Below are 55,627 nucleotides of genomic sequence, written 5' to 3'. Positions count from 1 at the left end.
CCACCAAGTGGTACGTGCTCGGCCGCTGGTCCGGCGGCGACGACACCGCGGCCGGTGACATCCACCGCACCTCGGTACCGGCCCAGGGCGACACCAACGGCCGCGTGGCCGTCGACACGTTCGTGGCCGCCAAGGACCGCTGGATGGACCGCTGGCAGCTCAAGGTGACGCTCTACCGCCTCACCGGTACGACGCAGGCCCCGGAGGTCCGGTCAGTCGGCGCGATGTCCTCCCGGCTGCCGTCCGAGTCGAAGGTTGCCGTGAGCCCCCTTGGTGGCGCGGAAGGCGTCGTACTGGACGTTCCGACGTACTCACAGGAGACGCACATCGGTCACTACCCACAGTGGGACGGCGGCGGGGAGGCGTGGTGCTCTGCGACCTCTACGGCCATGGTGCTCGACTACTACGGCGCAGGGCCGACTGCTGACGAGACCGACTGGGTGGGCGACGAGCCCGACCCACAGGTCGACCACGCGGCCCGCCACGTCTTCGACTACGCGTACGACGGCGCCGGGAACTGGCCGTTCAACACCGCGTACGCCGGGACCCGGGGCGTCGACGGATTCGTCACCCGGCTGCGGTCGCTGACCGAGGCGGAGCAGTTCATCAAGGCCGGCATCCCACTGATCGCCTCACTGTCGTTCAAGAAGGGCGATCTGCCCGGTGCGGGCTACGGAACCAACGGCCACCTGATGGTGATCGTCGGCTTCGCCCCGAACGGCGACGTGGTCGTCAACGACCCGGCGTCGCACCTGATCGCCAGCAACGACCAGGTGCGGACGACCTACGACCGGGCCGCCTTCGAGAACGCCTGGGTCCCGCACTCGGGTGGACTCGTCTACGTCATCCACCCACAAGGCATGCCGTTGCCACCGCACGGTCCCCAAGCGAACTGGTGAGTCCTAGCGGGCGAACAGGGCGCCGGTGAGGTTGGTGGTGAGGTTGCGCAGGGAGTCCGGCAGGTTCTGCAGGTGCCAGCCACGCGGACCGCGGTACCAGGCGAAGCCTTCGTCCTCATCGGCGTCGTCGTCGGTCGCGACCAGCGCGTCGATCCAGCGGTCCGCGCCACCGAGCACCACTGCGTACGGCAGGGCGCGGGAGCAGAGCACGGCGTGCTGGTCGGTCGGCAGCTCGCTCACGTCCATCTCCGCCAGCTCGCCACGGATCGCAGCGATCTGACCGAGGACCCGGCCGGCGGCCGGGGCCTTGGCGGGCATGTGCTGACCGATGAACAGCAGTCCGAGACCGATGGCCGTGACCGCCAGGCCAACCAGACCCCAGCTGCTCAACACAGCAAGCAGAACAGTCAGTACGACGCCCGCAACCGTGGTGCCGATCCCGATGGTCGCCCACAGCGAGCGGGTCCGGTCCGGGCGCTCGTTGAACCACCCGTGCTTGACCACTCCGTCGTACAGAGCGTCCTGCACCTGGGCGAGGTTGGCCCGCACCTGGCGGCCGAGCTCGGAGACCAGCACCGTGTCGGAGTCGCCGAAGACCGCGCGGATCAGCACGTTCTCGTAGCGCTGCAGTTCCTCGGCCGGGGCGTTCGCCACGCGGCGCAGCTCCCAGTCCGGACGGGCGTACTCGCTGTGGTGCTCGAGCTCGATGATCGTGATGTGACCGCGGACGGCCAAGTCGATGATGGACGCGGTCACGTCCACCGGGTCGATCCGCTCGTCGATCAGCGTGCCGACCTCACCGGGCCGCAGGCCCGACGGCGGCGTGAAGTCGATCTTCGCGTCCTGCCCGAGGCTGAACAACGACGCCGGTACGACGCGTCGCGGGTCGGTCTCGTCGCGGCCGCGGAGGCGGTAGAGGACGAGCAGTGCCAGCGCACCCAGCACCAGCAGGCCGACCGCGGTCAGCAGCTGCGCGGTGTCGGTGGAGAAGGCCCGCGAGAACGTCTTGCGGTACTCGACGATCGAGTTGGCCGCGATCTCGCCTTCGGGGAAGCCGACCGTCATCCGGACCGTGTTGCCCGGCGGCAGACTCGCCTGCTCGAACGTCGGCCCGGACACCTCGGCCAGCTGCGCCAGCGTGCACGGGGTGTTGCTGTCGATCGCACCGACGAAACAAGAGATGTGGGTGGTCTCGGGGACGCTGTACTCGACGTGCACCGTCTGGATGGTGAGGTTGATCCCACTCAGCGGAGCGAACTGCACCTCGGTGCCGTTCAGCGTCTTCGCCACCGCGCCCTTGACCGTATAGCTCACGTCCAGCTGGGTGTCACCGCTCAGGTCACCCACGGCGATCGAGGTGACGTCGCCCTCGACCTTCTGCTCGGCGTTCTTGTCCGCGCCACCGGCCTTGACCTTCAGGTCGCCGATCTGCTGGACATGGTCGATGTCGTCGGCCAGGTGCCGCCGCGTGAGCAGGAACCGGCTGAAAGTGCCGGTGACGTTGCTCAATTTCCAGGTCTCGGCGACCCGGAGCAGACCGTCCTCCTCGACCCGTACCTGGGCCGAGTAGCTGGACACGACCGGGTCAGCCGTGGAGTGGGTGGTTGTCGCGCCGGCCGGGACGCCGGTCAGGGCGGCAAGACCGAGAGCACACAGAGAAGTCCCGAGCAGACGTAGACGCATCGCCCAATCACACCGTAATCAGAGGGTCAGTTGACCCGGGCACCTTACCGTGACGCCGGCCACCATCACGGTGAGCCGCACCTTGAGTCGCCGGTCCGGAAACCACTTGAGCCACGGCTCCGCTACCGTCGGGCGGGTGTCAGGCAACCAGTGGGGCCCTCCGCCGGGCCAGTACCCCCAGCAGCCGCCACAGGGGCAGTACCCGCCGCCGGGACAGCCGTGGCCGCAACAGCAGCCTCCGTACGGCGCTCCGCAGTACGGCGTGCCGCAGTACGGACCGCCGCCCGGGCAACCGCAGTTCGGGTGGGGACCGGGTCCTGGTGGACCGCAGCCACCGCGGAAGAAGGGTGGCGGCGCCAAGGTCGCCCTGACCGTGGTCGGCGTGATCGTCGTCGGTGTGGTCGGACTGGTCGGCGTGTCCAGCGCGCTGAAGCAGAACGGCAGTGATGGCGGCCCGTACAGCAGCCGGCCGGAACCGACGTACAGCTCGACCTACGGCAGCAGTCCGTCGTACTCACCGACGATGGAGCGGCCGACGCCGACGACCAGCCAGCCGGTCCGCCCGCCGTCCAGGCCACCGACGACCAAGCCTGTCGTCAGGCCGACGGCACCGCGGACCCAGCCGACGAAGAAGCCGGTAACGGTGACGAACCTCGACATCGTGGCACGGAACCGCCTCTACAAGGCCGGTGCGATGCGGTCGGTGAACTGCAAGGAGTCGAAGGCGCGGCCGTCGACCTACGCCGGGGCCACGGCGAACTACAAGAACCTCTGGAACTGCCTGAACCGGGCCTGGCCGTCGATGGTCACCAAGTCCGGTTCGAAGTTCCGTCCGCCGAGTGTGCGTACCTTCACCGGCACCATCACCACCCCCTGCGGCGGCTGGAACGACTCCGGCCCACCGTTCTACTGCCCCAGCACCGAGACCATCTACATGAACCTGACCGAGGACGTCGGCAACTACAACCAGTACCCGCAGAACAGTCCGCGGGTGTGGGCCCGGATGTGGATGCTGCACCAGTTCGCCCACGAGTACGGGCACCACGTCCAGCAGCTGACCGGGATCATGTCGGCCTCGTGGCGGATGGAGTACAACGCACCGTCCACGGCCAAGGAGCTGGAGATCAGCCGGCGGCTCGAGCTGCAGGCGTCCTGCTTCAGCGACATCTTCATCGGCGCGAACCGGAACAGCTACCCGATCAAGGGACAGTCCGCGAAGGAGTGGCGCTGGCTGATCGGGAACGTCACCGACAAGAAGAACGACCACGGCGACGCCGCGAACCACAAGTACTGGGCCCTGCGCGGCTTCAACTCCCGCAACCCAGCTTCGTGCAACACCTACGTCGTGTCACCGAAGAAGGTGCAGTAGCTCACCGACGGGCCGTCGTGGCTGGCGTCCGGCGGCGGGATCACGCAGAGTATGTCCCGGGGGCGTACGGCGAAGGCCTGGGGGGCGCAGGACCGTGCGCTGCTTCGGCACCCCGAGAAGCGCCGGAAGCACCATGTCGACGGCTACACCCAGCAAGGTCGTGAGGAGTTTCGATGTCGGACAGCGGTAACCCACCACGGGGGGACGAACCGGCGGACGGCGAGAACGCCGCTCCCCCGGAGCGCGGGGACGCAGCGTCGCCCCAGTGGTGGACCGGGAGCGAGGCCAAACGCGAGTTCCAGGACCCGTCCGGGTCCGAGGAGCCGCCCCCGGCGAACAACTGGTTCGGCGACGGCTGGACCGCCCGCCGCCCCGAAACCCCCGCCACCCCCAGCCACACCCCGCCCCCGCCCAACCGCCCCACCCAGCCGACCTCCGGCCGCCCCACGCCGAGTCAGCCCGCCGCTGGTCAGCCCAGCGCGCCTCAGGCCAACCGCCCGACCCCGCCCAGCTCCGGTCAGCCGACTGGCGGCCGGCCTGGTCCTGTTCAACCCACGCCCGGCACACCCCAGTCGGGGTCCGCTGGCGCCCGCCCGGGGCAGACGCCGTACTCGGCGCCGAGCACACCCCAGCAGCCGCCCGCGCAAGGGTGGGGCGCTCACTCTGGTCCGGGACAGGGTGGTCCTGGCGCGCGTCCAGTCGGTCCGCCGCCGGGGCAGCGTCCGCCCGAGCACTCTCAGAGCTCGTACCTGTGGGGCGCACCTGAGCAGCAGGCGCCGACAAATGGACCTCGGCACGCAGCAGGTGGCGGTCCGATCGGTCCGATGGGTCAGCCGGTCCAGCAGCCGCCGACCTGGCAGTACCCGCCGATCCCGATCCCGCAGCCGCCCGGCCCGGCCCGCCGACGCAAGCCCCGCAAGACACCGCGGGCGTTGCTGATCGGCCTGGTCGCCCTGGCCGTCCTGGTGGTCGGTACCGGTATCACTCTCCTCGTCGGCAACCTCGGCGACAACGAAGCACCCCAAGGCACCGACACCCCGGCCCCGGTCGCCTCCGAGACCCCGTCGGCCCAGCCGTCGCAGACGCCCACTTCGGAGCCCCCGAAGCCGTCACCGACGCCGACCGGTCCTAACACCGCGGCCGCCGACAAGGTCGTGACCAGCAGCAACCTGTACGCCGTCGGTCTCCTCGCACCGTCGAAGTGCCCGGAGCCGCCGTTCGTGCCGACCAGCTTCGCGCTGGCGCAGAACTACTACAACCGCTCACTGGCCTGTCTGAACGCCACCTGGCTCCCGGCGATGAAGAAGATCAAGGTCAAGTACCGGGGCCCGAAGGTCGCCGTCTACAACGGCAAAGTGGCTTCCCCCTGCGGCGTACAGCGCAGCGTCCGCGCGGCGTACTGCGGTGCCAACGAGACCATCTACATGCCGTACGCCGTCGACGCCCGCGCCTACAGGTCGAATCCGGTCTACGCGCGCGCACTGATGCTGAGCACCTTCGCGCACGAGTACGGTCACCACATCCAGAAGCGCACCGGCATCCTGGCCGCCTCCCTCGAGCGCGCCCAGAACATGAACGCCGCCCAGAAGCTCGAAGAGAGCCGCCGCCGCGAACTCCAGGCCAGCTGCCTGGGCGCCGCCTACCTCGGCATCAACTCGGCCTTCATCCCGATCACCGGCCCGCTCCTGCAGAGCTACCGCTTCCTGATCTCCCACACCGGCGACGAGTACTCCCGCCCCCGGGTCCACGACCACGGCAACCGAGCCAGCAACTACCAGTGGAACATCGCCGGCTTCAACACCAAACGCCCCGGCAGCTGCAACACCTTCAAAGCCGGCCAAGCCCGAGTCGCGTAACCCGAGGCAACCGCACCTCTCGGGTCCTTCGGCGCAACCACCTCACGTGGTTGCGCCGAACTCATTTTCGAGGGTCAGAAGAGGCGGCGGGCTGTGGTCAGGGAGCCGCCGAAGGAGGTGACGAAGTTCGAGAGGGACTCGCCGATGTCGGAGAGGTGCCAGTTCTCGGGGCCGGAGTACCAGCCGATGCCGGCGTCGGGGTCGTCGTCATCGTCGGTGGCGGCGATCTCGGCGGCCCACTTCTCGGTCAGGCCGAGGACTGCGGCGTACGGGAGGCAGCGGGAGGCGAACTCGAGGCGGTGGCTGTGCGGGAGTGAGGCGGAGGTCTCGTCGGCCAGGTAGCGCTGGAGGCCGGCCACTCGGCCGAGGACGGCGGCGCCGCGGGCGGTGCGGGCCGGGGCGGCCTGGCCGGCGAGTGAGAGCGCCAGGCCGGCCAGCATCAGCGCGAAGCCGACCAGACCGAACTTGCTGACTACGGCCAGCACGATCGTCAGTACGACGCCCGCTCCGAGCAGCACGACTCCCGCAGTGGTCCAGCGGTTCCGTACGGCGTCCGGGCGGTTCGCGAACCAGCCTTGCGTGACCACGTCGGCGTACAGGTGCTCGCGGACGAGGTTGAGTCGCGGCCGTAGTGCGGCACCGAGCTCGGAGACGACGACCGTGTCACCGTCTGCGAAGACCGCGTCCAGCAACGCCTTCTCGTAGGACAGCAGCTCCGGCCCACCCTGGTGCTGGCGGCGCAGCTCCCAGTCCAGCTTGCCGAACTGCGAGTGCGGCAGCTCGACGATGGTCAGGTAGTTGCGCACAGCAAGGTCCAGCAGAGTCGCGGTGATGTCGACCACATCGGCGGTCTCGTCCACCACGGTGCCCACCTGTCCAGGACGGATCCCGTCCGGCGCAGCGAACTGCGGGCCGTCGGCACCCTCCAGCACCGGACGCTCCGGCGCGCCCTCGCCGACCTTGGCAGCATCACGACCGCGCAGGAACCACAGCGCCGCCGCACCAAGCAGTCCGATCCCGAGCACGATCACGGACAGGCCGACCGTGCCGGCGTCGACAGTGAAGGCTCGCCCGAGCGTCCAGCGGGTCTTGTACGACGCGTTCGGCTGGACGGTCGCCTGGTCGCTCAGGCCGGTCAGGAAGGTCACTCGGCCGCCGGCCGGGACGCCCATCTGGGTGATCTCCAGCCCGGCGGACTCCGCCAGCTGGGACGACGTACAGGGCATGCTCGAGCCGGCGCGGCCGGCGAAGCAGGTCACCCAGGTGGCGAACGGCACGTTGATCGACAGCGCCGCCTTCGGGACCGCGGCGCTGAACCCCTGGACGACCGGCCAGCTCACCTCACGGCCTTCGGTGGACTCGGCCACCACGTTGCCGACGGTGTAGCTGTAGACGACCGTGGTCTTGCCGGACGCATTCACGGTGATCCGGCGGCCGTCGTCGATGCCCTCGTCGCTGAAGCCCTGCGCGGGCTGACCGTTCACCGTGGCTGAGACATCAGTCACGTCATACGTCCGGTCACGCTCGGCGTCGGCGCGGACCCGGGTGGTCAGGGTCCGGCTGAACGTCGAGCCGCCGGCGGTCAGGTCGACGGTCTCCTTGATCTGGAGCTTGCCGTCCTTGGTCAGCGTCGCAGCGGCGGAGTACCCGGAGATCTGGTCGTCCGCAGCCTGTGCGGGCAACGTGCTCAAGGCAACGATCGGTGCGGTCAGACAAATCATCAGGGCGGCCGGGAGGACGCGGCGCTTCAGTGACATGGGTTGAGAGTAGTCTCGTGCCGGTTCGTCGAGCGAAATCAGGAGGGCAAGACCGGTGAGCAGCCCGTACGGCGGTCCCCAGGACCGGGTCGGTCCCCCACCCGGTGTGCTCCCGCCACCCCAGGCAGCACCGTGGCAGGGCCAGTACTCCGGGCCTCCCCAGGGGCAGCAGTACGGCCAGTACCAGCAGCCGCAGGGGCAGTGGGCCCAGCCGTACTACGGTCCGCCCGGTGGTCAGTTCAACGGCTTCCAGCCACCGAAGCGCCGTGGCGGCGGTATCCGGATCCTCGTGTTCAGCATCTCGGTGCTGGCGTTCCTGGGCGTCTCACTGGTCGTGATCATCGCCCTGCTCGGCCGCGGCAGTGACGCGACCGCCGGCCCGGGCGTGACCGGTCCGTCGATCGTGCCGACGGCCACCACCAAGCCGCAGAAGGGCACCGCCGAGGACTTCCTGCTGAACGCGAACATCTACCGGACCGGTCCACTACCGGTGCAGAACTGCCAGGCCGAGAAGCTCGGTGACGGCAGTCTGGCCGCGCAGAAGGTCTACTACCAGAAGCTGTTCGCCTGCCTGAACGACGCCTGGCGTCCGATCTTCAAGGAGATCGGCCAGGATGTCCCCGACCCGGGTCTGGTGGTGTTCGACAAGCCGGTGGTGACGCCGTGCGGCAACTTCGCGCCGATGTCCGGCCGGGTGCTCGCGTTCTTCTGCTACGGCAACAAGGTGATGTACACCGACGTGCTGCAGATGAACAAGGCGTTCGGGCCGAAGGAGGACCTCGCGTACCTGCTGACGATCTCGCACGAGTACGGGCACCACGTGCAGGGGATCAGTGGTTTGTTCTACGCCCGCATGTCCTATCTGCAGGACCACCCGGAGCAGAAGCTCGAGTCGTCGCGCCGCAACGAGTTGCAGGCGTCCTGTTTCGCCGGCGTGTTCAGCAAGGCCGTTGAGCAGTCCTACCCGCTCAGCAAGCGGATGGACGAGTTCAAGGAGCAGTCCAGCAACAGCTTCGGTGAGAGCCCGGAAACGCCGGAAGGCGAGCGGACGCACGGACTGGCCACCAGCCAGGGCTTCTGGATCCAGAACGGCTTCAACATCGGCTCGAACAAGGCCTGCAACACATTCGCGGTGAACACCGACCTGGTGAAGTAGTCCACCCGTTGCTCGACGTTCCGGCGTCGTTAACCGAGCGGCGTAACATGCGCCCGTGACGTTGCGACGCGGGGACCTGGCGCCGTCGGCGCGGACATTGGTGGACGTGCTGTCCGAGACAGCCACCAAGTACGCCGACGAACCCGCGCTGGACGACGGCAGTGTCAGCCTGAGCTATCGCGAGCTGATGGCCCAGGTGGAGAAGTTCGCTGCCCGGCTGACCGCGGCCGGCGTCGGTCCCGGCGACCGCGTCGGCGTCCGGATCTCGTCGGGGCACAACGACCTGTACGTCGCGATCCTCGGCACGCTGCACGCCGGAGCGGCGTACGTGCCGGTCGATGCGGACGACCCGGAAGAGCGCGCCGAGCTGGTCTTCGGTGAAGCCGCCGTCGCCGCGACCGTGGCCGATGACCTCGAGCTCACCGTGCTGCGCGAGCAGCCGGCGCCACTGCTGGAGAACGACAACGCCGACGGCTACTCCGACTATCCCTACTCGGCCCGGATGGACGCACCCGACGCTCTCCCGGCGCCGCGGCGGTCGGACGGACCTGAGCCCACCGACGATGCCTGGATCATCTTCACCTCGGGCTCGACCGGCGTACCGAAGGGTGTGGCGGTCTCCCACCGGTCTGCGGCTGCGTTCGTCGACGCCGAGGCCCGGATGTTCCTCCAGCAGGAGCCAATCGGTCCTGACGACCGGGTGCTGGCCGGGCTGTCGGTCGCGTTCGACGCGTCCTGTGAGGAGATGTGGCTCGCCTGGCGGTACGGCGCCTGTCTGGTACCTGCTCCCCGCTCGCTGGTCCGCAGTGGCATGGACCTGGGTCCCTGGCTGGTCGCACAGGGGATCACGATCGTCTCGACCGTGCCGACGCTCGCTGCGCTCTGGCCGGCCGATGCGCTCGATCAGGTCCGGCTGCTGATCTTCGGCGGCGAGGCGTGCCCGCCGGAGCTGGCCGAGCGGCTCGCCGTCGACGGCCGCGAGGTATGGAACACGTACGGCCCGACCGAGGCGACCGTGGTCGCGTGCGGCGCGCAGCTGACCGGCGAAGGTCCGGTCCGGATCGGCCTCCCGCTGGACGGCTGGGACCTCGCCGTGGTCGATGCTGAAGGCAACGAAGTACCCGAGGGCGGGATCGGCGAGCTGATCATCGGTGGCGTCGGCCTGGCCCGCTATCTGGACCCGGCGAAGGACGCGGAGAAGTTCGCCCCGATGCCCACACTGGGCTGGGAGCGCGCTTACCGCAGCGGTGACCTGGTGAAGAACGAGGCAGCCGGTCTGCTCTTCCAGGGCCGGGCCGACGAGCAGATCAAGCTCGGTGGCCGTCGGATCGAGCTGGGCGAGGTAGACGCCGCCCTGCAGGCACTACCCGGGGTGTCCGGAGCGGCAGCCGCCGTACGGGCCAGTGCGGCTGGTAACCAGCTTCTCGTCGGGTACGTCGTACCGGACGATCCGGAAGCGTTTGACCAGTCCGGTGCCACCGAGCGGCTGCGTGAGGCACTGCCCGCGGCCCTGGTGCCGCTGCTCGCGGTCGTCGAGACCCTGCCCACCCGCACGTCCGGCAAGGTCGACCGGAACGCACTGCCCTGGCCGCTGCCTGGGATGGACTCCGACGGCCCCGCTGCCGAGCTGGACGGTACGGCGGGCTGGCTGGCCGAGCGCTGGACGAAGGTGCTCGGTGCCAAGGTCACCGGGACCGACAACGACTTCTTCATGCACGGTGGTGGCAGTCTGGCCGCTGCGCAGCTGGTGTCCGCGCTGCGCGAGCGCTACCCCGAGGTGACCGTCGCTGACATCTACGAGTACCCCCGGCTCGGCGCGCTGGCCGATCGGCTTGACGACTCCACGCAGGTGCTGGCGGAGCCGGTCGAGCTGCGTGACATCCGGCCGACACCGCCAGGTACGCAGCTCCTGCAGACCGCGCTGACACTCGTACTGCAGACCGTGGTCGGCGTTCGCTGGCTGGTCTACCTGTTCACACTGAACAACCTGCTCGACCAGTTCGCCGGACCGCTGCCCTGGATCCGCACGGTGTCGTGGTGGTGGATCCTGGCCGGCTGGCTGCTGCTGATCACCCCCGCTGGGCGGATGGGGATCGCGGTGGTCGGTGCCCGGCTACTGCTACGCGGTCTGAAGCCAGGCACGTATCCACGCGGTGGCAACGTGCACGTCCGGCTCTGGGCCGCGGAGAACCTGGCCGACGCAGCCGGTGCAGCCAACCTGGCCGGTGCGCCCTGGATCGCGTACTACGCCAGAGCGCTCGGGGCGAAGGTCGGTCGCGGCGTCGACCTGCACACACTGCCGCCAGTCACCGGCATGCTGACGATGGGCCGGGGCGCGTCGATCGAGCCCGAGGTCGACCTGTCCGGCTACTGGATCGACGGTGACCAGCTGATCGTCGGCGCGATCAACGTGGGCCCGGATGCAGTCGTCGGCTCGCGCTCGATGCTGCTCCCCGGCACCGACATCGGCCGCAGTGCCGAGATCGCAGCCGGCTCTGCCGTCTCCGGCAAGGTCCCAGCGACCGAGCGCTGGTCCGGCTCCCCGGCCAGTCGTGTCGGCCGCGCCCGGCACCCGTGGCCCGACGAGCGCCCGGCTCGCGCGCCCTGGTGGGTAGCGGCGTACGGCGTCCAGTCCGCGGTGATGTCCTTGCTCCCGGTGGCGGCTGCCGCCGCAGCGCTGTTCGTACTCGGCCGCGCGCTCCAGGGCACCCAGACACTCGGTGACGCAGCGCTCCGCGCGCTCGCCGCCATCCCGCTGATGACACTGGTCGGTTTCGTCACTCTCGCCGTCCTGACGTTGATCGGTGTGCGGCTGCTGGGCATCGGCATCAAGGCTGGTCACTACCCGGTCCGGAGCCGGATCGGGTGGCAGGTGTGGGCGACCGAGCGGTTGCTGGACACCGCCCGTACGCTGCTCTTCCCCCTGTACGCGAGCCTCGCGACGCCGTGGTGGCTGCGGGCGCTCGGCGCCAAGATCGGCAAGGACGTCGAGGCGTCGACGGTGTTGCTGCTGCCGAAGATGACCACGGTCGGCGAGGGCGCGTTCCTGGCCGACGACACGATGATCGCGTCGTACGAGCTCGGTGGCGGCTGGCTGCACGTGGCCGGTGCGAAGGTCGGCAAGCGCGCCTTCCTGGGCAACTCCGGGATGGCAGCGCCCGGTCGCAACGTCCCGAAGAACGGACTGGTCGCCGTACTGTCCGCTGCTCCGAAGAAGTCCAAGGCCGGTACGTCGTGGCTCGGTTCGCCGCCGGTGAAGCTACGCAGGCAGGCGATCGCCGGTGACCAGAGCCGCACGTTCCACCCGCCGCTCAAGCTCAAGGTCGCCCGGGCCCTGGTCGAGCTGTGCCGGTTCGTCCCGATGATGTGCACCGTGCTGATCGCGCTCGGCGTGCTGTTCGCGCTGCAGGCGCTCGACATCTGGCTCGGCCCGTGGGCGGCGCTGCTGCTCTCCGGCGCGGTGATCCTCGCCGCCGGCGCGGTCGCGGGCGGGATGGCGACTGTGGCCAAGTGGGTGATCGTCGGCCGCACCCGCGCGGTCGAGTACCCGCTGTGGAGCTCGTTCGTCTGGCGCAACGAGGTGGTCGACAGCTTCGTCGAGCTGGTCGCCGCCCCCTGGTTCGCGAACGCGGCCGCCGGTACGCCGGTCCTCGCGCTCTGGCTGCGGTCCCTCGGAGCCAAGATCGGCAAGGGTGTCTGGTGCGAGACGTACTGGCTACCGGAGGCCGATCTGATCACTTTGGGCGACGGGGCAACGGTGAATCGCGGTTGCGTGCTGCAGACCCACCTGTTTCATGATCGAGTGCTCTCCATGAGCACAGTCACCTTCGGGCCGGGCGCCACCCTCGGACCGCACGGCATCGTCCTGCCTGCCGCGTCAATCGGTGCGGGGGCTACCATCGGCCCGGTGTCTCTCGTGATGCGCGGTGAAGGTGTACCCGACGGAACCCGTTGGGCCGGGAACCCGATCGCTCCCTGGCAGGGCTGATGGTCTTCCGCCCAACGAGCGGGCACCCGGGAGCGTCGTCCGCCGGTGACCCCTATGTGCCCAGCCACGGCAACGGCGGCTACCACGTCGAGTCGTACGAGCTCGAGCTGGACTACCGCGTCAACAGCAACCGCCTGGCCGGCAAGGCCAGCATCACCGCGGTCGCCGAGCAGGCGCTGACCCGGTTCGCACTCGACCTGTCCGGCCTGCGCGCCACCAAGGTGACGATCAACGGCCGCCGGGTCTCCCGCTTCACCCAGCGCGCCGGCAAGCTGCACATCACCCCGGCGAACACCCTGGCCGACGGCAGCGAGTTCATCGTCGACATCCAGTACGCCGGGAACCCGAAGCCCGAGGACAGTCCGTGGGGCGGCCTCGGCTGGGACGAGCTCACCGAGGGCGTGATCGTGGCCAGTCAGCCCAGTGGGGCGGCCACCTGGTTCCCCTGCAACGATCACCCGGGCGACAAGGCGCACTACCGGATCACGATCACCACCGATTCGCCGTACCACGCCCTGGCGAACGGGCGACTGGTGTCCCGCCGGGTCAAGGCAAGTCGCACGACCTGGGTCTACGACCAGGCCGCGCCGATGGCGACGTACCTGGCGACCGTGCAGATCGGCCGGTACGACGTACTCGACCTGGCCACCACTCCGGTTACCACGCGCGCGCTGGTGCCGCCGGGTGAGTTGCGCGAGTTCAAGCACGACTTCGGCCGGCAGCAGGACATGGTGAAGCTGTTCTGCCGGCTGTTCGGGTCCTACCCGTTCGGCAACTACACGGTCGTGGTGACCGATGACGACCTGGAGATTCCCCTGGAGGCACAGGGCATCTCGGTCTTCGGCAGCAACCACGTGGACGGGAAGCGCACGTCGGAGCGACTGGTCGCGCACGAGCTGGCACACCAGTGGTTCGGCAACAGCCTCACACCGTCGGCCTGGAAGGACATCTGGCTCAACGAAGGGTTCGCCTGCTACGCCGAGTGGCTGTGGTCGGAAGAGTCCGGCGGTCTGAGCGCCGACCAGCAGGTGTCCAAGGCCTACACCCGGCTGCGCGGACTGCCCCAGGACCTGCTGCTGTCGGACCCGGGTCCGGAGCTCATGTTCGACGACCGCCTCTACAAACGCGGTGCCATCACCCTGCACGCGATCCGCCTGCACCTCGGCGACGACGCCTTCTTCGACATGCTCCGTGCCTGGACCAAGACCTACCGCCACGCCTCGGTCACCACCGCCGACTTCGTCGCCCAGGCCACCCAGTTCTCCGCGGACCAGGACGCCCTCCGCGAGATCTTCGCCACCTGGCTGGGCTCCTACGAGCTGCCCCTACTCCCCCGCTCCGCCCGCAAACGCCGTACCTAGGACGTCCGGGCTACTTCGGCGGCGGCTTGGAGGAAGCGTTCGGTGAGGGGGGTTCTGGTGGACCAGGCAGCGCCGATCCACCAGGTGGCGGCGCGGCCGGGGAGGGGGACGAGGCGGACCTCGCCGGGGGCGATGCGGTCGGCAGAGAGCGGTACGACGGAGGGTCCGGCGCCGGCTGCGGTGAGCGCCAGCACGGTCTGCAGGTCGCCGGCTTCCTGAAGTACTTGTGGGTGGCAACCGAGTTCGACGTACAGGCCGTTGATCTGCGCAGTGAGGCCGGGACCGCGGCTCGGCGTCAGCCGGACCAGGGGGCGGTCGTCCAGCCAGCGGGCGAGGTCGCGGGGCACGGCCTGGTCGATGGGCAGCGCGAGGGCCAGCCGGTCCTTGCGGAGGCGGAGGTGTTCGAGACCGGGCGGGACTGGCAGGCGGACGAAGCCGATCTGCAGGCCGCCTGCCTGCAGCCGCTCGTACTGCGCGGCCGACGACATGTCCTCCAGCGACACCGACACCCCCGGCCAGCGGCTGCGGAACAGCGCGACCGCACGCGGCGCCAGCTCGATCCCGGACAGACCGAAGCCGATCGCGAGCGAGCCCTCGACACCTGCGGTGATCTGAGCGGCCCGGCGTTCGAAGGCCTCCGAACGCTCGAGCAGTTGCAGAGCGTCAGGCAGCAGCAGTTCACCCTCCGGAGTCAACCGGGCGCCATGCCTGCCACGCACGAACAGCACCGACCCGAGCCGTCGCTCCAGGACCTGGATCTGCTTGGTGAGCGCGGGCTGACTGGTCGCCAGCTCATCGGCCGCGGCCCCGAAGGTCCGCAGCCTGGCGACGGTGACGAATGCCCGCAGCAGTCGCAGGTCCATAACCACAGGATATGGAAAATCGACAAACATCTATTGGACGTGATGGATCGCTGGGCGTTTCGATGGCCGTATGACGCTCTTTCGCGCTGCCACCGTCCAGTTCCAGGCCGTCCCCGACCAGCCCGCCAAGAACCTCGCCACGGTTGAGCGGCTGGCCCGGCAGGCCGTTGCCGAGGGCGCGCGGCTAGTTGTCTTCCCCGAGCTCTGCCTGCTCGGCTACTGGCACCTGCGGCGGCACACCGATTCGAGGCTGGCCGAGCTGGCGCAGCCGGCCGACGGCCCGCTGATCCGTCAGGTGCTTGCCCTGGCCAAGGACCTGGATGCTGGGATCGGAGTCGGGTTCCTGGAGGCCGCCGACGATCAGCTCTTCAACGCGTACGCCGTCTGCCTGCCGACCGGCGAGGTCCACGTGCACCGCAAACTGCATGCCTTCGAACACGCGGCAATCGCCAGCGGATCGTCGTACACGGTGTTCGAGACGCCGTGGGGATTCCGGGCCGGGGTGCTGATCTGCTGGGACAACAACCTGGTGGAGAACGTCCGGATCACCGCGTTGCTCGGGGCCACGGTTCTGCTCGCCCCGCACCAGACCGGCGGGACCAACTCACGCAGTCCGCACGGGATGAAGCCGATCCCGCTGGAGGTCTGGGACCAGGATCCGACCGAGGCCTTCAACGGTCCGAACGGTCGTGAGTGGTTGCTGCGCTGGCTGCCGGCCCGGGCCCACGACAACGGGATCTTCGTGGTCTTCAGCAACGGAGTCGGCCCGGACGACGACGAACTGCGGACGGGCAATGCGATGATCCTCGACCCCTACGGCCGGATCATCGCCGAGACCCCGGTCCCCGCCGAGGCAGTCGTCACCGCCGACCTCGACCTGGACCTGGTGCCGCTGGCCACCGGTCAACGCTGGATGCGCGGCCGCCGCCCCGAGCTGTACGGGCCTTTGACCATCAGGCGTGACGAGGTCGACGCACGCACTGCTCGATTCTCGACGGACCCTGTCAGTAGATGAGGGCGGTCGCCATCGCGACGATGCCTTCGCCGCGACCCGGGAAACCCAGGCCGTCGCTGGTGGCGGCGGCGACCGACACCTCTGCGCCGCACGCCTCGCTCAGCACGTCCTCGGCCTCCTGCCTGCGCAGCAGGAACCGCGGCCGGTTGCAGACGACCTGGACGGTCACGTTGCCGATCTCGTACCCGGCGTCGCGCACCCGCTTGGCCGCCTCGGCCACCAGCGTCACGCCGGCCGCCCCGGCCAGCTCGGGTTCGTCGGTCCCGAAGTTCGTGCCGAGGTCGCCCAGACGGGCCGCGCTCAGCAACGCCGTACAGATCGCGTGGGCTGCCGCGTCGCCGTCCGAGTGTCCGGCAGCGCCGACGGTCTCCCGTGGCCAGTGCAGGCCGGCCAGCCACATCGGGCGGCCCTCCTCGAACGGATGAATGTCGATGCCGTTGCCGACCCGGGGGATCCTGCCGTCGATCAAACCAATCGCCTCTCCGCCAGCAGAGCCTCTGCCAGCAGCAAGTCCTGGGGGCGCGTCACCTTGAACGCGTCCGGCGACCCTTCGACCGTCAGCACGGTCACACCGAGCGCCTCGCACAGCATCGCATCGTCGGTCGCCCCGACCACACCGGCGGCATGCGCCCGCCGCAGTACGTCGGGGGCGAAGCCCTGCGGAGTCTGCACCGCGACCAGCGTCGACCGGTCCGGCGTGGCCACGACCTCGCCAGTGGGACCGACCTGCTTGATCGTGTCCGTCACCGCGACAGCCGGTACGACGGCTTCCGCGCCTGCTCGCACAGCCGCGACCACGCGCTCGATCGCGTCGACCGGGACGAACGCCCGAGCCGCGTCGTGCACGAGGATGCAGTCGATCCCCTCGACCGGAACCAGCTCGAGAGCCGTCCGGACCGAATCGGACCGCTCCGCGCCACCCACGACCACGAGCAGCCGGGTATCCCCGACGTACGGCGTGAGCTCTTTGATGACTGTCTCTTCGGTGCCGGGTGGAACCGCGACCACCAAACAGACGAGGTCGGCAGCGGACGCTGCCTTCAGTCCACGGACCGCGTGGACCAGCAGCGCGTCGCCACCGACCTCTCGAAACGCCTTCGGGGTCTCACCACCGAGCCTCAACCCGAGACCTGCCGCCGGAATGATCGCCGCCGTACTCATACGGCGACCGAACTGGACAGCAGGGTCACGGGATCAGACTCGACCTGACAATCAGGACGCGAGGACCTCGTCGAGGATGGCTTCCGCCTTGTCCTCGTTGGTGTGCTCGGCCAGCGCCAGCTCCGAGACGAGGATCTGGCGAGCCTTCGCCAGCATCCGCTTCTCACCGGCGGACAGACCACGGTCCCGCTCGCGGCGCCACAGGTCGCGGACGACCTCGGCCACCTTCATCACGTCACCGGAGTGCAACTTCTCCAGGTTCGCCTTGTAACGTCGCGACCAGTTGGTCGGCTCCTCCGTGTGCGGAGCCCGCAGCACGTCGAAGACGCGCTCCAGACCGGCCTGATCCACGACGTCACGCACGCCGACAAGATCGAGGTTGCACGCGGGGACCCGGACGACCAGGTCGTTCTGAGCGACGATCCTCAAGACCAGATAGGTCTTGTCCTCACCTTTGATCTGACGGGTCTCGATGTCCTCGATGACGGCCGCACCGTGATTGGGGTAAACAACCGTCTCGCCGACTGTGAAAGTCATATGTCACGTGCCCCTTTCCGAGACCTATCCTACCACGCAGTCGCTGGTCCGGTTCTGACGTTTGTGCTGGTCAGAGGCCATTTCCCGCCTTGACAAAGGCTCCCGGCCATGCCTCGTACGCGCGAGAACCGTTGCCCAGGGCCCACCCGGCGTCGGGTCCGGCCAGGGGTGGCATTACGCTGTGCTCCGCCGGAGGCCGTGCACTGAGTCCAGTACTCAGCCACCGCCGAAGGGCCCCGAAACAGCTTGCAGGAGAGGGATTCCAGTGCCGATCACGTTGTCCGCGCGGTCCGTCCGGCGCGCCGCGCTGGCGGGCGCCGCCGCCACTCTCAGTATCGTTCTGGCGGGCTGCGGCGCGGGCTTCAACGCCCAGACCGCCCAGCCGTACCAGCCGGCCGAGGGCACCAACGCCTCCTCCGGCGGCATCGTGATCCGCAACGTCCTGGTGCTCGCCGACGACCACGGCAAGGGCGAACTGCACGGCGTCGTCGTCAACAACGGCACCGCCCCCGACACCCTGGTGTCCATCACCCAGGCCCCGCCGGCACCGCCCGTCGCCGACGCCCCGGCCGTCGACGCGACCCCCGTCACCTTCGGCAAGTTCAGCCCCCTCGCCCTCCAGGTCGGCGCCGCCCTCCGCCTCCCCCAGACCGGCGGCATCGAGCCCACCCCGACCACCACCCCCACGGTGACGCCCACGGCCACGCCGACCGCCACCCCCACCGGCACCCCGAAGACCCCGGCCGCCGCCCCCTTCTCGGTCACCGGCGCCGAGCCCGGCAAGATGATCGACGTAGTCATCACCTTCGCCAAGGCCGGCCCCATCACCACCGCCATCCCCGTCCTCACCGAGGACCACTACTCGCCGACCCCCCGCGACGACGCCCCCAAGGGCGAGCACTGAGCCCTTGGTGCGGGTAGGTACCGGGTGAGTGCTCACCCCCCAACGCCTTGACCGAGCCACCGGCCTCTCCCACCAGTGCGGCCGTGATCAGCTTCGCGGTGCTGTTCGGTCAGGCCGGACCTGCAGGCCATCACAATTGCCGTTCGTTGCTCGGCCGCACGCTCAGCCGCTGTCGGCTCACGCAGTTGTGATGGCCTGGGCGTCCGCCACTGACGCAATCGGGCGAGGGGTGAGCAGCCGAACGGGCCGCTCCCGGCGCGGGGCGGCCCGTTCGTCGTGCCGGCGGGGCCTGTGGCCGAGGTCCCGTCGGACGTTCAGTTGGCGGCTTGGGCCGCTTTGGCGAGGCCGGGGATCATCTTGTCGAGGACCCAGGGGACGCTCAGGACGCTGATCGCGCTCTGGCCGGAGATGACCTGCTGGTCGTCCAGGACGTAGGCGGAACCGCGTTTGACGGCGCCCAGGGACGAGTAGACGGGGTCGGCGGCGAACTTCTGCGGGCCGAGACCGTCGACGTACGCGATCAGTACGTCGGCATCGGCGTCGGCGATCTTCTCCTTGCTGATGGTCAGCGCGAACTCGTTCTTGGTGTTGGCCTTCTGCAGGGCCTCGACCCGGGGCGAGTTCACGAAGCCCATCTGGTTGAGGATCTGCACGCGGGGGTCGCCCGGCATGAAGATGTAGTTCTCGGCGCCGAAGGAGCCGACCGCGAGCGTCTTGCCCTTGAACTCGGGGTGCTCGGCCGCGACCTGCTTGATCCTGTCGTTCAGGCCGGTGATCAGCTTCTCCGCCTCGGCCTTCTTGCCGAGCGCTTCGCCGACCAGCAGGGTCTGGTCCTGCCAGGTGGTCTGCCACGGGGCACCCGGGTACGCGACCGTCGGCGCGATACCGGACAGGGTGTCGTACGTCGCCTTGTCGAACCCCTCGTAGGGCGCCAGGATCACGTCCGGTTTCAGCGCGGCGATCTTCTCGAACGGGTACTTGTCACCGGTGTCGAGGAGTTCGGTCTTGGCCGGGTCGAACCATTCGGCGTCCCAGGCGGTGACGCCGGCCGCGGTCGGGCCGTAGGTGACCCTGGGCATCGCGACCGGGGTCTCGCCGAGGGCGTGGACGATGTCCTGGGCGTTCCAGCCGAGGGTGATGATCCGCTGCGGTTTCGCGGGTACGACGGTCTTGCCGAAGGTGTTCGTCAGCGTGACCGGGAAACCCGCCGTACTGGCGGTCCCTTGCGGCTGCGCGTCGTCGGCGCTGCTGCACGCGACGAGCAGGCTGGTCGCGATCAGTACGCCGGCGGCCGCACTGATCGCCCGGGCTGCACTGATCGCCGGGAAGGGGGGCAATGCCATCAGAGACTCTCCTCAGTCGAAACTAAGGACAGCCTAAGCTAACCCCGGCGGTCCTGACGACCCGCGGGGGCTGTGAGTCAGGACTCGAACTTGTAGCCGAGGCCGCGGACGGTGACCAGGTGCGCCGGGTTCGAGGGGTCCTTCTCGAGCTTGGAGCGCAGCCGCTTCACGTGCACGTCCAGGGTCTTGGTGTCCCCCACGTAGTCGGCGCCCCAGATCCGGTCGATCAGCTGCCCCCGGGTGAGCACCCGGCCGGTGTTGCGCAGCAGCATCTCGAGCAGCTCGAACTCCTTCAGCGGCAACCGGATCTCGGTCCCGCCGACGGTCACCACGTGCCGCTCGACATCCATCCGGACCGGTCCGGCCTCGAGGGTGTCCGGCAGCAGCTCGACGTCCTGACCGCGCCGCAGCACGGCCCGGATCCGGGCCAGCAGCTCGCGCGGGCTGTACGGCTTGGTGACGTAGTCGTCCGCGCCCAGCTCGAGCCCGACGACCTTGTCCACCTCGGTGTCCTTGGCGCTGACGATGATGACCGGGACGTTGCCGCGGCTGCGCAGCGCCCGGCACACCTCGGTACCGGACAGGCCCGGCAGCATCAGGTCGAGCAGCACGATGTCCGCACCGGCCCGGTCGTACTCGTCCAGCGCGTCCGGCCCGGTCTCCGCGACGGCGACCTCGAAGCCTTCCTTGCGCAGGACGTACGACAACGCGTCGCTGTAGCTCTCTTCGTCTTCGACGACCAGCACTCGGGTCACGAAGCTGTCTCCTTTGTGATCTGCCCTGACGGGGTAGGCGGCAGGGTGACGGCCGGCTCCTCCTGGCTGGGGGAACCGGTCTGGCCCGGGGCGGATTCGAGCCGCAACGGGAGTCTCACGGTGAATGTGGAGCCTTGGCCTTCGACACTCCAGACTCGCACGTCACCGCCGTGGATCGAGGCGATGTGCTTGACGATCGACAGCCCGAGCCCGGTCCCGCCGGTCTCCCGGCTGCGGGCCCGGTCGACCCGGTAGAAGCGCTCGAAGATGCGCTCCAGGTCGCTGGTCGGGATCCCGACGCCCTGGTCGCTGACGGTCACCTCGACCAGGTCGCCGATCGGGTGCGCGGCGACCGCCACCCGGGTGCCGTCCGGGCTGTAGTTGACCGCGTTCTCCACCAAGTTGCCGATGGCAATGGACAGCTGGTCCTCGCTGCCCATCACCTCCAGCTCCGGCTCGGTCTTCACGACGATCTTGATGTCGCGGTCCTCGGCGTCCACCCGGCAACGGTCGACCGCGGCCTCGATCACCGCGTTGATGTCGACCGAGTGCGGGTGCTCCAGCGGGTCGTCGCCCTGCAGCCGGGACAGCTCGATGATCTCCTTGACCAGGCGGCTGAGCCGGGAGGCCTCGACCCGCATCCGGTCCGAGAACCGCTGCACCGCGTCCGGGTCGTCCGACGCCTCGGAAACCGCGTCCGCGAGCAGGATCAGCGCACCGACCGGGGTCTTGAGCTCGTGGCTCACGTTGACCGTGAAGTCGCGCCGGATCGCATCCAGCCGACGCTCGCGGGTGCGGTCCTCGACCAGCACCAGCACCAGCTGGCTGCCCAGCGGCGCCACCCGGGCGCTCACGTACTGCGTCGCGCCGAGCCGGCCACGGACGATCTCCAGGTCCTGCTGGCGAATCTCGCCGTCACGGCGGACCGCGCGAACCATGGTCAGGATATCGTCGACCACCAGCCGCTCACCCCGCACGATGCCGAGCACGTGCGCCGGAGCGCTCGCCTGCAGCACCTGATCCTCCGGCCCCATCACGACCGCGGACGAGCGCAGTACCGACAGAACGGTCGCGACACCACCTGGTACGGCGGGGTCGGGGGACTCGGGGATCTTGCGCTGGGAGCGCTCGGAAAGCATCATCGCGCCGAGTGAAAGGAGGGCCAGGGCCGCGCCGATGACGCCGCCCAGCACCGCAGCCAGCGTGGGGTCCACGGCATCGATGCTACGCGGGCAACCAGTAGGGAAAGACCGAATGAGCACCGGATGACCGGGACACGTCTCAACTGTTCATCAGGCGTTCACCACTCGTCGCCGTCCGGCAACCTCGACGGCATACCGTCACCGGGGAGCGGGTACCGGCATGTCCGGCACCGGGGAACGGGCACACCACAGATCGGAAACGAACACAATGCGTGACAGTTACCACGAGCAGCTCGACGACATCCTCGCCGAGCTCGAGCGGATGACCCGGACCGTGTCCACCGCCGTCCGCCGGTCGACCGCAGCCCTCCTGGAGGCCGATATCCGCCAGGCCGAGGAGGTCATCGCGGCCGACATCCAGCTGGACGCGGCGGGTGAAGGTGTCGAGGAGAAGGTCTTCGAGCTGATGGCCCGCCAGGCCCCGGTCGCCAACGAGCTGCGGATGCTGGTCGCCGCCCTCCGGATGGTCGCCGACCTCGAGCGGATGGGCGACCTGGCCGCGCACGTCTCCAAGATCGCCCGGCTGCGCTACCCGTCCCCCGCCATCCCCACCGAGCTGCACGACGTCATCCAGGAGATGGGCACCGTCGCCGGCACCATGGTCGACGCCGCCGGTGACGTGATCAAGACCCGCGACGTCGAGGCCGCCAGCGCCCTCGAGGCCACCGACGACGAGATGGACAAGCTCCGCACCAACCAGTTCCGCCTGATGATGGACGACAGCTGGCCGCACGGCGTCGAGGTCGCCGTCGACATCGCCCTCCTCGGCCGTTACTACGAGCGCATCTCCGACCACGCCGTCTCGATGGCCCGCCGCGTCGTCTACCTGGTCACCGGCGAGCTCCCCGTAGCCGTCGGCGGCACCGCCGCCGGCTCCGGCGCCGGCGCCTCCACCCCGAACCCCAACGGCAACGACTGACCCAAAAGTGGCCCCCGGCAACCAGATGGTTGCTGGGGGCTACTTTTTGTCCGGCAGCGAGACCCGCTGGGCGGTGCGCCAGAGGATCTCCGCCTCCGCCAGGAACTGCGCGAACCAGGGATCGCCGGGCTGGAGAACGAACTTCGGCTCGCCCTCGGCCTGGTAGGTGTAGTACTCGACGAACAGGGCCGAGTACTCCGTTCGCCGATCAAGCGCGGCGTCGACGGCGACGACGCCGAGCGGGATCGGATGACGCGTCAGCCGGACCTCGAGTGCTCCGCCGGTCGTCGTGGCCAGTTCGGACAGCAGCCGCAGCGACTGCTCGATCCGGCTCCGGGTCGACGCCGGAGACCGCTCGGCGTAGTACCGCTCGGCCGCGACCTCGACCGCGGCCGACGACGGCTCGATCAGCAGCATCCGGATCGTGCACCCGCGCCGCAGCCAGCGCTCGAACTCGGTGTAGTTCTCCACCAGCAGTGTGTTCCGCGCGACCCCGGTGACGAACAGTTCGGTCGCGGCCTTCATCGAGTTCGTCAGCTCAGGCCCGAACGACTGGACGAACGCCGGGCGCGCCATCGTGCGCAGGCGGCGGCTCGGCGGCAGCGGCCAGGTGGCCCCCGCTTCCCAGAGCCGCTCGGCCTGCTGCGCATAGAACGAGAACCACCCGCCGTCGGACTCCGCGAAGTGCATGATCGGGCCGGGCTCGGAGGCGGGCCGCAGCTCCGGCTGCTGCACGGTCACGGACGCCGCGTCCCGCGAGCGGATCAGGTTCACGCCGATCGGCGGCACGAACGGCGCGACCCGGATCTCGAGGTTGCCCTGGGTACTGGCCTTGAGTTCTTCCAGTTCCTCGATCGTGGTCATGATCCGCTGCGACAGCAAGGCCGCACGGCCGGCCGGACGGTGCATCGCGGCCTGCCCGACGAGTACGTCGTCGGTCGGATCGACCACCAGGACGCGCAGCCGCGCGCCACGCACCAGCGCCCGGTGGAAATCGTCACGGGCGGCCTGGACCGTGCGCGCCATCGCGATCCCGATCAGCAGCACGTCGTCGGCCTCGGCCCGCCGGCGCGCCAGGTCGTCGGGGAAGTCACGCCTCAGGATCTCGGCCGGCTGCGAGCGGTCGGCGATCTCCGCGACCAGCCGCCGGGACCTGATCTGGGCGATCGCCAGCGCCGCGAGCAACGCCAGGATCGCCGAACTCAGCACCTCCGCCTCGGCCACGTTCACGATGCCGAGCACCGTGAACACCCCGGCCGCGGCAGTCAGCAGCCACAGATCGAAGTTGTCATCCGTCAACACCCGATGAACGGCCCGCGCCGAGGCCCGCAGGAGACTCACTCGCCTACCGTACGGACCCCCGCGCTCGCAGGTCGGATCCCGAGTGTCGAGGTCAGCGGCCCTGGTTCTTGACGGCTTCGATGGCGGCGGCTGCCGCGGTGGGGTCGAGGTACTCGCCGCCGGGGGTGATCGGCTTCAGGTCCTCGTCGAGTTCGTAGAGGAGGGGGAGGCCGGTGGGGATGTTGAGGCCTACGACGGTGGGCTCGTCGAGGTTGTCGAGGTGCTTGACGAGGGCGCGCAGGGAGTTGCCGTGGGCCGTGACGAGGACGGTCTTGTTCGCGCGCAGGTCCGGGACGATGGCGTCGTACCAGTACGGGAGCATCCGGGCGACGACGTCCTTGAGGCACTCGGTCGCGGGGAGGATCTCCGGCGGCAGGGAGGCGTAGCGGGGGTCACCGGCCTGGTCGAACTCGGAGCCGCGCTCGATCGGCGGCGGCGGGGTGTCGTAGGAGCGGCGGAAGAGCATGAACTGCTCCTCGCCGAGCTCCTCGAGGGTCTGCTTCTTGTCCTTGCCCTGCAGGGCGCCGTAGTGGCGCTCGTTGAGGCGCCAGGAGCGGCGGACGTCGATCCAGGAGCGCCCGGCGACCTCGAGGGCGATGTTCGCGGTGCGGATCGCGCGGTGCAGCAGCGAGGTGTGCAGGACGTCGGGGAGCAGGCCGCGGTCGCGGAGCAGCTCACCGCCGCGGTGCGCCTCCTCGACACCCTGGGCGTTCAGGTCGACGTCGACCCAGCCGGTGAAGAGGTTCTTGGCGTTCCAGTCGCTGTGGCCGTGGCGGAGCAGGATCAGACGATAGGTCATACCCCGCAGCTTATCGGGGCTCCAGCCAGCCCTTGAAGGCGTCCAGATTGCGGGTGGACTCGCCGCGCGAGATCCGCCACTCGTACTCCTTGCGGATCGAGGAGGCGAAGCCGAGCTCGAGGATCGTGTTGAACGACGAGTCGGCGTACTCCAGTACGGCGCCGAGCAGCCGATCGACCTCGGTCGGGGTGATCGCATGGAGTGGCACGCGGCCGTCCAGGTGGATGTCGCCAAGATGGTCGACGGCGAAGGCGACGCCGTACATCTTCAGGTTCTTCTCGAGCATCCAGCGGTAGACGGCCTCATGGTTCTCGTCCGGGTGCCGGGCCACGAAGGCATGCACCTGGACGGCCTGCGCGCCGACCGTCAGCGAGACCGTGGTCTTGAGCTTGCGCTCGCCCGGCAGGTCGGCGGTGAACTCCCCCGGCTTCACCTCCGTGAACTCCAGCGAGTTCTCGGTCAGTACCTGACGGATCACATCCGCCGCGGACACTCTCATTCAGAACACCTCAGCCGCCATCGTCTCCGCCGCGGTCCGGTACGCCGCGAGCGTCTTGCGAGCGGTCAGTTCCCAGCCGAATTCCTGGGCGTGCTTGACCGCCGCCCGGCTCATCGTCTCGCGGGTGAGCGGATCCGTCGCGATCCGGGCCAGCGCGTCGGCGAAGTCGTCGACCCCGTGCCCGTCGACCAGCAGCCCGGTCTGCCCGTTCGCGACCGCGGTCGTCAGGCCACCCACGGCCGCCGCGACGACCGGCGTACCGCAGGCCTGGGCCTCCAGCGCGACCAGCCCGAAGGACTCCGAGTACGACGGCACGCAGACCACGGAGGCGGCTCGGTACCACTCGGCCAGCCCGGTTCGCTCCAGCGGTTTCACGAATCGGGTCACGTCGTCGACCCCGAGCTCCCGCGCCAGCTCGGCATGCGCCTCGGGGTGCTCCATCCCGTTCCCCGACGGGCCGCCGATGATCGCGACCACCAGCCGGCTCCGGAGCGACGGGTCGCGCTCCAATATCCGAGCGGCCGCCCGGATCAGTAGATCGGGGGCCTTCAGCGGCTGGATGCGCCCGACGAAAGCCAGTACGACGGCATCCTCCGGTACGCCGACCGCCCGTCGCGCCGCGGTCTGATCACCGGGCCCGAACACCTCCAGATCCACGCCAGGGTTGACCACACCGACCTTCCCCGGCTGAGCGCCGTACAGGCTGATGAGCTCCTGGGCTTCGTCCGGAGTGTTCGCCAGCAGCCGGTCCGCGGACTCGACCACCTGCTCCTCACCGATCAGCCGAGCAGCCGGTTCCGGTACGTCGCCCTCGGCCAGGCTGGCGTTCTTGACCTTCGCCATCGTGTGCATGGTGTGCACGAGTGGGATCGCCCAGCGGTCCCGCGCCAGCAACCCGACCTGCCCGGACAACCAGTAGTGCGAGTGGATCACGTCGTACCAGCCGGGCTCGTGGATCGCCTCGGCCCGCAACACGGCCCGGGCGAAGGTGCACAGCTGGGCCGGGAGCTCGTTCTTGGTCAGGCCCTCATAAGGACCGGCGGCGACGTTGCGAACCGTCACGCCGGGCAGCAGTTCGACCCGCGGCGGCAGTGCCGAGGTGGTCGCCCGGGTGAAGACGTCCACCTCGATCCCGAGCTCCGCCAGCTGTTTGGACAGCTCCACGACGTACACGTTCATGCCGCCGGCGTCACCGGTCCCCGGCTGGTCGAGCGGCGACGTGTGCAGGCTGATCATCGCGACCCGCCGCGGCGGACGGTCGGCGGACGGCGGCAGACTCACCCAGCCAGCGTACGCCGGTAAGTAGAGCTACCACCCCCAAGGGAGGCGGACTGAGCCCACTGCGGTGCAGGGCTTGCACAGAAAGCATGAATACATGCACAAAGTCCTCGCCGAAGTACGCACCTGGCATCGCCCGCTGATGGTGATGGTGTCCGCCATGGCCGCCCTGGTCCTCGTCGCCGCGATCGGCCTCCTGGTCGACAACCGCGAAGTCCTGAACGAATCCGTCTGGCTCAAGCCGTTCAAGTTCGCCACGTCCTTCGTCCTGTACGGCGCCACTCTCGCCTGGTTGTTGTCGCGGCTCCGCAAGGCCAAGCGGTTCGGCTGGTGGACGGGCACCGTGTTCGCGGTCACCGGCGTGGTCGACGTCGGCTTCATCGTCATCCAGGCCGCGCGGGGCACCTTCAGCCACTTCAACGCCAACACCGACACGTTCAACCAGGTCGGTCAGCGGGTCTTCTCGTCCGGGGTGATCGGCCTGTTCGGCGCCAGCCTGGTGATCGCGATCATGTTGCAGTTCCAGCGGGTCGGTGACGCACCGCTGAACCGGGCAATCCGGACCGGCGTCGCGCTGGCCGCAGCCGGCATGTTCCTGGCCTTCTACCTGGTCGGTTCGAACGGCACCGAGACCCACACCACCGACGCGTACGGACGCCCGGTCACCCTGGGCGGCAGCCACAGCATCGGCGTCGAGGCCGGCGGCGCCGGTCTGCCACTCGTGAACTGGAGCACCGAGGGCGGCGATCTCCGCGTCGCGCATTTCATCGGACTGCACGCGATCCAGGTCCTGCTGGCGGTCGTCCTGCTGCTGAGCGTCCTTGCGGCCCGAGTGGTCTGGCTGCGGCCGGAACGGGTCCGCGCCCGGCTCGTCGGAGTGGCTGTCATCGCCTACACCGGTCTCATGGTCACCACTGCCACCCAGGCGTTCCGCGGGCAGTCGGTCATTCATCCCGACGGACAAACCCTGGGATTGTTCGGTGGATTCGTCGCCGTGAGCCTGCTCCTGCTGGTGTTCACGATCGCCTCCGCCCGGCGACAGGCCGCCGTACCTGAGACGGTTTCGGTCGAGATCCCGGCGGGTGGAAGACTGAAGGTATGACTGAACGTCCACTTGCCGTGGTGACCGGAGCGAGCAGCGGGATCGGGGCCGCCACGGCCCGCCGCCTGGCCAAGGATGGGTTCGAGGTGATCGCGGCCGCCCGGCGGCTGGATCGGATCGAGGCACTGGCCAAGGAGATCGACGGTCGTGCGATCCAGTGTGATGTCACGTCGGCGGACGACGTGGCAGCGCTGGCCGCGACTGTCGGTGACCGGCTGGACCTGCTGGTGAACAACGCCGGCGGTGCCTTCGGCGCCGAGCCGGTGGCCGACGCCGACCTGGACGCGTGGCGGCGGATGTACGAGGTGAACGTGATCGGTGTCGCGGCCGTCACCAAGTCGTTGCTCCCGGCCCTTATCGCCGGGCAGGGCACGATCATCGTGATGGGTTCGACGGCCGGCCAGGTGGCCTACGAGAACGGCGGCGGGTACGTCGCCGCCAAGCACGCCGCCAAGGCGGTCGTCGACACCCTGCGCCTCGAGCTCTTCGACCAGCCGGTCCGGGTCAGCGAGATCGCCCCCGGCATGGTGCGCAGCGAGGGCTTCGCGCTGACCCGGTTCGAGGGCGACCAGGCCAAGGCCGACGCCGTGTACGCCGGTGTCGCCGAGCCGCTCACGTCCGACGACATCGCCGATATCGTCAGCTGGGTCGCGAGCCGCCCGCCGCACGTCAACCTCGACCGGATCACCGTCCGCCCGCGCGCCCAGGCCGCGCAGCACAAGGTGCACCGCGTTCAGTAGGCGTGAGTCGGCGACACCTCGCGCGTGTGCAGTACGGCGTCGTACCAGGTGCTCGGACTGTCACCGGTGAGGTAGGAACCCGGGACGGCGATCCCCCTCGTTCGCGCGGTCTGGTTCAGCCACGCCCGGACCTCGGGCGGTTGCGGTTGCTGCCGTAGGTCGAGCGTGAACTGATCCAGGTTCGCCGCACCCAGCCGGTGCTCGAACCAGTCGGCCGCGGCCGGTGGCAGATTGACGCCGCCGAACGCCGTACCGCGGTCGAACGTGCAGCCGAGTGAGCGGTAGCGATTGCCGTACCACTCGCGGAGCGCCGTACCGACGTTCTTGAAGGCGGCATCTGGGCTGACGAACTGCAGGTGCGGAGCGTTCATCGTGTGGGCGTTGGCGGCCCAGTAGATGACCTTGTTGCGGGTGAATCCGTGCCACCACCGCACGTTCTCGGCCGCGCGCGCGTCCCGGTAGCCCCAGATCTCGGCGTCCGGCAGGCTGAACGCCGTGTAGAACGACAGGATCTGCCGGGCATGGTGCGCGGTGATCGCGTGGTCCCGGTCATTGGCGCGGTGCGGGAGCTCCGCGATCAGGTCGTGGACTGCCTGGGCTTTGGCGATGTACGGCGCCTTGTCCGGCACCTTGCGCCAGTACCACTTCACGTAGGCACCGATATCCGTCATGGTCGGCCGGATCGGGTCCAGGCTGCGGCGCAGTTCGGCCAGGCGGTGCGGGGCGCGGCGGCCGACGTACTCGTCGATCGCGTCGTAGGCGAGGTGCTTGGTGGCGAAGTACTCCGCGCCGGCGAAGCGGACCTTGTCCCGATGCGTGGAGTTGTAGGCGCGGAGGTATTCGAACAGCTCCGCGATCTCGTGGGTGCGGGTCTCCGTGCTGAGCTGGCGAACCAGCGCTCGCAGATCACCGCGGCCGGTGAGCACGTATTCGTTCAGCTCGGTGCCCAGCGACCAGTCGTCCTCGAAGGCGATCGCCCGGAAACCCAGCTCCTCCACGAGAAACCGGACCACCCGCACCTTGAGCCGGGTCATCTCGGCCGTCCCGTGCACGGCCTCGCCGAGCCCGACGATCTGCGCGCCACCGACCGACCGGCGGAGCTGACGGAGGTCGCCGACGGGTACGGCGTTGCGCCGGATCCAGCTGTCGATCGGGTCCACGGCCGCGAGCCCCGGCCTCGTACCCAGTGCGGCACCAGCCGCGATTCCCATTGAACCGGCGAGCATCCGCCGCCGCGTGATTGTCCTGGTATCCATGACGATCACTCTGGCCGCCGCAGCACCCGCCGGGCATCCGCCACGGGAAGGCTCCGCGAATACGCCCAGCGCCGTACGCGAAGAGCTCCGCAAACTCCTAGCGTGGACCCATGGCACAGCGAGCAATCGTGATCGGCGGCGGGATCGCCGGGCTGACCGCTGCAGCGTCATTGCTCCAGTCGGGTTGGCAGGTCCAGATCCTGGAGAGCGCGCCGGAACTGGGTGAGGTCGGGGCCGGACTGGCCGTGACGGTCAACGGGATCCGGGCCCTCGAAGCGATCGGCGCCGCGGCGGCGGTGCGACGAGCCGGGTACGCCGTTCGCCCGGCCGGCACCCGGCGTTCCGACGGCAAATGGTTGCTGAAGGCACCTGAATCGGCGCTGACCGAGATGATCGGGATCCACCGTCAGGCACTGCACGCAGCGCTGGCCGAGGCGGCCGGTGGCGCCGACCTTGTCACCGGCGCGCGCGTCACCGCCGTCAGCCCCGGTACGCCGGGAGCCGAACGAGCCAAGGTGATCTGGGGCACACACTCCGCGACTGCGGATCTGGTGATCGGCGCCGACGGGATCCGGAGTGCCACTCGGGACTCGCTCTTTCCCGGCCGTTCACTGGCGTACAGCGGCTATTCCAGTTGGCGTGCGGTGGTCGCCGACGGGATCACGCCGGCCGATCGGTTCGCGATGGTGTGGGGACCGCGAGCCGAGTTCGGCAGGTTGCGGATCAGCACCGAGCAGATCTATTGGTACGGGTACGTCGCTCTGCCGGCCGGCCACCGATTCCCGGACGAACTGGCCGCTGTTCACGAACACTTCGGTTCCTGGGCCCCCGACGTACAGGCGTTGATTGCCGCAACTGGGCGGGCCGAGTTGATCCGGCATGACGTATGGCAGCTGGCGAAGCCGTTGCCGCGGTACACCCGTGGGCGTACGGCGTTGATCGGTGATGCGGCGCACCCGATGCTGCCGACGCTCGGGCAGGGTGCGAACTCTGCTCTCGAGGACGGAGTGACGGTCGGGCTGCTGGCGCGGGCGGACGGTGATCTGCGGGACTACGAGAGCGCGCGCTACCGGCGTACTCAGAAGTTGGTGGCCAGGTCGGCGCAGATGGCACGGGTCGGCGCGCATCTCGGCCGTGGACAGTCGTTGCGCAACGCACTTCTGCGCTGCACTCCCGCCCGTACGGCGCAGCGCTCGGGCACGCGGATCCTGGACTGGCGGCCACCGCAGCGCTGATCGCGGCTCGCGATTCGTTGCCACGCACTGTGACAGGTAGGATAGAGGGGCTGTGCCTTGCGTCGAGTGGCCCCTGTTGAACCAACGTGGCGTGACTCACAACACGCCGTAGCCACCGCCTGACACCCAGTCTACTGCTTGGAGCGCTTCCCCATGCCTGTCCGTAACGACCTGCGCAACGTCGCGATCGTGGCCCACGTCGACCACGGGAAGACCACCCTGGTCGACGCGATGCTGTGGCAGTCCGGCGCCTTCGGCGCGCATCAGCACGTGGACGAGCGGGCGATGGACTCCGGTGACCTGGAGCGTGAGAAGGGCATCACGATCCTCGCCAAGAACACCGCCGTCCGGCACAAGATGGCCAGTGGCGAGACCGTCACGGTCAACATCATCGACACCCCCGGCCACGCCGACTTCGGGGGTGAGGTCGAGCGCGGCCTGTCGATGGTGGACGCCATCGTGCTGCTGGTGGACGCCTCCGAGGGCCCGCTGCCGCAGACCCGGTTCGTGCTCCGCAAGGCGCTCGCGCGCCGGATGCCGGTCATCCTCGTGGTGAACAAGGTCGACCGGCCGGACTCCCGGATCGCCGAGGTCGTGGACGAGACCTACGAGCTGTTCCTGGACCTGCTGGACCACGACGCCGACCAGAGCGCCCTGGACTTCCCGGTCGTGTACGCCTCGGCCCGCGCCGGTCGCGCCTCGCTGACCCAGCCCGCCGACGGCGGCCTGCCGGACTCCGAGGACCTCGAGCCGCTGTTCGAGACGATCATGGCCAACGTGCCGGCCCCGAAGTACACCGAGGACGCGCCGCTGCAGGCCCACGTGACCAACCTGGACGCCTCGCCGTTCCTCGGCCGGCTCGCGCTGGTCCGGGTGCACGAAGGCACCCTGAAGAAGGGTTCCCAGGTCGCGTGGTGCAAGCACGACGGCACCATCCAGAAGGTCAAGATCACCGAGCTGCTGATCACCGAGGCCCTCGAGCGGGTGCCGGGCGACTCGGCCGGACCGGGTGACATCGTCGCGATCGCGGGGATCCCCGAGATCATGATCGGCGACACCCTGGCCGACCCGGAGAACCCGGTCGCCCTGCCGTTCATCACCGTGGACGAGCCGGCCATCTCGATGACGATCGGCACCAACAGCTCACCGCTGGCCGGCCGGGTCAAGGGCACCAAGGTCACCGCCCGCCTGGTCAAGGACCGGCTCGACCGCGAGCTGATCGGCAACGTGTCGATCAAGGTCCTGCCGACCGAGCGTCCCGACACCTGGGAGGTGCAGGGCCGTGGCGAGCTGGCGCTGGCCATCCTGGTCGAGCAGATGCGTCGCGAGGGCTACGAGCTGACCGTCGGCAAGCCGCAGGTGGTCACCAAGGAGATCGACGGCAAGCGGCACGAGCCGGTCGAGCGCCTGACCATCGACTGCCCCGAGGAATACCTCGGCACCGTCACCCAGCTGCTCGCGGTCCGCAAGGGCCGGATGGAGCAGATGACCAACCACGGCACCGGCTGGGTGCGGATGGAGTTCCTGGTCCCGGCGCGTGGCCTGATCGGCTTCCGCACCGAGTTCCTCACCGACACCCGCGGTACCGGTATCGCGCACCACGTCTTCGAGGGCTACGAGCTGTGGTTCGGCGAGCTGCGTACCCGCCCGTCCGGTTCGCTGGTCTCCGACCGCACCGGCGTCACGACGTCGTACGCGATGGTGAACCTGCAGGAGCGCGGCACCATGTTCTGCGAGCCGGGCACCGATGTCTACGAGGGCATGGTGATCGGCGAGAACTCCCGCGCCGACGACATGGACGTCAACATCACGCGTGAGAAGAAGATGACCAACGTCCGGTCGAACGCGGACGAGTTCGAGAAGCTGGTGCCGGCCCGCAAGCTGTCGCTCGAGCAGTCGCTGGAGTTCTGCCGCGAGGACGAGTGTGTCGAGGTCACCCCGGACGCGATCCGGATCCGCAAGCTCGCGCTGACGCAGATCGAGCGCGCGAAGCTGGGGCGTAAGAACAAGGCCTGATAAGGCTTTTCGCAACACGGTTCGGCAACGCCGGGCCCGACGACGCGCGCCGAAATACACGGATGTGATACATCCTGTTTTCGGCCGGTCGTGGGGAAGTTTCTTCCGGATCGTTACCAACCAGATGTCGCTGCCCGACGTCTGACTCTGTGAAAGCAAAACTTCAGTTGGGGGAAGGAAGAATCACCATGGGGATTCTGCGTAAGCTCGGCGCCACCGTGACCGCCGTCGCATTCGTCGGGGTGGGTGCGCTGACCGCCGGTACGACGGCCCAGGCCGCGACCGTGGCACCGAAGACGGTAGCGGCCGTGCCGCAGAAGGCGGTCGCCAAGACCAAGTACATCGGCCGTTACCACCTGGACCCGCGGTGCATGAAGGGCCGCGTCATGTGCGCCAACAAGAAGACGCGCAAGATGGTCTACCTGGTCAACGGCAAGACGATCTACGTGCTGGACGCCCGCTTCGGCGGCTCCAAGACACCGACGCGCAACGGCCAGTTCAAGGTCTACCGCAAGTCGAAGAACCACGTCTCGTCGCTCTACAAGTCGAAGATGCCGTACTCGATGTTCTTCAGCGGCGGCCAGGCCGTCCACTACTCGTCCGACTTCAAGGCCCGCGGCTACAACGGCGCCTCGCACGGCTGCCTGAACATCCGCGACAAGGCCAAGCTCGCCAAGATCTACGCCCAGATCAAGATCGGCGACAAGGTCGTCGTCTACAGCGGCTGATCCTGCTTTCTGCACAGCGGCCGGGGCTCACGCCTCGGCCGCTGTTGCGTTCCCGAACGCCTTGTACAGCCGGGGTTCCACCAGACAGAACGTCGCCGTCACGACACCACTCGCCGTACGCCGAAGTGTCCCGACCGCGATCTCGGCCGCCGACCGCGCCGGCCACCCGAAGATCCCCGCCGACACCGCCGGCAGCGCCAACGTCTTCACCCCGAGCTCGTCCGCGATCCGCAACGCATTGCGGTAACACGACTCCAGCAACGCCGGATCCCGTTGGCCAGCGTTGTAGTTCGGCCCGACCACGTGGATCACGTACGACGCCGGCAGCGCCCCAGCCGTCGTCCACACGGCTTCCCCGGGCGATGCCCCCCGGGGATACCGCTCGATCAGCTCCGCCAGAATCTCCGGACCACCGGCCCGGTGGATCGCACCGTCCACACCACCTCCGCCCCGCAATGCGTGGTGTGCGGCGTTCACGATCGCGTCGGCGGGCACGGTGGTGATGTCCGCCGTACTCAGGACGATGTCCATCCGGGCCCTCCGGTCACGAGTTGCTTACGACGGATGTGCGGTGGTGGTGAGTAATTTACGCTGGGGGGCCAACAAAATTTGCTGTGAGGACGTCCTACGAGGTACGGGGACTGGGTCTACTGAGGGGTGTCCGATGCGCGCGCTGATCATTCGCAACGTGGTGGCCGGGGTGGTTGCCGGGGTGGCGGTTGCGGTGCTGGCTGGGGCTGGGGTGGTGGCGAAGGCGGCGCCGGCTGAGGTGAAGGTGGTGCCGTTCGAGGTGAGCGGGGAGCTGCCGATCTATCCGAAGGCCTTGTACAGGTACGGCGCGGTGAGTGTGAGCGTGCGGAAGCTCGAGGCCCGGTTGATCCAGCTGAAGGTGCTGGACAAGCGTTATCTGGACAACGAGTACGGGACGATGACCCGGGCTGCGGTGAAGAAGTTCCAGCAGTCCAAGGGGATTCCGCCGCTGGGGTATGTCGACCAGAACACGTGGGACAAGCTGCTCGCTGTCACGAAGGAGCCGACGCAGACCGAGCTGTACCCGCCGGTGCCGGTGGTGGACGGGCGGAAGCTGGACTCGCGGTGTGCGACCGGGGTGGCGTTGTGCATCGACAAGACGACGCGCAAACTGCGGTACGTCGTCGACGGTGTGGTGAAGATGCAGATGGACGTGCGGTTCGGTGCGGTGAAGACGGCGACCCGGGAGGGTGGCTTCACGGTCGGCTGGAAGAGCCGCAACCACGTGTCGAAGCTGTACGACTCACCGATGCCGTTCGCGATGTTCTTCAGCGGCGGCCAGGCCGTCCACTACTCGTCCGACTTCGCGGCCCGCGGCTACAACGGCGGGTCCCACGGCTGCGTCAACGTGCGGGACCTGGGCAAGATCAAGATCCTGTTCGACCAGGTGCACGTCGGCGACAAGGTGATCGTCTACCGCTCGTAAGCGCTGCTCAGAGCGGACGAGGGCCGCGCCGGCGGCGGATGCCCCAGCCACCCCGGCCGCGGCCGGTGGCAGCGCGCAGGGCGGGCCGGGCGTCGACGAGGTAGACACCGGCGGCGGCGATCCCGATCAGGCCGAAGAAACTCAGCCATCCCTGGAAGAGCTGGCTGAGCGAGAACACGCCCAGGATCAGCACCCAGCCGGGCTTGGTCAGCTTGTCCGCGGCGAGGAACACCGCCCGCGGCCGGAAGGCCGCATCGACGAGCGCCACCAGCTTCAGCGCGAGCAGCACCCACCAGATGATCTCGAACGGGCTCGCGAACCCCGGGAAGAGGTTCGGGAACGTGGCGAGTGGGAGCATGCCCCGAGCCTAGCCGAAAGACCGGGCGGCCTACCCCTGTGATCCACAGGTGCAGGCCGCCCAGGCAGAATATTCACCCGTTGTCGGGCGAGAACTACTCTCAGTCGCCAACCTTGGCGGCCGCGTCGGTGGTGGCCTTCGCGGCCGTCTTCGCGGTCTTCTTGGCGGCAGTGGTGGTCGCCTTCACGTTCCGCTGCGCGGTCTCGGCGGTCTTCTTCACCGTGGTGCGAGTCGCCTTGGCCTTGCTGACCGTGGTCTTCGCGGCGGCCTCGAGGTCCTCGGTGGCCTTCTGCGAGCGGATCCGCTCGACCAGGTCCTTGCCGCGGCCGGCGAGGTCCTCGTAGGTCTCCTCGGCCTGGCCGAGCACGGTGGTGAAACCGGCCTGCGCGACGGCCGGCAGCTCACGCAGCTTGGCCGGGGCGGTGCGGGCGTCGGCGACCAGGGCCTCGAAGCGCTTGGTGATCTCGGCCTGGCGCTTGGTCAGCTCCGCAGTCAGCTCGCTCTGGCGCTTGGTGAGCTCGGCCTGCACGGTCTTCTGGTCGAGCTTGGCGAACCGGGTGGTGACGTCGGCGCCGACAGCGCGGACCTTCTCCACGGCCAGGTCGCCGGCACCGGCGATCGCGTACAACGGGGTGACGGGCGTACGGGTAGCCATCAGGCTTCTCCTCGGGATTTCGGCGAGTTGGTACTACGGGGTCGCGCAGGGGTCTTCTTGGCCGCGGCCCGCTTCTTCGCGGGCGCCGCGGCGGGCTCCTCGGCGTTCTCCCGGACGAAGGACGCGTACACGTCCAGCAGGACCCGCTTCTGCCGCTCGTTGAGCGCGGGGTCGAGCAGGACCGCGTCGACCACACCAGCGGCAGGTCGGCCGTCCGGGTTCTCGTCCGGATCGAGAATGCCGGCCCGTACGTACAAGGTCTCCGCGGAGATCCGCAGCGCCTTCGCGAGCTGCTGCAGCACATCGGCCGACGGTTTCCGCAGGCCGCGCTCGATCTGGCTCAGGTACGGGTTCGACACTCCGGCCAGATCCGACAGCTGCCGCAACGACAACTGCGCGTGCCGCCGCTGCTCGGCAAGGTACTCACCCACGGAGCCCACCGAACCGGCAACACGATCACTCAATCTGGCCATGCCCCCAGTCTGCTAGCAACGTGCTTGCAATTGCAAGCAGACCCGCCGTGACCTCACTCACCTACCCGAAGGTCGGACCATGCGGCCGAACGGAGCCGACCTCCACACCGCCACCCAGGAGCGGGAACTGGGACTGCTGGTCGATCACCTCGTGCTCGACCCCGAGCTTGCGCAGTACGGCGGCCATCACCACTGCCCGGGCGCGCGGCGTACCGTCCTCGATCTTGAGCGCGATCCCGCGACCGTCCTCGAGCCCCACGGCGTACACGGCCTCGGCACCCACCTTGCAGAAGAGGCCGGGTACGGCGCGCATCAGGGCCGCCTCGTCACGCGTACTCCCGCTGGCGTACTCGGGGTACGCCCGGAAGGCGTCCTTCACCTTCGCCTCGAGCGTGCCGGGTGCCGCGGCGGCGAACAGACCGAACGACCGGGCCAGACCGGCCAGGCTGATCGCGAGGATCGGCGCACCACAGCCGTCGACGGCGACGTACGAGACCTTCTCCCCCGCGATGTCCTCGACCGCGGCGCGGATGGCCTGCTGCAGCGGGTGGTCCGGCGAGCGGTAGGTGTCGATCGGCCAGCCGTTCGTCACGCAGGTCAGCAGCATCGCAGCGTGCTTGCCCGAGCAGTTCATCACGACCGATTCCTGGCCGTGGCCGCCCCGGACCCACGCGTCGCGCACCGCGTCCTCGATCGGGTACGCCGGTGGCGTCTGCAGCGCGGACTCGTCGAGGTTCGCGAGCGCGAGAATCTCGCGGACGCCCTCCACGTGGAACGCCTCGCCCGAATGCGACGCTCCCGCGAGGGACAACAACTTCCCGTCCAGCGGGAGGCCGTGGCGGAGCATGCCTACAGCTTGCATGGGTTTGTTGGAGGAGCGGGGGAACATCGGCTGGTCGGTGCTGCCGACCGACCAGGAGACGCTGCCGTCGGGGTCGGTGACGACGACGGAGCCACGGTGGTGGCCTTCGACGAAGCCGCTGCGGACGACATCGGCCAGGATCACAGGTTCGCTCACGGCACGAACTGTACGGCCTGAATGTCAGGAGCAAAAAGCGGTCTTGCGAATGATCCGGCTCACAGCCGGGAGCGGACGTGCAGGCCGACCTCGGGGTCGACCAGGAGCTCCTGGGTCGCGGTCACCGTCGGCTGATCCTCGGCGACCACCTCGAGGAGGGCCTCCGGGTCGACGTTCCGCTTGACCAGTGCGAGCGCGATCGGGCCGAGCTCGTGATGCCGGGCCGCGGAACCGATGAACCCGACCTGCTTCTCACCCGAACGAACGGCGTACCCGTGCGTGGGCAGGTGGTCGACCGAACCGTCCAGCAGCAGCCGGACCAGGCGGCGCGGCGGGCGGCCGAGGTTGTGGACGCGGGCGACCGTCTCCTGGCCGCGGTAGCAGCCCTTGTCCAGGTGAACACCGACGCCCAGCCAGCCCAACTCGTTCGGAATCGCGCGCTCGTCGGTGTCCAGGCCGAAGCGCGGGTGACCGGCCTCGATCCGGAGTGCCTCGTACGCCCAGATACCGGCCGCGGGGCCCTCCAGGGTGGCGAGCTCGGCGCGCGGGAGGAAGACCTCGTGACCGCCGAGCGAGTCCGCGCCGGAGCGCGTCAGGTGCTCGCCGGCGGCCGGGCCCGGGCGCCAGACGATCGCGTAGTCGTCCGTGACGTCGGTGATCTCGACGCGGGACATGAAGACCATCTTCTGCAGCCACTCGACCATCGCGGCCGCCGCACCGGGCTCGGTGTGCAGCCAGAACGTTTCGCCGTCGTCCACGCCGTACATCGCGTGCTCGACGTGACCGGTCGGTGACAGCAGGAGCGCGGTGGTCGACGTACCGGGCTTGAAGCCTTCGAAGTACTGGGTGGTGAGCGCGTGCAGCCAGGTCAGGCGGTCCGGCCCCTTGATCGTGACCACGTCACGGTGCGACAGGTCGACGAACGCCTCCCCGGCGACCAGGGCGCGTTGTTCCCGCAGATCCGAGCCGTAGTGCGCCGCGACTCCGGCGTCGAGTCCATCGGCCTCGACGGCCGCGGGCCGGTCGAGCAGGGGGCTGCGGGTCCGTGACATGTCACCAGAGTACGTCGCCCGGCGTACGGCGATCGCCTCCCACCGTGGGATGTGGACCGCAGGGGCTCACGGACACGCTGTTGGCACACCAGTTGAACGGAGACAGACGATGAGCGACAGGCGATTCCGGTTCGGCGTTGTGGGGAGTCCGACGACCGGGGCGGAATGGATGACGACCGTACGGCGGGCCGCGGAGCTCGGCTACTCGACCGTGCTGATGCCGGACGTGCTGCACCTTCCGGCACCGTTCCCGTCCTTGGCGATGGCGGCCGCGGTCGCCGGCATCCGCGTCGGGACCTTCGTGGCGGCGGTCCCGTTGCGGACGCCGCGGCAGGCCGCCTGGGAAGCGCACACGCTGACCCTGCTCACCGATGGCCGGTTCGACTTCGGGATCGGGACCGGTCGGCCGGATGCCGAGCAGCAGACGGCCGAGGTCGGCCTGCCCTGGGGCAACGCTCGCGAACGCCGTGAGCAGGTCGTCGAGACACTCGATCTACTCCGCAAGCTCGACGGAGAACGCCGTACGCCGGTCATGCTCGCCGCCGGCGGCCCCAAAGCCCTCGCGCTGGCCGCGGAACGAGCCGACATCGTCTCCCTCGCCAAGGACGCCACCACCCCACGCGAAGACGTCGCAGCCCTCGCGAAGCACCTCCGCGACCTGGCCGGCTCCCGGGCCGACGACATCGAACTCGCGATGAACCTCTTCGCCGCCGGCACCCGTCCCCTCCCCCCATGGACCAAACAGGCCGCTGGCATCGAGCCCGAAACCCTCGAAGCCATGGACTCCCTGATGCTCCTCCGCGGCACCCCACGCCAGATGGCCGACGAACTCCTCCGCCGCCGCGAAACCATCGGCGCCACCTACATCACCGTCAACGCCGCCTACCTGGAGGACCTCGCACCCGTCATCGAACTCCTAGCCGACAACTAACCGCCCGGCCCCACCCCCAACCACACGAACGGATATCAGTCCGTATCGCCCGTTCTCCAGCCTTCACAAGCCCCCAGAACAGGCAACACGGACGGATAACCCCGCGCGTTGCTCGTTCTCCGGGCTTCATCCCCCCAGAACGGGCAACACGGACGGATAACCCCGCGGGTTGCTCGTTCTCCGGGCTTTGTCAGGGCTCAGAACGGGCAACACGGACTGATATCCGCTCGTGTGGCGACGGCGGCTGGCGTCGCTGGTGGGCGCCAGGCGGGGTGGTGTGGGGCGCGCGGGGAGGTAGGCGGTGCGGGTACGGCGGGAGCGGGGGTGGGCAGGGGACTGCCCGCCGGGCTGTGGCTCCGGCGGGCAGTTGGGGGGTGGGGAGGGGGTTAGTGGGCGGCGGCGGTGCCGGGGGCGGTGGGTTGGGGGACGTCGCCGGCGTGGGTGTCGCCGGCGGCGAAGGCGGCTTCGTCGAAGGGGTCTTCGCCGGCGAAGACCTGGCGGGCCTGGGCTTTGTCGAAGTCGCCGACCCAGTGGCCGACCAGGACAGTGGCGACCGCGTTGCCCGCGAAGTTGGTGAGGGCGCGGGCCTCGGACATGAAGCGGTCGATACCGACGATCAGGCCGACACCGTCGACGAGTTCGGGGCGGTGCGACTGCAGGCCACCGGCCAGGGTGGCCAGGCCGGCGCCGGTGACACCGGCGGCGCCCTTGGAGGCGACGATCATGAAGACCAGCAGCGAGACCTGCTGACCGAGCGAGAACGGGGTGTCCATCGCCTCGGCGATGAACAGGGACGCCATCGTCAGGTAGATCGCGGTGCCGTCCAGGTTGAACGAGTATCCGGTCGGGACGGTGATACCGACGACCGGCTTACCGACACCGAGGTGTTCCATCTTCCCGATCAGTCGCGGCAACGCGGTCTCCGACGACGAGCTCGACACGATCAGCAGGAACTCACGGCCCAGGTACTTCAGTAGCTGGAAGATCGAGATCCCGGTGACGACCTTGAGAATGGTGCCCAGGACAAGGAAGACGAAGAGCGCACAGGTGATGTAGAAGGCGAGCATGATCTTCAGCAGGCTGACCAGCGCGGTCGAGCCGGCCGCGCCGACGACCGCGGCGAGTGCGCCGAAGGCACCGATCGGGGCGGTCCACATGATCATCGACAGGATCTTGAAGACCAGCCGCTGGATGTGACCGATGCCGACCAGGATCGGCTCGCCCTTCGAACCCATCGCCTGCAGCGCGAAGCCGACCAGCAGCGCGACCAGGACAGTCTGCAGGACCTCACCTTCGGTCAGCGAGGAGAGCAGCGACTTCGGGATGATCCCGAGGATGAAGTCGGTCGTCGTCTCGTGCGCACCGGAGGCCTGCTTCTGGCCGGCCTCGCGGAGCTTGTCGGTCAGGTTCAGGCCGGAGCCGGGCTGGACGAGGTTGCCGACCAGCAGACCGATGGCGAGGGCAACCGTCGACATCACCAGGAAGTAGACGAGCGCAAGGCCACCGACCTTGCCGACGGAGGCCGCCTGGCGGACCGAGCCGATCCCGATCACCAGGGTGCAGAAGATGATCGGGCTGATCAGCATCTTGATCAGGTTCACGAATCCGGTGCCGAGCGGCTTCAGCTCGACCGCGAAGCTCGGGAACAGCAGGCCGACACCGATACCGAGCAGAGCGGCGACGATGACGGCGATGTAGAGGAAGTGGGTTCGATCGTTCCGGACCGGGGTCGGTCGGGGTTCGGTCGTGGCCATGCGGGACTCCTGTATCGGCCGGCGGGCAGTACTGACAACCAAAGGGCTGGGAGGGCTTGAGTAACTGTGACGTGACGCACAGGAGAAGTGCGCGTTTCGTTCATATCGTTCTCGGTGCAGACTGTCGGTTGTGAAGCACCGGCCGTGGGAACTCCGTCGCCAGGTTCTCTGGCTGCAGACGGTCACGGTCCTGGTACTGATCGTGATGGTCTGGATCTCGCTGGTGGCCCGCTCCCGCGCCCAGTCCGACCGGGACGCGGCCGCGACCGGGACGACCCCGGCCGGATTGTGGGAGCTCATCCGCCTCGATGTGCGCCCGATGCTCGGTATCGCCAGCCTGATGCTCGGTGTCGCGATCGCCGGCAACGCCCTGGTCGCGTGGCGGGTCCGCCGCGCCACCCGCGGGATCGGCACCCAGTCGCTGGCCCGGATGCTCGACTTCTACGAGGGCGTCCTGCACGCGGCTCGCGAGGGCCTGATCCTGCTGGACGCCGACGGCCGGGTTCAGCTCGCGAACGACGAGGCTCTGCAGCTCCTCGGCCTGCACGAGGTCCCACCCGGTACGCCGATCGAGGAGCTCCACCTCGGTACGCCGCTGGCCGAACTGCTCCGCGACGGCCGGACGGCGTACGACGAACTCCACCTCGGCGCGGCCGGCGTCCTGGTCGTCAACCAGCAACCCTCCCGGGCCGGCCGGATCGTCACCCTGCGGGACCACACCGAGCTGCAGCGACTGCTGGGTGAGCTGGACGCGGTCCGCAGCCTGGCCGAATCGCTGCAGGCACAGAACCACGAAGCGTCGAACCGGCTGCACACGGTCGTCAGCCTGATCGAGATCGGCAAGCCCGAGCGGGCCAGGGAGTTCGCAGTGTCCGAGTTGCAGTTCGCCCAGGCGATGACGGATCGAGTGGTCGGCACGGTCGGCGACCCGGTGCTGGCGTCGCTGCTGCTCGCCAAGCTGGCGCAGGCCCAGGAGCGCGGTGTCACGCTCACGCTCGAGCTCGGCAACGAGCCCTTGAACACCCGGCTCCCGGCCCAGGACGTCGTCACGGTCGTCGGCAACCTCCTCGACAACGCGATCGAGGCCGCCCGCGGCGGACCGGCACCCCGCCGCGTCGAGCTCCGAGCCGGTACGACGCCCGACGCGATCGACCTGATTGTCACCAACACCGGCGCCGAGCTGGCTGCGACAGAGCTGGCGCACATGTTCGAGCGCGGCTGGAGCACGAAGGCCGAGCCCGGTCATGGCCTCGGGCTCGTCCTCGTCCGCAGTACGGTCGACCGCTGGCAGGGCACGCTGATGGTCGATCCGGATTCGGAGCTGGCCGACGTACCGGCTCTGACCGTGCGGGTCCGGCTGCCGCGGGCGGTGAGCGCCAGTGCCTGACCTGCGGGTCCTCGTGGTCGAGGACGACCCGGTCGCGGCCGAGGCACATCGCACGTACGTCGATCGCCTGCCCGGCTTCACGTGTATCGGTATCGCCAGTACGGCGGCTCGCGCGCTGCAGGTGCTCACCCGGCCGGGCGTGGATCTCGTGCTGCTGGACATGAACCTGCCGGACGGTCACGGGCTGGACGTGGTTCGCCGGATGCGGGCCCAAGGCAACCAAACTGACGTGGTCGCGGTGACGTCGGCCCGGGAGGTCGCGGCGGTCCAGGCGGCGGCGCGGATCGGGGTCGTGCAATACGTGCTGAAACCCTTTGCCTACGAGACTTTGCGCGACCGGCTCACGGCCTACGCCCGCCAGCGCCGCGCCGCCGAATCCGGCCAGGTGGTCGCCGATCAGGACGAGGTCGACCGTTTGTTGCACCCGGCAAGAACCACGTCCTCGGTCCCGAAGGGTCTCGCCGGGTCGGTACTCGACCGCGTGGTCCAGCTCCTCGGCAACCGCGAGGGCTGGACCGCCGAGGAGATTGCCACCTCGCTAGGCACGTCCCGCATCACCGCACGCCGCTACTTGGAGCACCTCGCCGACCAAGGTCAGGCACTGCGGACCCAGCGGTACGACGGGCGCAGTGGCCGTCCGAAGGTGGAGTACAGCTGGGTGGCGGAGAGTTAGGAGCGGACGAGGGTTGCCCAGAGGTGGGGCTGGAGGGGCTGGCCCTCGGCGGCCATGTCGTAGGCCCACATCAGCTCGCCTTTGACGAGGCCGTAGAGGCGGTGGCCGGCGGTGACTTCCTTGGCGGTCTGGGTCCGGGCGACTACGTCGGTCCGCATCTCCACCTTGGCGCCCTCGATCTCGCCGTACCAGATCTCGGCGAAGCCGGTCGGGTGCGCGAGGATCACCTCGAGCTTGTTGTCCGGCTTCGGCCGCCAGAACCCGGTCTCGAGGGCCAGCGGACGCTCCCGCTTACCGTCCGCGCCGACCACGAAGGTCTGGCTGACGTAGTGCAGGAACGGCTTGCCGTTGTGGCTGAAGTCGATCTGCTGCCCGAACTCGAACTTCTCGATGGTCGGGTAGTCACCGTGCCCGCGGCCCTCCCAGCGACCGAGCAGCCAGGCCAGCGGCATCAGGTCGGGGTGCAGGTTCTGCGGGATCTCGAACGCCATCGGGGTCGCTCAGCTCGCCTGCCGGCCGCGGAACAGCCGATAGACGACGTATGCCGAGAACCAGCCCATGAAGATCGTGACCAGGACCAGCAGCGTGGTGAAGATGACGTGGAGCACGGTGACGAGTCTAGAGGATGGTTCGCGGGCCTTCGGCTACCGTGGCGTGATGTCCCGCACGCTGGTGATCAAACTGACCGCAGGCGCCGACGAGGCCGAGCGCGCCAACCAGGCCTTCACGGTCGCGGCGGCCGCGGTCGCCGCCGGCGCCGAGGTGTCGCTCTGGCTGACCGGTGACGCCGTCTGGTTCGCCGTCCCCGGGCGAGCCGAGACCTTCGAACTCCCGTACGCCGCTCCACTCGCGGATCTGCTCGCGGCTGTCTTGGAAGGCGGTCAGCTCACGGCCTGCACCCAGTGCGTGAAGCGCCGCGACCTGACCGAGGCCGACCTGCTCCCCGGTACGCGGATCGCCGGCGCGCCCGCGTTCACCGAGGAGATCCTGGCCGACAACGCCCAGGCGATCGTCTACTAGCCCTTCTTCAGCTCGTGGCTGCTTTGTTCACGGCTGCCGCGCTGGGTGGTCTTCGCGTGCACCTGGCCTGCCGTCTGGCCGCCGCGGGCGCCGTCCAGCGCCTCCCCGTTCGGAGGGCTGCTGACTGCACCGCTCGGGTTCGGCGTACCGGCGCTGTACTGCTCCTGGGCCTGGCGGATCTCGTCCGGTGACATGCCGGGGCGGTTCGAGCCGTCCTGGGGGTTGGCGCCCCGCTGGTTCTCCCGGTCGAGCCGCTCCTGCTCCAGCACCTGGTCGACTGCCTGCACGCGACCGTCCGGCTGCTCCGCCTGCTCGGCGGCCTCGTTCGCCACCTGATGGTCACCGCCGGTCGCGAAGCCCTCCCCCGTGCCGACGTCAGCCTGCTCGCGGTCCTCCTCCTGCTGCCGCTCGGTCTCCTGCTCGCGGCGGCTCTCCGGCCCCTCGCCGTCCAGGCCCTCCTGCTCAACGGACTCAACGGACTCGGCCTGCTGCTCGCGATCCTCCTGAGCCTGCGGTTCGCGCTCCTGCTGCTCGCGGACCTGCTCCTGAGTCTGCTCCTGCGGATCCTGGGCCTGGTCAGGCTGCTCCTGCTGAGCCTCGTCGCGCTGCTCCTGCTCGACCCGCTCCTGCTGCTGAACCTGCTCCTGGCGAGTCTCCGTCTGCTCCTGCTCCGGAGCTTCCTGCGCCTGGTCCTGCTGGTTGCGAGTCTCATCCACCTCGCGCGGCGGCAGCTCACCGCGCTGCTCCGCCTCGGTGCGCATCTGCTCCATCACCTCGCGGTTGCCGAGACCGTCCCAGTTCTCCATCTGCTCGCGCTGCTGCTCCGCGATCTCCTGGCGCTGCGCCTCCATCGACTCCCGCGACTGCTCGCGATCAGCCTCGTAGTCGGCCTGCATCTGCTCAGCGGTCTGGTCGAAGTCGTCGTCAAGCGCGGGCGCAGCCGCGGCAGCACCGATCGGCAGCTGGGGATTCGGCGTACCGGTCTCGCGCTTCTCCTCCTCCTGGCGCTTGCGCTCCTCTTCCTCGCGCTTGCGCTTCTCCTCCTCCTCGCGCCGGCGCTCCTCTTCCTCGCGCTCGCGCTGCTCCTGCTCCTCGCGTTCGCGCTCGTCCTGCTGCTCCTGCTCGTCCCGCTCGTCGACGTCGTCGGTGACCTCGTCGAGCTCGTCACGATCGTCGACCGAATTGTCCGGGTTGCCGTCCTGGTTCAGGTCCTGGTTCGCCTCGAGCTCCCGCTGCCGGTCGTCGAGCTGGCGTTGCAGATCGGCCTCGCGCTCACGGAGCACCTGCAGCTGCTGCTCGAGCCGCGCGTACTGATCGGCCGGCGGCCGGTCGTTCATCGCCCGGTCGATATCCGGGTTGTGGGTCCGGATGTTCCGGATCTCCTCGATCAGCGGCCGCGGCATCTGGGCCTGCCGATTCCGCTCGAGCTGCTGCCGGTACCTGTCCAGGCCGCGGACCAGCTTCCTGATCTGCTTGAACAGGATCTCCAGCATCTCTTCGGCTTCATCAGCCATCAGGCGACCTCGCTCGCATAGACGGAGTACCCGAACCCGGCCTGTGGGGTGTCCACAGTCGGCTGCGTGGCATAAAGGTGGAACTCGGCGCCCGGGCGCAGCCAGACGGCCAGGTGCCGCCGCCGGTCCCGCCACTCCGGGGGAACCCGCGGATCCGACCCAGGACCGACGTACACCGGGGGACCCCAGTGCCGGCGGCCGCGCTCGATCTCGTCCGGCCAGTGCTCGTCGAGGCCCTCCTCGGCCGCGGCGAGCTCACCGGGACCGATCTCGTACGCCGACCACCCGCTGCGCGGGCTCTCCGGCAGCACGGCGTCGGGCAGCAACAGCATCACCGTCTCGCGCGGGGTGACCAGGCCCCAGGTGAAGCGCTCGGGGTCGATGTTCCCCGGCGCCCAGGGCCGCCAGCCGGTGGCAGCAGTGATCCGCAGGACGCGCTCCCGGATCGCCTCCGGGCCGGCCCCGGGCGGCCCCCAGACCGAGGTCCAGTCGGACACTTCGGCCAGGTCCGCCATCGCCCGCTCGTCGTCCTCGAACGACCGCTGCTGCGTCTTCACCTGCTGCACACTCCTCTCCGCTGATCCGGCCCAGCCTATGCCTTCGGCAGGCCGGGCACCCCTGGATAGACGTGCCGAAAGCGGCAACGGATCCCGTTCGCGAGCAGTAACCGCGCACGCCCGTTCGGCACCGGCGATCTGCGGTGTAGTTGAGTCATGAAGCTTCCGGCCCCTCCGACGGAGAAGTCGTTCCGCTCACCGCTGCATCATCCCCGGGTCGCGACGGTGATCGGGCGCTGGCTGGCCGCGGCGGTGGTGATCTGCTTCCTGACCGGCCTGTTCAGCCATCTCGTCCAGGAAACGCCCGCCTGGCTGCACATTCCCACCCGACCGGCCTCGCTCTACCGGGTGACCCAAGGGCTGCACGTGCTGAGCGGCACGATCGCCGTACCGTTGCTGCTGGCAAAACTCTGGACCGTCTACCCCAAGCTCTTCAACCTCAAGGGCATCCTGGAGAAGGTATCGATCCTGGTTCTGGTCTCCGCACTGGCTCTGGAACTCTTCATCGGCTACCTCAACACCCTGCAGTGGTATCCGTGGCCCTTCCCCTTCAAGCAAACGCATTACGCCCTGGCCTGGATCATCGTCGGCGCACTCCTCGTCCACATCGCCGTCAAACTCCCGCTGATCCGTACCCATTGGCGCCGTACGACGGAAGCCGTACCCGAGTCCTTGCCGCCAGCAACGACCGGGCTGACCCGCCGCGGTCTGTTCCGCACCGTCGCCGGTGCCGCCTCACTCGTCGGTATCAGCAGCATCGGTCAGTCCGTCCCGGTCTTCGGTCCGGTCGCCGTCCTCGCGCCTCGCAAGCCGAACGTCGGCCCGCAAGGACTGCCCGTCAACCGCACGGCCCACGACGCGGGCGTCTCCGGAATCGCCGCCGACTGGCGCTTCACCATCAGTGGCCCACAGCAACTTTCCTACTCACTCACCGAGCTACAGCAGCTCCCGCAGAGTCGCTCCGACCTACCGATTGCCTGCGTCGAAGGCTGGAGCCAAGGCGCCCAGTGGGAAGGCATCCGGATCCGCGATCTTCTCCACCTCTGTGGAGCACCAGCGTCCTCGCGCGTGCGCGTCGTCTCGATGGAGAAGGGCGGTTTCTACGCAACGACAGAGCTTCCACCCGAGTACGCCGCCGATCCGCTGACCCTGCTCGCGCTCCGGCTGAACGGCGGGGAGCTGGCTCTCGACCACGGCTTCCCGGCCCGGATCATCGCGCCCAACCGCCCCGGTGTCCTGCAGACCAAATGGGTGCACAAGCTGGAGGTCATCGCATGAAGACGCGCGCCGCCCTGGCCACCCTCGGAGTCGGCTTCGGTCTCTGGGGAGTCTGGCTGATGCTCCAGTCCTTGGAACCACAGGCGTTGATCCGCCTACCACTCTGGCTGGGTGGGGCAGTGATCGCCGACGACCTCGTCCTCGTCCCGACCACGGTCGCCGTCGGCTGGCTCGTCACCCGCTGGTCGATCGGCCCCGACCATCACCGCACGGTCGGCGCCGTCCGCACCACTTTGCTGTACATCGGGATCACGACCCTGATCGCGATTCCGCTGCTGCTCCGCCAGGGCAAGGGCGCGAACCCGACGGTCCTGCCGCGCAACTACCTCCGCGACTGGTTATTGCTCGAAGCAACAATCATCGCGGTCGGGCTGGTGGTCTTCCTGGTTCAGCGATCACGCTTGACGTTGAGGAGAACGCGCGCCTCGTCCGGTGACATCGGCGGCCGCTGAGCCATCGTCGCCAGCGCGGCGGCACGCTCGACCAGCTCGGCGTTGTGGTTCACCGGCAGCCCCTTCGCCAGCGTCAGGGTGTCCTCCATGCCGACCCGGAGATGGCCGCCCTTCGACAACGCTGCCAGCGCGACGGTGATCGACGTACGGCCGATGCCGGTCGCGGACCAGGACGTCACCGCGGGCGGCAGCGCGTTGACCGCGGCCACCAGGGCGTCCGCCGTACCGGGCATGCCGCCGGGGACCCCCATCACCAGGTCGCAGTGCACGCGGCCGCCGTACGGGAGGCCGAACTTGTCCAGCAGCCGGTGCAGCGCCGCGACATGACCGAGGTCGAACAGCTCGAACTCCGGGACGATCTCGCGCTCCTGGCTGAGCTGGTAGAGCTCGGTCACGAACGGCCACGGGTTCATGAAGACGTCGTCGCCGAAATTGACCGTGCCCATCGTGAGCGAGCAGGAGTCCGGCTCGGCGTCCAGCACCCGCAGCCGGTGGTCGTACGGATCGGTGACCGCGCCGCCACTGGAGAGCTGCACGATCAGGCCCGTGTTCGCCCGTACTGCGCCCACCGCCTCGGTCAGCCGGCCGAGGTCGAGCGTCGGACGGTGCTCACCGTCGCGGATGTGCAGGTGGATCATCGCGGCCCCGGCCGCCTCGCACCGCTTCGCCGTCTCGACCAGCTCGTCGAGGGTGGTGGGCAACGCCGGGCAGTCCGCCTTCGCGGTCTCGGCGCCGGTGGGGGCAACAGTGATCAGAGTCGAGGCCATGAAACAAATACTGCCAGATCCTGACCCGTGGCGAGAAGATCACCGGTTGCACGCCGGACTCGCAGGATATCTTCCGGCACGGCAGGATTGTCTTTATGAGAGCAGTCGTACAGCGGGTCAGTCAGGCATCGGTCACGGTCGAAGGGGCGGTGGTTGGGGCGATCGAGGGGCCGGGCTTGCTGGTCCTGCTCGGGGTGACCCACGACGACACGGCCGCGACGGCGAAGGCACTCGCCGCCAAAATCTGGACGCTTCGCATCCTGCACGATGAGCGCTCGGCCTCGGACGAGCAGGCGCCGATCCTCGCGATCAGCCAGTTCACCCTGTACGCCGACACCCGCAAGGGCCGCCGCCCGTCCTGGAACGCCGCCGCCCCCGGTCCCGTCTCCGAACCTCTGTACGACGCCTTCTGCGCAGCCCTGGAGGAGTTGGGCGCCAAGGTGGAGCGCGGCAGGTTCGGCGCCCACATGGATGTGAGCCTGGTCAACGACGGCCCGGTCACCCTGATTCTCGACGCCTGACATGGACCAGGCCCGTCTGGTCGCGCGCCGGCTGCCGCAGGCCCCCGGTGTCTACCGGTTCCGCGACGACAACGGCCGCATCCTGTACATCGGCCGGGCGGTCAACCTGCGCCGCCGCGTGCTGTCGTACTGGACGCATCTCGGCGACCGCCCGCGGCTGGCGCGGATGGTGAATCGGATCGCCCGTGTCGAGGGCGTGGAGTGCGACTCCGAACACGAGGCCGCCTGGCTCGAGCGCAACCTGCTCGAGCACACCAAGCCCCGCTGGAACCGCACCGAGGGTGGCGCCGAGGTCGTCGGCTACATCCGCTTCGATCCCGACGGCCCGCGATTCACCCACGAACTGGAACTCACCAGGAAGCATTTCGGGCCGTATCTCGGTGGGCTCCGCGTGCGGCAGGCGATCTCGGCCATCCAGCGGGTGATCCCGTTGCAGTACACGACCGAGGCGACCGGATCCGTCCGGGAGTTCGCCAAACTCTTCGGCGTCGGCCCCGACGATCGCGAGATGCTGACGCAGGCCGCGTACGCCGTACTCGACCGCGAGCCGAGCGCGGTGGCCGCCGTACGGGACGAACTGACGCGGCGGCGCGATCAGGCCGCGGGTGCCCTGCGGTTCGAGTTCGCGGGGAAACTGCAGGACGAACTGGCGGCGTTCGAGTGGATCGTGGCGGAGCAGAAGGTGTCGCTGCTGGCAGCCGACGACGCCGATGTGCACGGCTGGGCCGATGGGGTCATGGTCAGCTTCGGCCTGCGCGACGGGCGGGTGCGGACGTGGACACAGCACGCGATGACTGAACGGACAGCGCGGGAGCGGGTAGCGGCGACTCCGGCCGGCTGGCAGTTGTTTGCCCAGCGCAACGCCGAGCTCGCTGCCCGCTTACTGGCATAGAGAAACCGCCCCGGATCCCGAAGGACCCGAGGCGGTTCTCAAGATTCTGAGACGGTGAGGTTCGACTCAGACAGGTGGCTCGATCAGCCGATGACGCCCGCGGCGGAGTGGCCGACGACAACCTTGGTGTTCAGGCTGTAGACGTCGATCACGAGCGCGTTCACCGCGATGTACCGCTGCTGCTTGACGACCTGGTTGAAGGTCAGCTTGGCGATGCCGGGGATGTCCAGCGTGGAGTTCACGCCGGTCTTGACCGGGTAGGTCTTACCGTTGACCGTGATCGAGGCGATGCTCGACGACGACTTGACGCCGTAGTCGCCGCTCTTGTTCTTCCACGCCGAGGCCGAGGAGTTGATGGCACCGATCGACAGGTTGCCGACCTTCACCCCCGCGACGTGCGAGGTGAAGTTGACGGCGGCCTTGTCGGCGTTCTGGTAGCCGTTCTTCGTGGTGTAAGCAGCACCGACGTAGGCGACCTTCGGAATGACGACCTCGCCCACCGAGGCGCGGATCGTCTTGCCCTCGGTGCCCTTGCAGGTGGCCTGGTACGACGTCGGGCCGGAAACGACCAGCTTGTCGACGTTCGCCTTGGTCACGTAGGCGTCACCGATGACGACACCGACGGCCGGCTTGGCGATCTCCGCACGCGTCTTCAGGATCGCGACGTCGACACCCTCCGGGATGTACTTGTTCTTCACGTTCGCGTGGACCACGACGGCCTGCGCGTACGAGTAGATACCGCTCTCGCTCTTCACGCCACCGACGCGGTTCAGCACGATGTAACCGAGGCCCGGAACGGCGACCTTGGTGTTCCACTTCGGCTTGAGCAGCGACGGCACCGAGACAGCGCCGATCTTCACGCCGGCGTACGTCGTGTTGCCGGTGTAGGACAGCTTGCCGTTCTTGTACACCGCCGTGGTGGTGGTCTTCACACCGGTCAGGTGCAGCAGGTTGCCGATCTTGATGTCGACAGCAGATGCATTGCTGGTGACGCCGTTGCCGTTCTTGTTGTTGAACGCCTGGGTGTCGGTCCGCACGGTGCGCGCGATGGCCTGGTTGTTGACGTTCGCCGCGGCGACGTCGTTCGACATCCGGGCCGACGAGTTCGTGGTGCAGCTGATGGTGCTCACGGTCTGCGGGCCGCTGTTGACGACACCTCCCGTGGCCTCAACGCCGATGCCGTAGCCGCTGTAGCCGAAGACCGGCGACGCGGACGCCGAGCCCGAAGTCAGCGCGATCGTAGAAGCAACGCCGACGACCGCCGCTACACCGACGGCGGCGAGCTTCTTGTATCCGATGCGGGGTCCCATGACCCCTCCTCCCTGAGTGATGACATGACCCGTAGCGCGGGCCAGGACACAGAGCACAACTCAGGTGGTTGCGGTAGGTAACGAGCCTGATGCGCTCCGAGACCAAACCGTTACCTTGCAGTTCAATCACCGAGATCCGGACCGGCTACCCATAACCCCGGACGAATGACCGCGGAACCCGTTGCGGACAACAGGTTCCGGGCATACCGAAGGGCCCGGACGCGCAAGGTCCGGGCCCCTCGGGAACTGCCTCAGGGTGGGCTGCCGTCCCGTGACGGCGGCACCATCTGTAACGAGCGAAAGGTCAGACGGTAACGGCCACTTCCGCGACCGCGCCGTACTGGGCCACTACCTGGCGGTCGACCGGGTCGGCCTTCGGCGCCAGCGTGCGCAGCGTCCACTCGCCCGGCTTGGCGAAGAAGCGGAAGTGTCCGGTCGCCGAGGTCGGTACCTCGGCGGTGAACTCACCCGTTGCGTCCAGCAACCGCACGTACGCGCCACCGACCGGCTCGTCGCCGCGCAGCACCTGGCCCTGGATGACGGCTTCCTTGTCCACGTCGACGCCCTTGAGATCAAGGCCGCCCTTCTTGGCTCCGCACATGTCAGGCCTCCCCGGGCTCGTCGCCGAGGGCAACCGGTACGCCGACCAGCGAACCCCACTCGGTCCACGAACCGTCGTAGTTCTTCACGTTCTCCTGACCGAGCAGCTCGTGCAGCACGAACCAGGTGTGCGCCGAGCGCTCGCCGATCCGGCAGTACGCGATGGTGTCCTTGCCGAAGTCGACCCCGGCGTCGGCGTACAGGGTCTTCAGCTCGTCGTCGGAGCGGAAGGTGCCGTCGTCGTTGGCCGCCTTGCTCCACGGGATGCTGGCGGCGGTCGGGATGTGACCCGCACGCTGCGCCTGCTCCTGCGGAAGGTGGGCCGGTGCGAGCAGCCGACCGGCGTACTCGTCGGGGCTACGGACGTCCACCAGGTTCTTCACGCCGATAGCGTCCTTGACCTCGTCGCGGAAGGCGCGGATGGTGAGGTCCGGCTCCTTGGCGACGTACTCGGTGGCCTCGCGCTTGACGGCCTCGTCGGTCAGCTCGCGGCTGTCCAGCTCCCAGCGCTTGCGGCCACCGTCGAGCAGGCGGACGTCGGCGTGACCGTAGAGCTTGAAGTACCAGAACGCGTAAGCGGCGAACCAGTTGTTGTTACCGCCGTACAGCACCACGGTGTCGTCGTTCTTGACGCCGCGACCGGACAGCAGCTCCTGGAACTGCTGCTGGTTGACGAAGTCCCGGCGGACCGGGTCCTGCAGGTCGTCCTTCCAGTCCAGCTTGATCGCACCGGCGATGTGGCCGGCGTCGTACGCCGAGACGTCCTCGTCGACCTCGATCAGGACCACGTTCGCGTCGTTCTTGTGCTCTTCGACCCAGTCGGCCGAGACGAGCGCAGTTTCCCTGCTCATGTGTGCTGCCTCTCTTAATTGGTAGCGGTGCTTGGCGTACGAATGCGTTGGATCAGCAGAAAGGCCTCGCAGCCGAGGCAGAGCCCCACGGCCGCGTTCACGAACGCGGCGACGAGGGCGAATCCGGTGGCGACCACTCCGAGCACGATCGCGCCGCTCAGGTAGCCGATCAGGCCGACGATCGCGAAGATCAGCCCGACCAGCTGGGCGAACCGCGGCGGGGCCGCGTCCTCCAGCTCCTTCGGCGGACCCAGGCGGGGGCGCACCACCCGCTTGAAGAACTGGCCGTACGGCGATGCCTGGACGCCGAAGGCGGTCCCGATCGCGAACACCAGTGTCTGGACCGCCAGGATCCACGGGTTACCGAGGATCAGTGTCAACGCCAGCAGAACCGCGGTCACACCGGCTGCGAACCGGAGCCCCCGCGGGTCGACCTGGGGAGGAGTGTGATTGGCCGTCTGTTCGGACATGACGACTCCTGGAGGAGGAGTGGTTCGAGCCGGACCCGCCCGTACCCGCGGGAGACGACGTACGTGGAACCGCGCTCAGCGATCAGTTCCACAGCGCTCGGGACGCCGCCTGGTCAGCGGCCACGACACAGCGACGAGCGCATGCGGCAGTTGTCCACTGCGCGGCGCTTGGTCAGCAAGGTCGTGTACTCCACGCTCCGAGAGTACGGAACGTGGACCGGATGGTTCGCAGTTGTCCCATTAACCGAGACAACTGATCACAGTGTGGACGCCCTAGGTGCGGACGACGTTCGTGCCGGCGACCTTGTCCCAGAGTGCCTGCTTCTTGTCGTCCCAGAGCGGCCACAGGTAGTTCAGCAGGACCAGGATGCCGAGCAGCGAACCGAGAACCGGGACGGTGCCGAGCACGGTCAGCGCGAGGCCGACCCCGGCCCGCCTCGCGATCGCCGGCTTCGGAGCCGGGCCGGGCACATCACGCAGCCGTACGGCGATACCGGCGGCCGACTTGCCGATCGTGGCGCCCTTCTTGGTCAGCATCAGGTACTCGTAGCCGAACATCACCAGCCCGGTCAGGATGGCCGCCGGAATCGTCCAGGCCACCGCGGCCATCGACGAGTTGAGCATCTCCGAGAAGGTCGGCGGCGTCGTGCTCCGCATCTGCCGCTCGACGTTGTCCGTGTAGACGTCGAGGTACCGCACCCAGAAGTAGCCGGTCAGCGGCAGGCTGACGAAGAAGATCAGGATCGAGTCGATCACACGGGCCAGGACCCGGCGCCACCAACCGGACAGCGGCTGGCCGTCCGGAGTCGTGAAGCGGTTCTGGCCTGGGTAGCCGTAGCCCGGCTGCTGCTGCGGGTACGCCGGATAGCCCTGCTGCTGCGTCGGCTGGCCGTACTGGGCCGGCTGACCGTACTGGGCCGGCTGCGGCTGCACGGGGCCTGGCTGGCCGTAGACCGGCCGGTTCTGCGCAGGCTGCTGCGGCTGAGCGCCGCCGTACACCTGACCGTGCTGTGCGGTCTGGCCGCCGTACTGCTGCGGGCTCTGCGCGGGCTGCCCGTACTGGCCCTGGTACGGCGAGGGCTGCTCGCGCGGACGGCGCTCGTCCGTCCACGCAGTCCCGTCCCAGTAGCGCTGCTGTGTCGGGTGCTGAGGGTCGTCGTACCAACCGGCTGGGAAGTCCACTGGCACAGCATGCCGGTCAGGCGGGGTCGAGCGCCATCCCGTCAGCTCGGCTGGTGGTCGATCGCGGTGGCCAGAGCGGCGATCACATCCGGCTTGCGCGGGGCACCGCTGGCGCGTTTGACGACCGCTCCGGTGCTGTCGAGCACCAGCGTGGTCGGCGTCCGCAGGATGTCGAGCTTCCGGACCAGGTCCAGGTGCGACTCCGCATCCAGCTCGACGTGCCGGACACCGTCGACCATGCCCTCGACCTCGGCCAGCGTCCGCCGCGTCACCCGGCAGGGCGCGCAGAAGGCGGAGGAGAACTGCAGCAACGTGGCCCGCTCGCCCAGCTCGACACCTACGTCGGCCGCCGACACCCGCTCCACGTCACTCACCTTCTGCCGGAACCGGCCGTCGATCCAGGTTTTGAGCACACTGAGCAGCACTCCGGCGACGAGCGCGCCTGCCAGTACCCACAGTCCTAGGCTCACAACAAACCAGAGTACGTCGGTGGTTTTTGGCCTCCACCTGTCGTTTCACGCCTTGGACACTCAGTCGTCGGGGCGGGAGCGCAGGCGCTTGGTCTGGCCGCGGCGCTTCTTGTCGTCGAGCCGGCGCCGGACCGCGCCCTTGCTGGGCTTGGTCGCCCGTCGCGGCCGGGGCGGCGGTGCGATCGCCTCCCGCAGCAACGCCACCAGCCGGGTCCGCGCCGCCT

The 55,627-nt window shown here is 68.7% G+C and carries 55 protein-coding genes (2 of these 55 running past the window's edge); 23 read left to right on the top strand and 32 right to left on the bottom strand.

What is annotated here, in order from left to right:
* Nucleotides 1–899, top strand: partial view of a peptidase C39 family protein gene (locus ACFCV3_RS09460; protein WP_376027995.1) — the 3' portion only. Its footprint begins 391 nt before the window's first position; only the last 899 of its 1,290 coding nucleotides appear in the window; its start codon lies beyond the left edge, outside the window; the stop codon is at nt 897–899.
* A 3-nt stretch (nt 900–902) separates the two neighbouring features.
* Here ACFCV3_RS09460 and ACFCV3_RS09455 read toward each other — a convergent pair whose 3' ends face one another.
* Complete coding sequence (locus tag ACFCV3_RS09455) at nt 903–2,582, bottom strand: DUF2207 family protein (protein ID WP_376027994.1); 1,680 nt, start codon at nt 2,580–2,582, stop codon at nt 903–905.
* A 136-nt stretch (nt 2,583–2,718) separates the two neighbouring features.
* On the opposite strand from ACFCV3_RS09455, the gene ACFCV3_RS09450 reads away from it, so the two are divergent.
* The gene (locus tag ACFCV3_RS09450) at nt 2,719–3,951 is read left to right on the top strand and encodes a neutral zinc metallopeptidase (protein WP_376027991.1); all 1,233 of its coding nucleotides are present in this window, start codon (nt 2,719–2,721) and stop codon (nt 3,949–3,951) included.
* 824 nt (nt 3,952–4,775) lie between these two features.
* Nucleotides 4,776–5,807: a neutral zinc metallopeptidase gene (locus ACFCV3_RS09445; RefSeq protein ID WP_376027989.1), complete on the top strand. Its 1,032-nt coding sequence runs from the start codon at nt 4,776–4,778 to the stop codon at nt 5,805–5,807.
* A 74-nt stretch (nt 5,808–5,881) separates the two neighbouring features.
* On the opposite strand, the gene ACFCV3_RS09440 is transcribed toward ACFCV3_RS09445, so the two are convergent.
* On the bottom strand, nt 5,882–7,564 hold the full coding sequence (locus tag ACFCV3_RS09440; RefSeq protein WP_376027988.1) for a DUF2207 domain-containing protein: 1,683 nt from the start codon (nt 7,562–7,564) through the stop codon (nt 5,882–5,884).
* A gap of 55 nt (nt 7,565–7,619) precedes the next feature.
* On the opposite strand from ACFCV3_RS09440, the gene ACFCV3_RS09435 reads away from it, so the two are divergent.
* Genes ACFCV3_RS09435 through ACFCV3_RS09425 form a run of 3 tightly spaced genes read left to right on the top strand, consistent with a single transcriptional unit; the run spans nt 7,620 to nt 14,069 of the window.
* The gene (locus tag ACFCV3_RS09435) at nt 7,620–8,720 is read left to right on the top strand and encodes a neutral zinc metallopeptidase (RefSeq protein ID WP_376027987.1); all 1,101 of its coding nucleotides are present in this window, start codon (nt 7,620–7,622) and stop codon (nt 8,718–8,720) included.
* A 55-nt stretch (nt 8,721–8,775) separates the two neighbouring features.
* A complete protein-coding gene (locus ACFCV3_RS09430; RefSeq protein ID WP_376027984.1) occupies nt 8,776–12,708 on the top strand; it encodes a Pls/PosA family non-ribosomal peptide synthetase in 3,933 nt (1,310 codons plus the stop codon).
* Nucleotides 12,708–14,069, top strand: coding sequence for a M1 family metallopeptidase (locus ACFCV3_RS09425; protein ID WP_376027982.1), 1,362 nt, complete (start codon nt 12,708–12,710; stop codon nt 14,067–14,069). Before ACFCV3_RS09430 ends, ACFCV3_RS09425 begins: the two co-directional genes overlap by 1 nt.
* Here the strand turns inward: ACFCV3_RS09425 and ACFCV3_RS09420 are convergent.
* Nucleotides 14,066–14,932: a LysR family transcriptional regulator gene (locus tag ACFCV3_RS09420; protein WP_376027981.1), complete on the bottom strand. Its 867-nt coding sequence runs from the start codon at nt 14,930–14,932 to the stop codon at nt 14,066–14,068. The two genes, ACFCV3_RS09425 and ACFCV3_RS09420, sit on opposite strands and share 4 nt — an antisense overlap.
* Before the next feature lie 70 nt (nt 14,933–15,002).
* On the opposite strand from ACFCV3_RS09420, the gene ACFCV3_RS09415 reads away from it, so the two are divergent.
* On the top strand, nt 15,003–15,947 hold the full coding sequence (locus ACFCV3_RS09415; RefSeq protein ID WP_376027978.1) for a nitrilase family protein: 945 nt from the start codon (nt 15,003–15,005) through the stop codon (nt 15,945–15,947).
* Here the strand turns inward: ACFCV3_RS09415 and ACFCV3_RS09410 are convergent.
* From ACFCV3_RS09410 to ACFCV3_RS09400, 3 genes are all read right to left on the bottom strand, one after another.
* Nucleotides 15,937–16,347 (bottom strand): 2-C-methyl-D-erythritol 2,4-cyclodiphosphate synthase, encoded by a 411-nt coding sequence (locus ACFCV3_RS09410; protein WP_376028727.1) that lies wholly within the window; start codon nt 16,345–16,347, stop codon nt 15,937–15,939. The genes ACFCV3_RS09415 and ACFCV3_RS09410 overlap by 11 nt on opposite strands.
* A 65-nt stretch (nt 16,348–16,412) precedes the next feature.
* Nucleotides 16,413–17,108, bottom strand: a complete 696-nt coding sequence (gene ispD / locus ACFCV3_RS09405) for a 2-C-methyl-D-erythritol 4-phosphate cytidylyltransferase (protein ID WP_376027977.1) — start codon at nt 17,106–17,108, stop codon at nt 16,413–16,415.
* 51 nt (nt 17,109–17,159) lie between these two features.
* On the bottom strand, nt 17,160–17,645 hold the full coding sequence (locus tag ACFCV3_RS09400) for a CarD family transcriptional regulator (protein WP_012918679.1): 486 nt from the start codon (nt 17,643–17,645) through the stop codon (nt 17,160–17,162).
* 265 nt (nt 17,646–17,910) lie between these two features.
* On the opposite strand from ACFCV3_RS09400, the gene ACFCV3_RS09395 reads away from it, so the two are divergent.
* On the top strand, nt 17,911–18,549 hold the full coding sequence (locus ACFCV3_RS09395; RefSeq protein ID WP_376027975.1) for a hypothetical protein: 639 nt from the start codon (nt 17,911–17,913) through the stop codon (nt 18,547–18,549).
* A 314-nt stretch (nt 18,550–18,863) separates the two neighbouring features.
* Here ACFCV3_RS09395 and ACFCV3_RS09390 read toward each other — a convergent pair whose 3' ends face one another.
* From ACFCV3_RS09390 to ACFCV3_RS09380, 3 genes are all read right to left on the bottom strand, one after another.
* Nucleotides 18,864–19,892 (bottom strand): iron-siderophore ABC transporter substrate-binding protein, encoded by a 1,029-nt coding sequence (locus tag ACFCV3_RS09390; RefSeq protein ID WP_376027972.1) that lies wholly within the window; start codon nt 19,890–19,892, stop codon nt 18,864–18,866.
* 77 nt (nt 19,893–19,969) lie between these two features.
* Nucleotides 19,970–20,647, bottom strand: a complete 678-nt coding sequence (locus ACFCV3_RS09385; RefSeq protein WP_376027970.1) for a response regulator — start codon at nt 20,645–20,647, stop codon at nt 19,970–19,972.
* The gene (locus ACFCV3_RS09380; protein ID WP_376027968.1) at nt 20,644–21,861 is read right to left on the bottom strand and encodes a sensor histidine kinase; all 1,218 of its coding nucleotides are present in this window, start codon (nt 21,859–21,861) and stop codon (nt 20,644–20,646) included. The genes ACFCV3_RS09385 and ACFCV3_RS09380 overlap by 4 nt, the downstream gene beginning before the upstream one ends.
* Before the next feature lie 196 nt (nt 21,862–22,057).
* Between ACFCV3_RS09380 and phoU the strand changes: the two genes are divergently transcribed.
* Nucleotides 22,058–22,768 carry a phosphate signaling complex protein PhoU gene (gene phoU, locus ACFCV3_RS09375; RefSeq protein WP_376027966.1) on the top strand — a complete coding sequence of 237 codons (711 nt, stop codon included), beginning with the start codon at nt 22,058–22,060 and terminating at the stop codon, nt 22,766–22,768.
* A gap of 39 nt (nt 22,769–22,807) precedes the next feature.
* Here phoU and ACFCV3_RS09370 read toward each other — a convergent pair whose 3' ends face one another.
* Genes ACFCV3_RS09370 through mshA form a run of 4 tightly spaced genes read right to left on the bottom strand, consistent with a single transcriptional unit; the run spans nt 22,808 to nt 26,643 of the window.
* Complete coding sequence (locus tag ACFCV3_RS09370; protein WP_376027964.1) at nt 22,808–24,109, bottom strand: hypothetical protein; 1,302 nt, start codon at nt 24,107–24,109, stop codon at nt 22,808–22,810.
* A 52-nt stretch (nt 24,110–24,161) separates the two neighbouring features.
* Nucleotides 24,162–24,908, bottom strand: coding sequence for a phosphoglyceromutase (locus tag ACFCV3_RS09365; protein ID WP_376027962.1), 747 nt, complete (start codon nt 24,906–24,908; stop codon nt 24,162–24,164).
* A 10-nt stretch (nt 24,909–24,918) separates the two neighbouring features.
* Nucleotides 24,919–25,407 (bottom strand): YbjN domain-containing protein, encoded by a 489-nt coding sequence (locus tag ACFCV3_RS09360; RefSeq protein ID WP_132409710.1) that lies wholly within the window; start codon nt 25,405–25,407, stop codon nt 24,919–24,921.
* Entirely contained in the window at nt 25,408–26,643 is a 1,236-nt protein-coding gene (mshA, locus tag ACFCV3_RS09355) for a D-inositol-3-phosphate glycosyltransferase (RefSeq protein WP_376028724.1), read from the bottom strand. It lies immediately after the preceding gene.
* A gap of 139 nt (nt 26,644–26,782) precedes the next feature.
* Here mshA and ACFCV3_RS09350 point away from each other — a divergent pair, with 139 nt between their 5' ends.
* Both ACFCV3_RS09350 and ACFCV3_RS09345 read left to right on the top strand, forming a co-directional pair.
* Entirely contained in the window at nt 26,783–27,787 is a 1,005-nt protein-coding gene (locus ACFCV3_RS09350) for a hypothetical protein (protein WP_376027960.1), read from the top strand.
* Nucleotides 27,784–28,527 (top strand): SDR family NAD(P)-dependent oxidoreductase, encoded by a 744-nt coding sequence (locus ACFCV3_RS09345; RefSeq protein ID WP_376027957.1) that lies wholly within the window; start codon nt 27,784–27,786, stop codon nt 28,525–28,527. Before ACFCV3_RS09350 ends, ACFCV3_RS09345 begins: the two co-directional genes overlap by 4 nt.
* Here the strand turns inward: ACFCV3_RS09345 and ACFCV3_RS09340 are convergent.
* A complete protein-coding gene (locus ACFCV3_RS09340) occupies nt 28,521–29,783 on the bottom strand; it encodes an erythromycin esterase family protein (protein WP_376027955.1) in 1,263 nt (420 codons plus the stop codon). The two genes, ACFCV3_RS09345 and ACFCV3_RS09340, sit on opposite strands and share 7 nt — an antisense overlap.
* Nucleotides 29,784–29,893: 110 nt before the next feature.
* On the opposite strand from ACFCV3_RS09340, the gene ACFCV3_RS09335 reads away from it, so the two are divergent.
* From ACFCV3_RS09335 to ACFCV3_RS09325, 3 genes are all read left to right on the top strand, one after another.
* Nucleotides 29,894–31,018: an FAD-dependent monooxygenase gene (locus ACFCV3_RS09335; protein ID WP_376027954.1), complete on the top strand. Its 1,125-nt coding sequence runs from the start codon at nt 29,894–29,896 to the stop codon at nt 31,016–31,018.
* A 153-nt stretch (nt 31,019–31,171) separates the two neighbouring features.
* On the top strand, nt 31,172–33,034 hold the full coding sequence (gene typA, locus ACFCV3_RS09330; RefSeq protein ID WP_132409720.1) for a translational GTPase TypA: 1,863 nt from the start codon (nt 31,172–31,174) through the stop codon (nt 33,032–33,034).
* Nucleotides 33,035–33,222: 188 nt separating this feature from the next.
* Nucleotides 33,223–33,762, top strand: coding sequence for a L,D-transpeptidase (locus ACFCV3_RS09325; RefSeq protein ID WP_376027951.1), 540 nt, complete (start codon nt 33,223–33,225; stop codon nt 33,760–33,762).
* Between the two features lie 27 nt (nt 33,763–33,789).
* Here the strand turns inward: ACFCV3_RS09325 and ACFCV3_RS09320 are convergent, their stop codons facing one another.
* Complete coding sequence (locus ACFCV3_RS09320) at nt 33,790–34,293, bottom strand: macro domain-containing protein (RefSeq protein WP_376027949.1); 504 nt, start codon at nt 34,291–34,293, stop codon at nt 33,790–33,792.
* A gap of 133 nt (nt 34,294–34,426) precedes the next feature.
* Between ACFCV3_RS09320 and ACFCV3_RS09315 the strand changes: the two genes are divergently transcribed.
* Complete coding sequence (locus ACFCV3_RS09315; protein WP_376027946.1) at nt 34,427–35,218, top strand: L,D-transpeptidase family protein; 792 nt, start codon at nt 34,427–34,429, stop codon at nt 35,216–35,218.
* A 7-nt stretch (nt 35,219–35,225) separates the two neighbouring features.
* Here the strand turns inward: ACFCV3_RS09315 and ACFCV3_RS09310 are convergent, their stop codons facing one another.
* The 5 genes from ACFCV3_RS09310 to ACFCV3_RS09290 form a co-directional block, all read right to left on the bottom strand.
* The gene (locus tag ACFCV3_RS09310) at nt 35,226–35,576 is read right to left on the bottom strand and encodes a DUF2516 family protein (RefSeq protein WP_376027944.1); all 351 of its coding nucleotides are present in this window, start codon (nt 35,574–35,576) and stop codon (nt 35,226–35,228) included.
* 100 nt (nt 35,577–35,676) lie between these two features.
* A complete protein-coding gene (locus ACFCV3_RS09305) occupies nt 35,677–36,231 on the bottom strand; it encodes a hypothetical protein (RefSeq protein WP_376027943.1) in 555 nt (184 codons plus the stop codon).
* Entirely contained in the window at nt 36,231–36,704 is a 474-nt protein-coding gene (locus ACFCV3_RS09300; RefSeq protein ID WP_376027941.1) for a helix-turn-helix domain-containing protein, read from the bottom strand. The genes ACFCV3_RS09305 and ACFCV3_RS09300 overlap by 1 nt, the downstream gene beginning before the upstream one ends.
* A 61-nt stretch (nt 36,705–36,765) precedes the next feature.
* Complete coding sequence (locus ACFCV3_RS09295) at nt 36,766–37,722, bottom strand: asparaginase (RefSeq protein WP_376027938.1); 957 nt, start codon at nt 37,720–37,722, stop codon at nt 36,766–36,768.
* 59 nt (nt 37,723–37,781) lie between these two features.
* Nucleotides 37,782–38,774 (bottom strand): YgfZ/GcvT domain-containing protein, encoded by a 993-nt coding sequence (locus ACFCV3_RS09290; protein ID WP_376027937.1) that lies wholly within the window; start codon nt 38,772–38,774, stop codon nt 37,782–37,784.
* 109 nt (nt 38,775–38,883) lie between these two features.
* Here ACFCV3_RS09290 and ACFCV3_RS09285 point away from each other — a divergent pair, with 109 nt between their 5' ends.
* Complete coding sequence (locus ACFCV3_RS09285) at nt 38,884–39,705, top strand: LLM class flavin-dependent oxidoreductase (protein ID WP_376027934.1); 822 nt, start codon at nt 38,884–38,886, stop codon at nt 39,703–39,705.
* 386 nt (nt 39,706–40,091) lie between these two features.
* On the opposite strand, the gene ACFCV3_RS09280 is transcribed toward ACFCV3_RS09285, so the two are convergent.
* The gene (locus tag ACFCV3_RS09280) at nt 40,092–41,459 is read right to left on the bottom strand and encodes a cation:dicarboxylate symporter family transporter (protein WP_376027933.1); all 1,368 of its coding nucleotides are present in this window, start codon (nt 41,457–41,459) and stop codon (nt 40,092–40,094) included.
* Nucleotides 41,460–41,589: 130 nt separating this feature from the next.
* On the opposite strand from ACFCV3_RS09280, the gene ACFCV3_RS09275 reads away from it, so the two are divergent.
* The gene (locus ACFCV3_RS09275) at nt 41,590–42,846 is read left to right on the top strand and encodes a sensor histidine kinase (RefSeq protein WP_376027930.1); all 1,257 of its coding nucleotides are present in this window, start codon (nt 41,590–41,592) and stop codon (nt 42,844–42,846) included.
* Nucleotides 42,839–43,519, top strand: a complete 681-nt coding sequence (locus ACFCV3_RS09270) for a response regulator (protein ID WP_376027928.1) — start codon at nt 42,839–42,841, stop codon at nt 43,517–43,519. Before ACFCV3_RS09275 ends, ACFCV3_RS09270 begins: the two co-directional genes overlap by 8 nt.
* On the opposite strand, the gene ACFCV3_RS09265 is transcribed toward ACFCV3_RS09270, so the two are convergent.
* Nucleotides 43,516–44,010 carry an FABP family protein gene (locus ACFCV3_RS09265; protein ID WP_376027925.1) on the bottom strand — a complete coding sequence of 165 codons (495 nt, stop codon included), beginning with the start codon at nt 44,008–44,010 and terminating at the stop codon, nt 43,516–43,518. The two genes, ACFCV3_RS09270 and ACFCV3_RS09265, sit on opposite strands and share 4 nt — an antisense overlap.
* A 118-nt stretch (nt 44,011–44,128) precedes the next feature.
* Between ACFCV3_RS09265 and ACFCV3_RS09260 the strand changes: the two genes are divergently transcribed.
* Nucleotides 44,129–44,539: a DsrE family protein gene (locus ACFCV3_RS09260; RefSeq protein ID WP_376027923.1), complete on the top strand. Its 411-nt coding sequence runs from the start codon at nt 44,129–44,131 to the stop codon at nt 44,537–44,539.
* Here the strand turns inward: ACFCV3_RS09260 and ACFCV3_RS09255 are convergent.
* Complete coding sequence (locus ACFCV3_RS09255; protein WP_376027921.1) at nt 44,536–46,053, bottom strand: hypothetical protein; 1,518 nt, start codon at nt 46,051–46,053, stop codon at nt 44,536–44,538. The two genes, ACFCV3_RS09260 and ACFCV3_RS09255, sit on opposite strands and share 4 nt — an antisense overlap.
* Entirely contained in the window at nt 46,053–46,610 is a 558-nt protein-coding gene (locus ACFCV3_RS09250) for a hypothetical protein (protein ID WP_376027919.1), read from the bottom strand. The genes ACFCV3_RS09255 and ACFCV3_RS09250 overlap by 1 nt, the downstream gene beginning before the upstream one ends.
* A 156-nt stretch (nt 46,611–46,766) precedes the next feature.
* Here ACFCV3_RS09250 and ACFCV3_RS09245 point away from each other — a divergent pair, with 156 nt between their 5' ends.
* Both ACFCV3_RS09245 and ACFCV3_RS09240 read left to right on the top strand, forming a co-directional pair.
* Nucleotides 46,767–47,888: a molybdopterin-dependent oxidoreductase gene (locus ACFCV3_RS09245; RefSeq protein WP_376027917.1), complete on the top strand. Its 1,122-nt coding sequence runs from the start codon at nt 46,767–46,769 to the stop codon at nt 47,886–47,888.
* On the top strand, nt 47,885–48,340 hold the full coding sequence (locus tag ACFCV3_RS09240) for a hypothetical protein (RefSeq protein WP_376027915.1): 456 nt from the start codon (nt 47,885–47,887) through the stop codon (nt 48,338–48,340). Before ACFCV3_RS09245 ends, ACFCV3_RS09240 begins: the two co-directional genes overlap by 4 nt.
* Here the strand turns inward: ACFCV3_RS09240 and ACFCV3_RS09235 are convergent.
* Entirely contained in the window at nt 48,277–49,107 is an 831-nt protein-coding gene (locus tag ACFCV3_RS09235; protein WP_376027912.1) for a 3-keto-5-aminohexanoate cleavage protein, read from the bottom strand. The two genes, ACFCV3_RS09240 and ACFCV3_RS09235, sit on opposite strands and share 64 nt — an antisense overlap.
* A gap of 95 nt (nt 49,108–49,202) precedes the next feature.
* Here ACFCV3_RS09235 and dtd point away from each other — a divergent pair, with 95 nt between their 5' ends.
* The gene (dtd, locus tag ACFCV3_RS09230; RefSeq protein WP_376027909.1) at nt 49,203–49,628 is read left to right on the top strand and encodes a D-aminoacyl-tRNA deacylase; all 426 of its coding nucleotides are present in this window, start codon (nt 49,203–49,205) and stop codon (nt 49,626–49,628) included.
* Between the two features lies 1 nt (nt 49,629).
* Nucleotides 49,630–50,520: a GIY-YIG nuclease family protein gene (locus tag ACFCV3_RS09225; protein ID WP_376027906.1), complete on the top strand. Its 891-nt coding sequence runs from the start codon at nt 49,630–49,632 to the stop codon at nt 50,518–50,520.
* Between the two features lie 83 nt (nt 50,521–50,603).
* Here the strand turns inward: ACFCV3_RS09225 and ACFCV3_RS09220 are convergent, their stop codons facing one another.
* The 7 genes from ACFCV3_RS09220 to arfB all read right to left on the bottom strand — a co-directional run.
* Complete coding sequence (locus tag ACFCV3_RS09220) at nt 50,604–51,830, bottom strand: choice-of-anchor P family protein (protein ID WP_376027904.1); 1,227 nt, start codon at nt 51,828–51,830, stop codon at nt 50,604–50,606.
* Between the two features lie 304 nt (nt 51,831–52,134).
* Nucleotides 52,135–52,431, bottom strand: a complete 297-nt coding sequence (locus ACFCV3_RS09215) for a DUF1416 domain-containing protein (protein ID WP_132410608.1) — start codon at nt 52,429–52,431, stop codon at nt 52,135–52,137.
* Nucleotide 52,432: 1 nt separating this feature from the next.
* Nucleotides 52,433–53,281 (bottom strand): sulfurtransferase, encoded by an 849-nt coding sequence (locus tag ACFCV3_RS09210; RefSeq protein ID WP_376027899.1) that lies wholly within the window; start codon nt 53,279–53,281, stop codon nt 52,433–52,435.
* Between the two features lie 14 nt (nt 53,282–53,295).
* Complete coding sequence (locus ACFCV3_RS09205) at nt 53,296–53,751, bottom strand: DUF4395 domain-containing protein (RefSeq protein ID WP_376027897.1); 456 nt, start codon at nt 53,749–53,751, stop codon at nt 53,296–53,298.
* 273 nt (nt 53,752–54,024) lie between these two features.
* A complete protein-coding gene (locus tag ACFCV3_RS09200) occupies nt 54,025–54,933 on the bottom strand; it encodes an RDD family protein (protein WP_376027894.1) in 909 nt (302 codons plus the stop codon).
* Between the two features lie 41 nt (nt 54,934–54,974).
* Nucleotides 54,975–55,403 carry a TlpA family protein disulfide reductase gene (locus ACFCV3_RS09195; protein WP_376027892.1) on the bottom strand — a complete coding sequence of 143 codons (429 nt, stop codon included), beginning with the start codon at nt 55,401–55,403 and terminating at the stop codon, nt 54,975–54,977.
* Nucleotides 55,404–55,463: 60 nt separating this feature from the next.
* Nucleotides 55,464–55,627: the 3' portion of an alternative ribosome rescue aminoacyl-tRNA hydrolase ArfB gene (gene arfB, locus ACFCV3_RS09190; protein WP_376027890.1), read on the bottom strand. 265 nt of this gene lie beyond the right edge of the window; the window shows 164 of its 429 coding nt (coding positions 266–429); its start codon lies off the right edge, out of view — the gene reads right to left on this strand; it ends in the stop codon at nt 55,464–55,466.

Origin of the sequence: Kribbella sp. NPDC056345 (assembly GCF_042262745.1) — a bacterium.
Lineage (GTDB): Bacteria > Actinomycetota > Actinomycetes > Propionibacteriales > Kribbellaceae > Kribbella.
This window is presented reverse-complemented; position numbering and strand designations above follow the sequence as displayed.

Bases quoted from the DNA above. Each gene is read 5' to 3' on its own strand.
- typA (WP_132409720.1), top strand. From the start codon at position 31,172: ATGCCTGTCCGTAACGACCTGCGCAACGTCGCGATCGTGGCCCACGTC.
- ACFCV3_RS09445 (WP_376027989.1), top strand. From the start codon at position 4,776: ATGGGTCAGCCGGTCCAGCAGCCGCCGACCTGGCAGTACCCGCCGATC.
- ACFCV3_RS09245 (WP_376027917.1), top strand. From the start codon at position 46,767: ATGAAGCTTCCGGCCCCTCCGACGGAGAAGTCGTTCCGCTCACCGCTG.
- ACFCV3_RS09205 (WP_376027897.1), bottom strand. From the start codon at position 53,751: ATGTCCGAACAGACGGCCAATCACACTCCTCCCCAGGTCGACCCGCGG.
- ispD (WP_376027977.1), bottom strand. From the start codon at position 17,108: ATGAGTACGGCGGCGATCATTCCGGCGGCAGGTCTCGGGTTGAGGCTC.
- ACFCV3_RS09235 (WP_376027912.1), bottom strand. From the start codon at position 49,107: ATGGCCTCGACTCTGATCACTGTTGCCCCCACCGGCGCCGAGACCGCG.
- ACFCV3_RS09325 (WP_376027951.1), top strand. From the start codon at position 33,223: ATGGGGATTCTGCGTAAGCTCGGCGCCACCGTGACCGCCGTCGCATTC.
- ACFCV3_RS09310 (WP_376027944.1), bottom strand. From the start codon at position 35,576: ATGCTCCCACTCGCCACGTTCCCGAACCTCTTCCCGGGGTTCGCGAGC.
- phoU (WP_376027966.1), top strand. From the start codon at position 22,058: ATGCGTGACAGTTACCACGAGCAGCTCGACGACATCCTCGCCGAGCTC.
- ACFCV3_RS09300 (WP_376027941.1), bottom strand. From the start codon at position 36,704: ATGGCCAGATTGAGTGATCGTGTTGCCGGTTCGGTGGGCTCCGTGGGT.
- ACFCV3_RS09265 (WP_376027925.1), bottom strand. From the start codon at position 44,010: ATGGCGTTCGAGATCCCGCAGAACCTGCACCCCGACCTGATGCCGCTG.
- ACFCV3_RS09210 (WP_376027899.1), bottom strand. From the start codon at position 53,281: ATGAGCAGGGAAACTGCGCTCGTCTCGGCCGACTGGGTCGAAGAGCAC.
- ACFCV3_RS09315 (WP_376027946.1), top strand. From the start codon at position 34,427: ATGCGCGCGCTGATCATTCGCAACGTGGTGGCCGGGGTGGTTGCCGGG.
- ACFCV3_RS09415 (WP_376027978.1), top strand. From the start codon at position 15,003: ATGACGCTCTTTCGCGCTGCCACCGTCCAGTTCCAGGCCGTCCCCGAC.
- ACFCV3_RS09400 (WP_012918679.1), bottom strand. From the start codon at position 17,645: ATGACTTTCACAGTCGGCGAGACGGTTGTTTACCCCAATCACGGTGCG.
- dtd (WP_376027909.1), top strand. From the start codon at position 49,203: ATGAGAGCAGTCGTACAGCGGGTCAGTCAGGCATCGGTCACGGTCGAA.
- ACFCV3_RS09410 (WP_376028727.1), bottom strand. From the start codon at position 16,347: ATGTGGCTGGCCGGCCTGCACTGGCCACGGGAGACCGTCGGCGCTGCC.
- ACFCV3_RS09290 (WP_376027937.1), bottom strand. From the start codon at position 38,774: ATGTCACGGACCCGCAGCCCCCTGCTCGACCGGCCCGCGGCCGTCGAG.
- ACFCV3_RS09320 (WP_376027949.1), bottom strand. From the start codon at position 34,293: ATGGACATCGTCCTGAGTACGGCGGACATCACCACCGTGCCCGCCGAC.
- ACFCV3_RS09335 (WP_376027954.1), top strand. From the start codon at position 29,894: ATGGCACAGCGAGCAATCGTGATCGGCGGCGGGATCGCCGGGCTGACC.
- ACFCV3_RS09215 (WP_132410608.1), bottom strand. From the start codon at position 52,431: ATGTGCGGAGCCAAGAAGGGCGGCCTTGATCTCAAGGGCGTCGACGTG.
- ACFCV3_RS09255 (WP_376027921.1), bottom strand. From the start codon at position 46,053: ATGGCTGATGAAGCCGAAGAGATGCTGGAGATCCTGTTCAAGCAGATC.
- ACFCV3_RS09280 (WP_376027933.1), bottom strand. From the start codon at position 41,459: ATGGCCACGACCGAACCCCGACCGACCCCGGTCCGGAACGATCGAACC.
- ACFCV3_RS09425 (WP_376027982.1), top strand. From the start codon at position 12,708: ATGGTCTTCCGCCCAACGAGCGGGCACCCGGGAGCGTCGTCCGCCGGT.
- ACFCV3_RS09305 (WP_376027943.1), bottom strand. From the start codon at position 36,231: ATGGCTACCCGTACGCCCGTCACCCCGTTGTACGCGATCGCCGGTGCC.
- ACFCV3_RS09340 (WP_376027955.1), bottom strand. From the start codon at position 29,783: ATGGATACCAGGACAATCACGCGGCGGCGGATGCTCGCCGGTTCAATG.
- ACFCV3_RS09225 (WP_376027906.1), top strand. From the start codon at position 49,630: ATGGACCAGGCCCGTCTGGTCGCGCGCCGGCTGCCGCAGGCCCCCGGT.
- mshA (WP_376028724.1), bottom strand. From the start codon at position 26,643: ATGATCAGCCTGCACACGTCGCCGCTCGACCAGCCGGGGACCGGTGAC.
- ACFCV3_RS09455 (WP_376027994.1), bottom strand. From the start codon at position 2,582: ATGCGTCTACGTCTGCTCGGGACTTCTCTGTGTGCTCTCGGTCTTGCC.
- ACFCV3_RS09420 (WP_376027981.1), bottom strand. From the start codon at position 14,932: ATGGACCTGCGACTGCTGCGGGCATTCGTCACCGTCGCCAGGCTGCGG.
- ACFCV3_RS09390 (WP_376027972.1), bottom strand. From the start codon at position 19,892: ATGGCATTGCCCCCCTTCCCGGCGATCAGTGCAGCCCGGGCGATCAGT.
- ACFCV3_RS09240 (WP_376027915.1), top strand. From the start codon at position 47,885: ATGAAGACGCGCGCCGCCCTGGCCACCCTCGGAGTCGGCTTCGGTCTC.
- ACFCV3_RS09220 (WP_376027904.1), bottom strand. From the start codon at position 51,830: ATGGGACCCCGCATCGGATACAAGAAGCTCGCCGCCGTCGGTGTAGCG.
- ACFCV3_RS09350 (WP_376027960.1), top strand. From the start codon at position 26,783: ATGCACAAAGTCCTCGCCGAAGTACGCACCTGGCATCGCCCGCTGATG.
- ACFCV3_RS09365 (WP_376027962.1), bottom strand. From the start codon at position 24,908: ATGACCTATCGTCTGATCCTGCTCCGCCACGGCCACAGCGACTGGAAC.
- ACFCV3_RS09440 (WP_376027988.1), bottom strand. From the start codon at position 7,564: ATGTCACTGAAGCGCCGCGTCCTCCCGGCCGCCCTGATGATTTGTCTG.
- ACFCV3_RS09345 (WP_376027957.1), top strand. From the start codon at position 27,784: ATGACTGAACGTCCACTTGCCGTGGTGACCGGAGCGAGCAGCGGGATC.
- ACFCV3_RS09360 (WP_132409710.1), bottom strand. From the start codon at position 25,407: ATGAGAGTGTCCGCGGCGGATGTGATCCGTCAGGTACTGACCGAGAAC.
- ACFCV3_RS09285 (WP_376027934.1), top strand. From the start codon at position 38,884: ATGAGCGACAGGCGATTCCGGTTCGGCGTTGTGGGGAGTCCGACGACC.